At 37.5% G+C, this 56,933-nt stretch carries 64 protein-coding genes (2 of these 64 cut by a window edge); 37 read left to right on the forward strand and 27 right to left on the reverse strand.

All coding sequences use genetic code 11. From position 1 onward, the window contains the following. On the forward strand, nt 1–3 hold the end of the coding sequence (locus tag VB691_RS24965) for a ribonuclease Z (RefSeq protein WP_323294228.1). It extends 957 nt beyond the left edge of the window; 3 of the gene's 960 nt are visible here — the last part of the coding sequence; its start codon lies off the left edge, out of view; it ends in the stop codon at nt 1–3. A 63-nt stretch (nt 4–66) separates the two neighbouring features. Here VB691_RS24965 and VB691_RS24970 read toward each other — a convergent pair whose 3' ends face one another. The 4 genes from VB691_RS24970 to VB691_RS24985 form a co-directional block, all read right to left on the reverse strand. Next, on the reverse strand, nt 67–306 hold the full coding sequence (locus VB691_RS24970; protein ID WP_323294229.1) for a hypothetical protein: 240 nt from the start codon (nt 304–306) through the stop codon (nt 67–69). A 140-nt stretch (nt 307–446) separates the two neighbouring features. Beyond that, entirely contained in the window at nt 447–2,177 is a 1,731-nt protein-coding gene (locus tag VB691_RS24975; RefSeq protein ID WP_323294230.1) for a diflavin flavoprotein, read from the reverse strand. 24 nt (nt 2,178–2,201) lie between these two features. After that, nucleotides 2,202–2,702, reverse strand: coding sequence for a phosphate-starvation-inducible PsiE family protein (locus VB691_RS24980; RefSeq protein WP_323294231.1), 501 nt, complete (start codon nt 2,700–2,702; stop codon nt 2,202–2,204). 139 nt (nt 2,703–2,841) lie between these two features. Next, complete coding sequence (locus VB691_RS24985) at nt 2,842–4,572, reverse strand: diflavin flavoprotein (RefSeq protein ID WP_323294232.1); 1,731 nt, start codon at nt 4,570–4,572, stop codon at nt 2,842–2,844. Nucleotides 4,573–4,989: 417 nt separating this feature from the next. Between VB691_RS24985 and VB691_RS24990 the strand changes: the two genes are divergently transcribed. The 9 genes from VB691_RS24990 to VB691_RS25030 all read left to right on the forward strand — a co-directional run bounded on the left by VB691_RS24990 (nt 4,990) and on the right by VB691_RS25030 (nt 12,365). Beyond that, entirely contained in the window at nt 4,990–5,244 is a 255-nt protein-coding gene (locus tag VB691_RS24990; RefSeq protein WP_323294233.1) for a DUF433 domain-containing protein, read from the forward strand. Beyond that, nucleotides 5,225–5,527, forward strand: coding sequence for a hypothetical protein (locus VB691_RS24995; RefSeq protein WP_323294234.1), 303 nt, complete (start codon nt 5,225–5,227; stop codon nt 5,525–5,527). The genes VB691_RS24990 and VB691_RS24995 overlap by 20 nt, the downstream gene beginning before the upstream one ends. A 167-nt stretch (nt 5,528–5,694) precedes the next feature. Next, nucleotides 5,695–6,318 (forward strand): DUF3782 domain-containing protein, encoded by a 624-nt coding sequence (locus VB691_RS25000; protein ID WP_323294235.1) that lies wholly within the window; start codon nt 5,695–5,697, stop codon nt 6,316–6,318. A 50-nt stretch (nt 6,319–6,368) separates the two neighbouring features. Beyond that, on the forward strand, nt 6,369–7,094 hold the full coding sequence (locus tag VB691_RS25005; protein ID WP_323294236.1) for a Uma2 family endonuclease: 726 nt from the start codon (nt 6,369–6,371) through the stop codon (nt 7,092–7,094). Between the two features lie 82 nt (nt 7,095–7,176). Further along, complete coding sequence (locus VB691_RS25010; protein ID WP_323294237.1) at nt 7,177–7,350, forward strand: DUF2281 domain-containing protein; 174 nt, start codon at nt 7,177–7,179, stop codon at nt 7,348–7,350. Then, on the forward strand, nt 7,326–9,770 hold the full coding sequence (locus VB691_RS25015) for a pentapeptide repeat-containing protein (RefSeq protein WP_323294238.1): 2,445 nt from the start codon (nt 7,326–7,328) through the stop codon (nt 9,768–9,770). The genes VB691_RS25010 and VB691_RS25015 overlap by 25 nt, the downstream gene beginning before the upstream one ends. Nucleotides 9,771–9,871: 101 nt before the next feature. Beyond that, nucleotides 9,872–11,290 carry a protein adenylyltransferase SelO gene (locus tag VB691_RS25020; RefSeq protein ID WP_323294239.1) on the forward strand — a complete coding sequence of 473 codons (1,419 nt, stop codon included), beginning with the start codon at nt 9,872–9,874 and terminating at the stop codon, nt 11,288–11,290. Between the two features lie 11 nt (nt 11,291–11,301). Then, nucleotides 11,302–11,853, forward strand: coding sequence for an adenylate kinase (locus VB691_RS25025; protein ID WP_323294240.1), 552 nt, complete (start codon nt 11,302–11,304; stop codon nt 11,851–11,853). Between the two features lie 305 nt (nt 11,854–12,158). After that, complete coding sequence (locus VB691_RS25030; RefSeq protein ID WP_323294241.1) at nt 12,159–12,365, forward strand: hypothetical protein; 207 nt, start codon at nt 12,159–12,161, stop codon at nt 12,363–12,365. A gap of 6 nt (nt 12,366–12,371) precedes the next feature. Here the strand turns inward: VB691_RS25030 and VB691_RS25035 are convergent, their stop codons facing one another. Together VB691_RS25035 and VB691_RS25040 are read right to left on the reverse strand one after the other, a co-directional pair. Beyond that, a complete protein-coding gene (locus VB691_RS25035) occupies nt 12,372–13,040 on the reverse strand; it encodes an ABC transporter ATP-binding protein (RefSeq protein WP_323294242.1) in 669 nt (222 codons plus the stop codon). A 24-nt stretch (nt 13,041–13,064) separates the two neighbouring features. After that, a complete protein-coding gene (locus tag VB691_RS25040) occupies nt 13,065–13,703 on the reverse strand; it encodes a hypothetical protein (protein ID WP_323294243.1) in 639 nt (212 codons plus the stop codon). Nucleotides 13,704–13,816: 113 nt separating this feature from the next. Between VB691_RS25040 and VB691_RS25045 the strand changes: the two genes are divergently transcribed. Beyond that, on the forward strand, nt 13,817–15,133 hold the full coding sequence (locus VB691_RS25045) for a glycoside hydrolase family 15 protein (protein WP_323294244.1): 1,317 nt from the start codon (nt 13,817–13,819) through the stop codon (nt 15,131–15,133). 66 nt (nt 15,134–15,199) lie between these two features. Here VB691_RS25045 and VB691_RS25050 read toward each other — a convergent pair whose 3' ends face one another. Continuing rightward, a complete protein-coding gene (locus tag VB691_RS25050) occupies nt 15,200–15,706 on the reverse strand; it encodes a hypothetical protein (RefSeq protein ID WP_323294245.1) in 507 nt (168 codons plus the stop codon). A gap of 288 nt (nt 15,707–15,994) precedes the next feature. Here VB691_RS25050 and VB691_RS25055 point away from each other — a divergent pair, with 288 nt between their 5' ends. Both VB691_RS25055 and VB691_RS25060 read left to right on the forward strand, forming a co-directional pair. Continuing rightward, nucleotides 15,995–17,224, forward strand: a complete 1,230-nt coding sequence (locus VB691_RS25055; RefSeq protein WP_323294246.1) for a glycosyltransferase family 4 protein — start codon at nt 15,995–15,997, stop codon at nt 17,222–17,224. 113 nt (nt 17,225–17,337) lie between these two features. Continuing rightward, nucleotides 17,338–17,676 (forward strand): hypothetical protein, encoded by a 339-nt coding sequence (locus tag VB691_RS25060; protein ID WP_323294247.1) that lies wholly within the window; start codon nt 17,338–17,340, stop codon nt 17,674–17,676. Between the two features lie 64 nt (nt 17,677–17,740). Here the strand turns inward: VB691_RS25060 and VB691_RS25065 are convergent, their stop codons facing one another. Further along, nucleotides 17,741–19,141: a collagen-like protein gene (locus VB691_RS25065; RefSeq protein WP_323294248.1), complete on the reverse strand. Its 1,401-nt coding sequence runs from the start codon at nt 19,139–19,141 to the stop codon at nt 17,741–17,743. A gap of 56 nt (nt 19,142–19,197) precedes the next feature. Between VB691_RS25065 and VB691_RS25070 the strand changes: the two genes are divergently transcribed. The 3 genes from VB691_RS25070 to VB691_RS25080 all read left to right on the forward strand — a co-directional run bounded on the left by VB691_RS25070 (nt 19,198) and on the right by VB691_RS25080 (nt 22,477). Then, nucleotides 19,198–20,340 carry an AAA-like domain-containing protein gene (locus VB691_RS25070; RefSeq protein ID WP_323294249.1) on the forward strand — a complete coding sequence of 381 codons (1,143 nt, stop codon included), beginning with the start codon at nt 19,198–19,200 and terminating at the stop codon, nt 20,338–20,340. A 262-nt stretch (nt 20,341–20,602) separates the two neighbouring features. Beyond that, nucleotides 20,603–21,010: a GxxExxY protein gene (locus tag VB691_RS25075; RefSeq protein WP_323294250.1), complete on the forward strand. Its 408-nt coding sequence runs from the start codon at nt 20,603–20,605 to the stop codon at nt 21,008–21,010. A gap of 177 nt (nt 21,011–21,187) precedes the next feature. Continuing rightward, nucleotides 21,188–22,477 (forward strand): glucose-1-phosphate adenylyltransferase, encoded by a 1,290-nt coding sequence (locus VB691_RS25080; protein WP_323294251.1) that lies wholly within the window; start codon nt 21,188–21,190, stop codon nt 22,475–22,477. Nucleotides 22,478–22,645: 168 nt separating this feature from the next. On the opposite strand, the gene VB691_RS25085 is transcribed toward VB691_RS25080, so the two are convergent. The 4 genes from VB691_RS25085 to VB691_RS25100 form a co-directional block, all read right to left on the reverse strand. Beyond that, nucleotides 22,646–22,930, reverse strand: a complete 285-nt coding sequence (locus VB691_RS25085; protein ID WP_323294252.1) for a hypothetical protein — start codon at nt 22,928–22,930, stop codon at nt 22,646–22,648. 72 nt (nt 22,931–23,002) lie between these two features. Then, entirely contained in the window at nt 23,003–23,644 is a 642-nt protein-coding gene (ruvA, locus tag VB691_RS25090) for a Holliday junction branch migration protein RuvA (protein ID WP_323294253.1), read from the reverse strand. 17 nt (nt 23,645–23,661) lie between these two features. Further along, entirely contained in the window at nt 23,662–23,895 is a 234-nt protein-coding gene (locus VB691_RS25095) for an HAD family hydrolase (RefSeq protein WP_323294254.1), read from the reverse strand. Nucleotides 23,896–24,014: 119 nt separating this feature from the next. Then, a complete protein-coding gene (locus VB691_RS25100) occupies nt 24,015–24,878 on the reverse strand; it encodes a sugar kinase (protein WP_323294255.1) in 864 nt (287 codons plus the stop codon). Between the two features lie 11 nt (nt 24,879–24,889). Between VB691_RS25100 and rsmI the strand changes: the two genes are divergently transcribed. Further along, entirely contained in the window at nt 24,890–25,741 is an 852-nt protein-coding gene (rsmI, locus tag VB691_RS25105) for a 16S rRNA (cytidine(1402)-2'-O)-methyltransferase (RefSeq protein ID WP_323294256.1), read from the forward strand. 33 nt (nt 25,742–25,774) lie between these two features. Here the strand turns inward: rsmI and VB691_RS25110 are convergent, their stop codons facing one another. Continuing rightward, the gene (locus VB691_RS25110; RefSeq protein WP_323294257.1) at nt 25,775–25,936 is read right to left on the reverse strand and encodes a hypothetical protein; all 162 of its coding nucleotides are present in this window, start codon (nt 25,934–25,936) and stop codon (nt 25,775–25,777) included. A 97-nt stretch (nt 25,937–26,033) separates the two neighbouring features. Here VB691_RS25110 and dusB point away from each other — a divergent pair, with 97 nt between their 5' ends. Further along, nucleotides 26,034–27,065 carry a tRNA dihydrouridine synthase DusB gene (gene dusB, locus VB691_RS25115; protein WP_323294258.1) on the forward strand — a complete coding sequence of 344 codons (1,032 nt, stop codon included), beginning with the start codon at nt 26,034–26,036 and terminating at the stop codon, nt 27,063–27,065. Between the two features lie 171 nt (nt 27,066–27,236). Here dusB and VB691_RS25120 read toward each other — a convergent pair whose 3' ends face one another. Next, complete coding sequence (locus VB691_RS25120) at nt 27,237–27,434, reverse strand: hypothetical protein (RefSeq protein WP_323294259.1); 198 nt, start codon at nt 27,432–27,434, stop codon at nt 27,237–27,239. Nucleotides 27,435–27,790: 356 nt separating this feature from the next. On the opposite strand from VB691_RS25120, the gene guaA reads away from it, so the two are divergent. After that, on the forward strand, nt 27,791–29,419 hold the full coding sequence (gene guaA / locus VB691_RS25125) for a glutamine-hydrolyzing GMP synthase (protein WP_323294260.1): 1,629 nt from the start codon (nt 27,791–27,793) through the stop codon (nt 29,417–29,419). Between the two features lie 265 nt (nt 29,420–29,684). Here the strand turns inward: guaA and VB691_RS25130 are convergent, their stop codons facing one another. Further along, entirely contained in the window at nt 29,685–29,915 is a 231-nt protein-coding gene (locus tag VB691_RS25130; RefSeq protein ID WP_323294261.1) for a hypothetical protein, read from the reverse strand. A 139-nt stretch (nt 29,916–30,054) separates the two neighbouring features. Continuing rightward, entirely contained in the window at nt 30,055–31,812 is a 1,758-nt protein-coding gene (gene argS, locus VB691_RS25135) for an arginine--tRNA ligase (RefSeq protein ID WP_323294262.1), read from the reverse strand. 181 nt (nt 31,813–31,993) lie between these two features. Here argS and VB691_RS25140 point away from each other — a divergent pair, with 181 nt between their 5' ends. Continuing rightward, nucleotides 31,994–32,848 carry a diguanylate cyclase gene (locus tag VB691_RS25140; RefSeq protein WP_323294263.1) on the forward strand — a complete coding sequence of 285 codons (855 nt, stop codon included), beginning with the start codon at nt 31,994–31,996 and terminating at the stop codon, nt 32,846–32,848. A 30-nt stretch (nt 32,849–32,878) separates the two neighbouring features. Here the strand turns inward: VB691_RS25140 and bioD are convergent, their stop codons facing one another. Continuing rightward, nucleotides 32,879–33,565 carry a dethiobiotin synthase gene (gene bioD / locus VB691_RS25145; RefSeq protein WP_323294264.1) on the reverse strand — a complete coding sequence of 229 codons (687 nt, stop codon included), beginning with the start codon at nt 33,563–33,565 and terminating at the stop codon, nt 32,879–32,881. 310 nt (nt 33,566–33,875) lie between these two features. Between bioD and VB691_RS25150 the strand changes: the two genes are divergently transcribed. The 5 genes from VB691_RS25150 (at nt 33,876) to VB691_RS25170 (ending at nt 38,717) form a co-directional block, all read left to right on the forward strand. Continuing rightward, nucleotides 33,876–34,832, forward strand: coding sequence for a ribose-phosphate pyrophosphokinase (locus VB691_RS25150; RefSeq protein ID WP_323294265.1), 957 nt, complete (start codon nt 33,876–33,878; stop codon nt 34,830–34,832). A gap of 118 nt (nt 34,833–34,950) precedes the next feature. Further along, the gene (locus tag VB691_RS25155) at nt 34,951–35,301 is read left to right on the forward strand and encodes a hypothetical protein (RefSeq protein ID WP_323294266.1); all 351 of its coding nucleotides are present in this window, start codon (nt 34,951–34,953) and stop codon (nt 35,299–35,301) included. Between the two features lie 138 nt (nt 35,302–35,439). Next, nucleotides 35,440–37,923: a dynamin-like GTPase family protein gene (locus VB691_RS25160; RefSeq protein WP_323294267.1), complete on the forward strand. Its 2,484-nt coding sequence runs from the start codon at nt 35,440–35,442 to the stop codon at nt 37,921–37,923. Between the two features lie 83 nt (nt 37,924–38,006). Then, nucleotides 38,007–38,399 carry a KGK domain-containing protein gene (locus VB691_RS25165; RefSeq protein ID WP_323294268.1) on the forward strand — a complete coding sequence of 131 codons (393 nt, stop codon included), beginning with the start codon at nt 38,007–38,009 and terminating at the stop codon, nt 38,397–38,399. Between the two features lie 75 nt (nt 38,400–38,474). After that, on the forward strand, nt 38,475–38,717 hold the full coding sequence (locus VB691_RS25170) for an HNH endonuclease (protein ID WP_323294269.1): 243 nt from the start codon (nt 38,475–38,477) through the stop codon (nt 38,715–38,717). Between the two features lie 78 nt (nt 38,718–38,795). Here the strand turns inward: VB691_RS25170 and VB691_RS25175 are convergent, their stop codons facing one another. Beyond that, entirely contained in the window at nt 38,796–40,622 is a 1,827-nt protein-coding gene (locus VB691_RS25175; RefSeq protein ID WP_323294270.1) for an FAD-binding oxidoreductase, read from the reverse strand. A gap of 108 nt (nt 40,623–40,730) precedes the next feature. Between VB691_RS25175 and VB691_RS25180 the strand changes: the two genes are divergently transcribed. The 5 genes from VB691_RS25180 (at nt 40,731) to VB691_RS25200 (ending at nt 44,658) form a co-directional block, all read left to right on the forward strand. Next, on the forward strand, nt 40,731–41,669 hold the full coding sequence (locus VB691_RS25180) for an NAD(P)-dependent alcohol dehydrogenase (RefSeq protein WP_323294271.1): 939 nt from the start codon (nt 40,731–40,733) through the stop codon (nt 41,667–41,669). A gap of 112 nt (nt 41,670–41,781) precedes the next feature. After that, nucleotides 41,782–42,474 (forward strand): MBL fold metallo-hydrolase, encoded by a 693-nt coding sequence (locus VB691_RS25185; protein WP_323294272.1) that lies wholly within the window; start codon nt 41,782–41,784, stop codon nt 42,472–42,474. Nucleotides 42,475–42,730: 256 nt separating this feature from the next. Beyond that, entirely contained in the window at nt 42,731–43,255 is a 525-nt protein-coding gene (locus VB691_RS25190; RefSeq protein ID WP_323294273.1) for a DUF3122 domain-containing protein, read from the forward strand. Between the two features lie 59 nt (nt 43,256–43,314). After that, on the forward strand, nt 43,315–43,869 hold the full coding sequence (locus VB691_RS25195; RefSeq protein WP_323294274.1) for a rhodanese-like domain-containing protein: 555 nt from the start codon (nt 43,315–43,317) through the stop codon (nt 43,867–43,869). Between the two features lie 3 nt (nt 43,870–43,872). Continuing rightward, the gene (locus VB691_RS25200; protein ID WP_416245537.1) at nt 43,873–44,658 is read left to right on the forward strand and encodes a sulfite exporter TauE/SafE family protein; all 786 of its coding nucleotides are present in this window, start codon (nt 43,873–43,875) and stop codon (nt 44,656–44,658) included. Here the strand turns inward: VB691_RS25200 and VB691_RS25205 are convergent. From VB691_RS25205 to VB691_RS25230, 6 genes are all read right to left on the reverse strand, one after another. Next, nucleotides 44,655–45,380 (reverse strand): hypothetical protein, encoded by a 726-nt coding sequence (locus VB691_RS25205; RefSeq protein WP_323294276.1) that lies wholly within the window; start codon nt 45,378–45,380, stop codon nt 44,655–44,657. The genes VB691_RS25200 and VB691_RS25205 overlap by 4 nt on opposite strands. Nucleotides 45,381–45,568: 188 nt before the next feature. After that, entirely contained in the window at nt 45,569–46,459 is an 891-nt protein-coding gene (gene truB / locus VB691_RS25210) for a tRNA pseudouridine(55) synthase TruB (RefSeq protein WP_323294277.1), read from the reverse strand. A 75-nt stretch (nt 46,460–46,534) separates the two neighbouring features. Beyond that, complete coding sequence (locus VB691_RS25215) at nt 46,535–46,672, reverse strand: hypothetical protein (protein WP_323294278.1); 138 nt, start codon at nt 46,670–46,672, stop codon at nt 46,535–46,537. Between the two features lie 101 nt (nt 46,673–46,773). After that, on the reverse strand, nt 46,774–46,965 hold the full coding sequence (locus VB691_RS25220; protein WP_323294279.1) for a hypothetical protein: 192 nt from the start codon (nt 46,963–46,965) through the stop codon (nt 46,774–46,776). A gap of 8 nt (nt 46,966–46,973) precedes the next feature. Further along, nucleotides 46,974–47,225: a hypothetical protein gene (locus VB691_RS25225; protein ID WP_323294280.1), complete on the reverse strand. Its 252-nt coding sequence runs from the start codon at nt 47,223–47,225 to the stop codon at nt 46,974–46,976. Nucleotides 47,226–47,397: 172 nt separating this feature from the next. Further along, on the reverse strand, nt 47,398–48,006 hold the full coding sequence (locus VB691_RS25230; protein ID WP_323294281.1) for a PEP-CTERM sorting domain-containing protein: 609 nt from the start codon (nt 48,004–48,006) through the stop codon (nt 47,398–47,400). 70 nt (nt 48,007–48,076) lie between these two features. Between VB691_RS25230 and VB691_RS25235 the strand changes: the two genes are divergently transcribed. From VB691_RS25235 to VB691_RS25250, 4 genes are read left to right on the forward strand one after another with little or no spacing between them, the layout of a single operon-like run. Then, nucleotides 48,077–48,259: a DUF6888 family protein gene (locus VB691_RS25235; RefSeq protein ID WP_323294282.1), complete on the forward strand. Its 183-nt coding sequence runs from the start codon at nt 48,077–48,079 to the stop codon at nt 48,257–48,259. Beyond that, on the forward strand, nt 48,256–48,462 hold the full coding sequence (locus VB691_RS25240) for a DUF6887 family protein (RefSeq protein WP_323294283.1): 207 nt from the start codon (nt 48,256–48,258) through the stop codon (nt 48,460–48,462). Before VB691_RS25235 ends, VB691_RS25240 begins: the two co-directional genes overlap by 4 nt. Nucleotides 48,463–48,481: 19 nt before the next feature. Next, nucleotides 48,482–48,700 carry a type II toxin-antitoxin system HicA family toxin gene (locus VB691_RS25245; RefSeq protein ID WP_323294284.1) on the forward strand — a complete coding sequence of 73 codons (219 nt, stop codon included), beginning with the start codon at nt 48,482–48,484 and terminating at the stop codon, nt 48,698–48,700. Beyond that, the gene (locus VB691_RS25250) at nt 48,687–48,905 is read left to right on the forward strand and encodes a type II toxin-antitoxin system HicB family antitoxin (RefSeq protein WP_323294285.1); all 219 of its coding nucleotides are present in this window, start codon (nt 48,687–48,689) and stop codon (nt 48,903–48,905) included. Before VB691_RS25245 ends, VB691_RS25250 begins: the two co-directional genes overlap by 14 nt. Nucleotides 48,906–48,987: 82 nt before the next feature. Here VB691_RS25250 and VB691_RS25255 read toward each other — a convergent pair whose 3' ends face one another. Next, entirely contained in the window at nt 48,988–54,216 is a 5,229-nt protein-coding gene (locus VB691_RS25255; RefSeq protein WP_323294286.1) for a cadherin domain-containing protein, read from the reverse strand. A gap of 10 nt (nt 54,217–54,226) precedes the next feature. Then, a complete protein-coding gene (locus VB691_RS25260; protein WP_323294287.1) occupies nt 54,227–54,361 on the reverse strand; it encodes a hypothetical protein in 135 nt (44 codons plus the stop codon). A gap of 153 nt (nt 54,362–54,514) precedes the next feature. Here VB691_RS25260 and VB691_RS25265 point away from each other — a divergent pair, with 153 nt between their 5' ends. The 3 genes from VB691_RS25265 (at nt 54,515) to VB691_RS25275 (ending at nt 56,132) form a co-directional block, all read left to right on the forward strand. After that, entirely contained in the window at nt 54,515–55,126 is a 612-nt protein-coding gene (locus tag VB691_RS25265) for a chorismate lyase (RefSeq protein WP_323294288.1), read from the forward strand. A gap of 186 nt (nt 55,127–55,312) precedes the next feature. After that, nucleotides 55,313–55,585: a helix-turn-helix transcriptional regulator gene (locus VB691_RS25270; protein WP_323294289.1), complete on the forward strand. Its 273-nt coding sequence runs from the start codon at nt 55,313–55,315 to the stop codon at nt 55,583–55,585. Continuing rightward, nucleotides 55,536–56,132 (forward strand): biopolymer transporter, encoded by a 597-nt coding sequence (locus tag VB691_RS25275; protein WP_323294290.1) that lies wholly within the window; start codon nt 55,536–55,538, stop codon nt 56,130–56,132. The genes VB691_RS25270 and VB691_RS25275 overlap by 50 nt, the downstream gene beginning before the upstream one ends. A gap of 59 nt (nt 56,133–56,191) precedes the next feature. On the opposite strand, the gene VB691_RS25280 is transcribed toward VB691_RS25275, so the two are convergent. Next, nucleotides 56,192–56,933, reverse strand: partial view of a translocation/assembly module TamB domain-containing protein gene (locus VB691_RS25280; protein ID WP_323294291.1) — the end only. Its footprint extends 4,643 nt past the window's final position; the window shows 742 of its 5,385 coding nt (coding positions 4,644–5,385); its start codon lies off the right edge, out of view; it ends in the stop codon at nt 56,192–56,194.

Genomic DNA, 56,933 nt, shown 5'->3' on the forward strand with positions numbered 1-56,933 from the left:
TAGCAAGAAAGGTAAGATAAAATAGGCAAGAGTAAAAATTTATTTTTTAAACTTGTCATTTTTTAACTAATCAATGGGCAAAGTTTGTTCAACGGATTTAGGTGGGGTTGCTTTCGGTAATTGTTTGGGATAATTATGATTAAGATTAAAGAGAATAATCGCTAACAGAAATCCCATTAAACAACCCCCTGAAAATAACCAGCCATGGGAGGGTTCAAGGGAACAAATTAAGCGACGTTTGCCATCATAAATTTGAACTGACCAGCCTTCATCAATGGTTTCAATAGATTTATTTAAAGGTTTCATCGCTGTTTCTCCTGCTTTGATTATTAAGGAAATTAAGATCATTATAAAACCAATTGAGAACAATAAAAACAACAAAAATTGTAATTAGATGGTTATCGATTAATGTGGTAGGGTGGGCAATGCCCACCCTACCACATTAATTAATATTGACGGCCAGATTTACGGTGTTGAATGGCGGTTACTCCTTCGGTTTCTAAGACTTCTCCTTGATTAACAATTCCATAAATTAACCAATGATCTCCTGCTTCAATTCGTTGTTGTACTGTACATTCTAAATAAGCTAAGGCTTCCGTTAGAATTAAACAGTCATTATCGGCTTTTTGGGTTGTAATTTGACTTAAGGGATTTTCTTGATTTTGCTCAGTAAAATACCGTCGAATATTTCTGCCTTCTTTGAGAATATTTAACACAAAAGATTCCCCGATTTCTAAACAAAAATTTTCCCATTGTTTTTGATTAATAGCTATCATTAACCCAGGAGGATTAAAACTTGCTTGGGACACCCAAGAAGTCAGAAAAGCGCGATCGCTGCCGTTGTGGTGTGCCGTAACAACACAAATAGACCCGATAATGCGTCCTACAGCTTGTTCTGTGCGGTCAATATTAGCTTCTGTGAGTCCTTGGAGGGGGATGCGCTGTTTTTGCTTTTTCTTGAGGTTTTGGGCGAATTCTGCCCCTGCTTGGTGAGATTGTTGTAAGGCTGTTTCATCGGGAGTAAAGCGGATACGCAGGGCATTAAAGCCAAAACGATAGTTTGCATCGCGTAATTTGGCGGAAATTAGGTCAATTGCTTCCCCACTCCACCCGTAGGAACCAAATACCCCCGCTAACTTCGTTTTAGACGCACTAGCTAAAACTAGGCCTAAGGCGGTTTGGATCTGTACAGGTGCATGACCCCCCAAAGTAGGCGATCCTATGATAAACCCATCGCAGTCTTCTAGGGTACGGGCGATCGCATCAGGATCAGCGACTTCACAGTTAAGTAAATCTACCCCTACCCCATTATCCATCAATCCTTGGGCGATCGCATTGGCTAAAATGGCGGTATTGCCATAAGCAGACGCATACAACAAGGCCACTTTGAGGGTTTGGCGTTTTTGTTGTTGACACCATTGGCGATAATCATAGGTAAAACGGCTGAGACTATAGCGGACGATGACACCATGATTCGGAGCGTAATATTTAGCCGAAAATCCTTCTATTTTGTCTAAAATGCCCTCTAATTGTTTACCTTGTCCCCCATGAAGACAGTCAAAATAGTAACGGCGATCGCTATCTAATTGTTTCCAGTCTTCATCAAATAAATTATCACTGCACAGATGCACCCCAAACAGTTTATCAGTATAGAGGATGCGGGTTTGGGGATCATAGGTAAAAAGTCCATCCGGCCAGCGAGGAGTAGGCACTAAAAGAAACTGTAATTGATGTCCCTGTCCTAAGTCTAGGGTATCCTCAGACCTCACCACACGGATTTTGGATTCCCAATGAGGAAAAGAAGTCTTGAGGGCGTTTGCGGCTGGTTTAGAGCAAATTAGGGTTAGTTGAGGGTATTTTTCGACTAATACTTTGAGGGTGGCCATGCGGTTGGGATTAACATGACCTAAAATTACATAGTCTAATTGGGTTAGATCAAATTGTTTGGCTAATTCTTCCAGGAAAAGGTTGGTAAATGATTCTCCTGGGGGATCAATTAAAGCGGTTTTATCAGCTTGAATTAAGTAAGAATTGGCGGTTGTCCCCTTTTCTAAGGCATATTCTACTTCAAATTTGAGGCGATCCCAAGTACGAGAACGAAACACCGTTGTTTGGGTTCCTAATGGGGCAATTTGAACGTCACGGGGACGGGTATTGATGGGGGTTAAGGTTGTCATTGTTGATAGTGAATAGTGAAAAACTTAAGCTTGTTGTTTTAAATGATTTTTCCGACGTTGAGAGACTTTTTCTTCGGGATCTATGCCTTCAAAAGTAGGAGGTAGCCAAACACGAACTATCATTAAGACACTTAAGGCTAGTAAAAATCCACAGATAGCTAACACTTGAGTCCATTCGGTTTCTAAAATGCCTTTGACGATGATTTCCCGTAAAACTGAGACGATCGCTACTTCTACCGCGACACCGATAGAAATGCGCTTTTCTTTGAGGTAGATAATTAGCAAACGGAACAATTCAACCCAAATTAATAGGGATAAAATATCGGCTGTAACCACATGAAATTGAACAGGAGGCAGTAAAGATAAGACCATTGAGCGAATTTGTAAGACCATGAAGCCAAACAAGCCAATACACAAAGAAATCACAATTAAATCTTGTACTAACTCCAACGCTTGCACTACAGGGTTAAGATTTAGCAAACTATTCCGTTCTGAGGATAGTGACTCAAGGGGTTTAGAAATCATGGGAAAACCTTCTAATTAAACAATTTTTACTCTTTAATGACAAAACAGGGCGGGTTTATTTAACTTATTTGTAAGAATGAAAAATAATGTAAAAAACCTGCCCCTACAGTGTTTTGGGTAATTTATTGGGTGAGACAGGTTAATAATGGTTGCCTACCTTGCGATGATGTACAGCAGTTACTCCATCAACTTTGGAAACTCGTCCGGTTTGTACAGTGGTATAAATAATCCAGTGATCGTTAGCTTCGAGGCGACTGGTGACGGTACAGTCTAAATATGCCAAAGCATCGGCTAAAATGGGGGAACCGTTGCTAGATTGATGGGTTTTAATCCCTGTAAAGCGATCGCTACCTGGGGGAAACCGCTTGAGAAAATGCTTCATTAACCCCTGATAGTTCCCTTCTTCTAAGACATTGAGAACAAACGTATCATTTACTTGCAATAAAGATTCAATGGCCCGATCTTTAGCAACGGCGATCGCAACTCCCAAGGGTTCTAAACTTGCTTGTGTCACCCAAGAGGCGAACATTGCCCCGGAAACTTCGCCTTTTTGGACGGTAATTAAATATAATCCGCTACTAAGGCGACCTAATGCCCGATCTAAATCAGAATCAAGGGATTTCATCTGTTTAATAGTTTTATCACGGGTTAACCACTGTCCAAAATCCGTTCCTGCTTCCTCTGCCAGCTTCTGGGTGGTGGCTGTAGGGGCATTTTTGCTTAAAATGGGGGAAAATGCTTCAGTTAAGCCTATTTCTTGAAATTTATTGCGTAGGGGGAAAATGGGTTCATCTTCTCCCCCACCAGACTCGAATAAGGCGATCGCTTGTTTGCCATGAACTGAGGCTAAAATAGTTTGCAGGGCGGTTTGTGCGATGGGATCGTGTTGAGAAGGCATTCCGATGACTAAGCCTTTCGCTTCATGGACGAATTCTCGCGCTTCATGGGGATCAGTCTCACTAAGATTGACTAAATCAACCGTTACCCCTGTTTTTAGGAGTCCTTGGGCAATATTCCGCCCAATTTGCTCACTATAGCCATAATCCTCACTATAGAAGATTACGACAAGGTTATCGCTTTTCGCCTGTGCTTGACTCCATTGTTGATAATAGTTGATCCATTGAGGAATATGATAGTTCAGTAGGGGGCCATGACCCGTTGCAATGGTCTTAATTTCTAAGTTTTGAATGCGTTTAAGTGCTGCTAATACAGAACGAGCATTTGGCCCCATTAAACAATCATAATAATACTGAAAATCTTCTGTTAGCAATTCTGGTTCTTCATCATAAAGATAGTCATCACAGTAGTGCATTCCAAAGACATCACAAGTGTAGAGAACACTTGTTTGATGATCGTAGGTAAAAATGGTATCAGGCCAATGTAAATTAGGAGCAGAAACAAATTCTAACTGATGTCCATTGCCCAAGTCCAAGGTTTCACCGCTTTTAACCATTAAGGAATTAAAAGGTTGATGTACCATATTTTCTAGGAATTGTATAGCCACTTTTGAGCCAACAATGGTAACTTGAGGCGCAAGGTTTAGGATATTTTTAACTAACCCACTGTGATCGGGTTCCGTATGACTAATGATCAGGTAATCTAGAGCCGTAAAATCAATTAATTCTCCTAACCCTTCTAGATATAAAGCTTCAAACTTTTGATGAGATGTATCAATTAAGGCTAATTTTTTGCCTTGAATTAAGAAAGAATTATAGGTAGTTCCATTCCTTAACCCAAATTCAATATCAAAGCGATCTCTATCCCAGTCTAATGAACGAATAGCTGTGGTTTTTTCGGCAATTTCTTGACTTTTTATAGTTAAACGACTTGATGAGGTAAAATCCTCAGAACGGACTGTGAGTGCAACCATACGCTGCTACCTCCTATAATTTGGGTTGTTATAAATTCGTTTCCCTATCTCCTATGATTACTCAGTCTTAGGGATTTGTAAAATGTTAATATCTTAAGCTTGTTATAAGTATTTTTTATGTTTATAAAGCGGAGCTATTTTATTTGTTAAACTATGGTATCAATGCAGGAATAGCCATTTTTTCTATAGACGAAGCGTGCGCCGCATTGTTAACGAAAGTAAAGCAAAAATTATCAGAACCATACCCCCCCGTGCATTTTGTCAAGTTATTGTTATTTTTTTTGATATTTCTCTGGTTTTTGCCCTTTTGCTCTCGTCGGGGTTCTTAAACCAATTGCTAGAATGCTATTTAGGGGTAATATGTTTAATTCTGACTTCCGCTATAGTTAATAATAGAAACTCATTGGTGAGCGAGTTATGAAACTCAATAATTTATTAGAGAATCAAGGTATTATTCACTGCGATCCAGAAATCATGAGTGGGATGGCTGTATTTGTAGGAAGTCGTGTACCTTTACAAACGTTTTTTGATTATTTAGAAGGTGAGGAGGGATTTGCTGAATTTATTAATGATTTTCCCTATCTAGAAAGCCAAGCGATTAAGGTTTTAGAAAATGCTGCTAAGTTAATTATTGCCCAAGAACGTCAAACAGATGCTTATATTGCTCGATGAGAATCTTTTAAGTAAAAAACTGAAGCAACCTTTTTTAGCACAGGATCACTCAGTTTTGAATGTTTATGATGTGGGATGGAGAGGGTTGAAAGACAAAGAAATTCTTGATTTAGCAGAAAATTATCCTTTTGATGCTTTTATGACAGCCGATAAAAATTTACCCTATCAGCAAAATTTAGCTACCCGCAGCATTAGAGTGGCTCTCCCGATATCTTGGTGCAAAATGTATAATAAGTTACAATACTTAAGATGGTGGGTTACGACGCGGATTAAAACTTATTAGTTTTTCATCAAAATCATAGCCGCGTCTAACCCACCCTACGAATCATAAGCTTTACTTATCACCACACATACGGGAGAGCCATATTTCTCTGGTTTTTGGTCTTTTGCTCTCGTCGGGTTTCTTAAACCAATTGCTAGAATGAGGGAGAATGTTCTAGATTTAGATATATGAGTGAACCTGTAACGATTGAAGATATTTACCAATTATTTCGCACTTCTGCCGAAGAATATGATCGTCGTGCTGCTGAATCTAAAGCAGAATATGATCGCCATAGAGCAGAAATAGAAAGTATTCTGGCTCAATCTAAGTTGGAAAGCGATCGCAGCATGGCAGAACTTAAGCGTACAGTAGAACGAACTAGCAAAGCAGTAGATAGTCTGACTACTCGATGGGGACGATTTGTAGAAGAATTAGTAGAACCTGCTGTTTTGCGACTTTTTCAGGAAAAAGGCATTGATATTAAAGAAGTTTACCCTCGCGCTAGAGTCAAACGTCAAAGTATTGCCATGGAAATTGATATTCTTGCAGTTGATGATACCGATCTCGTTTTAGTGGAATGTAAATCTAGACTATCTCAAGATGATGTAGATGAATTTTTAGCAAAATTAACCCGTTTTAAAATTGCTTTTCCCCATTATAAAAACTATCAAGCTTACGGTGCAGTTGCAGGTATTGAAATAAACGAAGGAATAGACCGCTATGCTTATAAAAAAGGCTTATTTGTGATTAAACCTTCCGGTGATACTGTTACTATTATTAATGATGCCGACTTTCAACCTCAGACGTGGTAGAATAAGTTAATTTGCTATGATTAATCTAACTGTTGCAACGGGTTAAAATCATGACAACCCTAGACCAAACTACTGAAATTAGTTGTCCTCCCACCGATTTATGGAGTGATGAACCCCCCTTGGAAAGTGACTTACATTTACAACAAATTATCTTATTATTAGCTTGTTTAGACTGGTTATGGCAAGAAAAAACAGATTACTACGCTTCAGGTAATCTAACTATTTATTACAACGAAGAACAACTGAAAAAGCGAGATTTTTGTGGTCCCGATTTTTTTGTCGTGTTAGACACTCAAAAACGTCCCCGTAAGAGTTGGGTAGTTTGGGGAGAAGGGGGGAAATATCCTAACGTAATTATCGAAATTCTCTCAGATTCTACGGCAAATGTGGATAGAACCCGTAAAAAAGACCTTTATCAAAATACTTTTCGTACTCCTGATTATTTCTGGTTTGACCCGAATACCTTAGAATTTGAAGGGTTTAACCTAATAAATGGGCAATATCAACCAATTACACCCAATGAACAAGGATATCTATGGAGTGAACAATTAGGGTTATATTTAGGGATATTAGACGTTAAATTACGTTATTTTACCACTGAAGGCGAATTAGTCCCAACTCCTCAAGAATCCGCTTTACAGGAGCGATTAGCTAAGGAACAGGAGAAATTAGCTAAAGAGGAGGAAAGACGAGCCAAAGAAGAATCACAACGACGTGAAGTTATCTTAGCTCAAAAATTGCGAGAATTGGGCATTAATCCTGATGAAATTGTCTAGAATTGGTTGACAGTTAACACGATAGTGCAACGCGAATGATTGAATTAACTAACATTTAAACAACCACAACCAAGGTGATCAGATGAATGCTGAACAATTATTAACTTATTGGCACAAATTACCAGAAGATAAACAACAAGAAGTTATCAATTTTATCGAGTTTTTAGAATCTAGACTATCTCACAAAACAGTCAAAGCATTGAATCAACTACAGACAAACTCTATTCCTAAATGTTTATCACAACAGAACCCTTAAATGTTAAGGGAGAAGGGGGAGAAAAATTAGTTTGGGAAGCCATACAATCTACATTTTATCAGCGAAAATGTTTAGCTTATTGGCGTTATCCAATTTTTTCACAAAGGGGAAAATTTCGCAAAGAACCTGATATTTTGATTGCTGATTTTGAGTTAGGATTAATTATTATTGAAGTTAAATCTATTACTCTAGATCAAATTGTCAATATTCAAGGACATCGCTGGGAATATCAGAATTTTTATATAAATTTTGGCAACCCTTATCAACAGGGAGAAAACCAATTATTTGCTTTATTAGAATACCTAAATCAAGAACCAGATTTAAAGCATAAAGTAACAGCAAAAGTCCTAGTTGCTTTACCATTTATTCAACAAGAAGACTGGAAAGAAAAAGGATTTGATCAACTTCCCAGTTGTCCCCCAATTATCTTTAAAAATCACTTATTTTCATCCCGATCTCTTGAACAACTCATACAACAAACATCTCCCCTTATTTCGGGACAAGTATTAACAGATCAACAATGGGAGTTATTATTAAGCATTTTATCAGGAACCCCTGTTTTTACCCAAGCTACTCATAAGGTATTAAGTCATGAGCAAAGTCGAGGAAAAATATTACAACAAGTAAAAAATTATCTTTATAAATTTGATTTACAACAGGAAAAAATTGCTAAGCAAATTCCTCCAGGATGTCAACGAATTAGAGGAATAGCAGGATCAGGTAAAACGGTTTTACTCTGTCAAAAAGCAGCAATTATGCACCTCAAATATCCTCAATGGAGAATTGCTTTTATTTTCTTTTCTCGCAGTCTTTATCAAGAGATAATAGAACAGATAGATCAATGGGTTAGATATTTTAGTTGTCAGCAAAAAATATACAATAAAAATAATCAAAAATTACAGGTATTTCATGCTTGGGGTTCTAGGGAACAATTAGGATTTTATCGCTTACTTTGTCAAGTAACTGGAGTGATGCCATTAGGGGTTAATCAAACAACTTTTCAACCCCCAAATGAAGCATTAGGAGAGGTGTGTATAGACCTCTTAAAACAGAAAGCAATTCCTCAGTTATTTGATGCTATTTTAATTGATGAAGGACAAGATTTAATGGTTGAGAATTGGCTTTATGAAGGAAAACAGCCTTTTTATTGGTTAGCTTATCAGTCCTTACGGCCTATTAATTCTATGTCTCCTCAGCAACGACGCTTAATTTGGGCTTATGATGAATTACAAAGTTTAGAGAGTTTAAAAGTGCCTAATGCAAGTGAGATTTTTGGAGAAAATTTAGGCAATTTAGTAACAGGAAAGTATAGTAATAACATAAATAAAACAGAAATAATGAGCCGTTGTTATCGTACTCCTCATCAACTTATTCTTGTTGCTCATGGCATGGGAATGGGATGGTTAAGACCTCAAGGAATGTTAACAGGAATGAGTAATCAAGAAGACTGGAAAAGTTTGGGATATGATATTAAAGGTAACTTGATGGAAGGGGAAAAAATCACCCTAAAACGTCCTCAAGAAAATTCACCTCATCCCTTAGCTTCTTTATGGAAAGATTCATTAATTCAATTTAATACTTATTTATCACGACAGCAAGAAATTAGTGCATTATCGCAACAAATTAAACATAATTTGCGTCAAGATGGGTTAAGACCGAGTAAGGAAATTTTAGTGATAGTTTTAGGAGAATATTTTGAATCAGTTAAACTGCAAAAAACTATTGCTACTTTTTTAATCAGACAAGGGGTTGATATCTATATCCCAGGCACTAAAGATTGTAACTGTTTAACGGTCGAAAATCATGAAGATGCTAATCAATTTTGGTGTGAGGGTGCGGTAACAATTTCTCGCATTTATCGAGTGAAAGGACAAGAATCTGATATGATTTATATTGTGGGATTAGATCACCTTGCTCAAAAAGAAGATAATCTATTTTTACGCAATCAATTATTTATTGCCATCACGCGATCGCGGGGTTGGGTTAATCTCAGTGGAATTGGCAATTATCTCTTTTATCAAGAGTTCAGAAATATGATTAATAGTAAAGATAGTTTCACCTTTATTTATACTAACCCTCAACAACGAGAAATTATCGGCACTGAAGCAGGAGAATTATTACATCGGTATCGTTTAGGAGAGAGAAACTTTCAACAAGCAGAATTATCAAATGTCGTCCTAGAAAATCTCAATTTAGATGATATTAATCTGATTGGGGCCAATTTATCTGGGGCCAATTTACAGTATAGTAAACTCAATCGTGCTAAATTAATCGCGGCAGATTTGCAAAAAGCCAATTTACAGGGGGCAAGTTTAGTTAATGCAAAATTAATGGGAGCAAATCTCAGGGATGCGAATTTAACCAATACCAATTTAACCAATGCGGACTTAACTGATGCTATCCTGAATTCTGAAATATAAATTATAAATTATGAATGAGCCATAAAAATCGAGATAAATGTACAATTTAATCAATAAACATCTCTCAGTAATTGCATTTTTAAACGGCCTAAATTAGTAATATGACACCAAACCGAGATAACCCCTTACTCAATCTCGATTATGAACCTGCCTTAGAAAATTTGGGAGACGACTATTATGATCAAGTCGCTGCTGCTGAGTTTCCCCAACATATTCTACGGTTTCGCAATGATGAATTATTGCCCCAATTAGGATTAAACCCTGATCTGGTAGAAGATAGACACTTTATCGAGGTATTTGGCAAATTTAAAGGAATACGCCCCTTTCTTGCCCTGCGCTATCATGGTTATCAGTTTGGTGAATATAACCCCCATTTGGGAGATGGTAGAGGCTTTCTCTACGGACAAGTGAGAGGGGTGGATGGGGCCTTATACGATTTTGGCACAAAAGGGTCGGGACAGACCCCTTATTCGCGGGGTGGTGATGGTAGATTAACCCTTAAAGGGGGTGTCAGGGAAGTCTTAGCAGCAGAAGCTTTACACGCATTGGGAGTCACAACCTCCCGCTGTTTAAGTTTAGTAGAAACTGGGGAGTCTTTATGGCGAGGAGATGAACCCTCTCCCACTCGTTCTTCTGTTATGATTCGCATGAGTCGTTCTCATCTTCGCTTTGGTACATTTGAACGTCTATATTATCTAAAACGGCCAGATTTAATTAAAAAATTATTAGATTTTGTCATTGATATTTATTATCAAAATCTTTCTGATTCAAGCGATCGCTATATTCTATTTTATCAGGAATTAGTTAAACGAATCGCCCAATTAGTGGCACAATGGATGGCTGCGGGCTTTTGTCATGGGGTTTTAAATACTGATAATATGTCGATTACAGGGGAAAGTTTTGATTACGGCCCCTACGGTTTTATTCCTACTTATGATCCTCAATTTACATCTGCTTATTTTGATTATGGGGGACGGTATAGTTATGGGAATCAACCCCTAATTTGTCGGCTTAATTTAGAGATGCTACAGTTACCTTTAATGACGGTTATTTCTCCCGGTAAATTAGAAGCTGCTTTGAAGGATTTTGAGCAATACTATTATGTAGCTTATCGTGAATCTATGTTAAAAAAATTAGGGATTAAGGGGCTAAATATTGAGAAAGGGGATGAGTTATTAAATAAAACTATTGAGGTTTTAAAGACCAGTCAAATTGGTTATCATGAATTCTTTGCTGAATTAGCTAACCAATTTAATTGGGGATGGCGTGAAGACAGTTCTACTATTTTGGAAAATAGCACACTCCCTTCCGCAGACTGGGAAACTTGGCGAGAATTATACTATCAAGTTTTAACCCAAATACCTCAAGAGAAAATGGATGAGGTGAGTTGCTGTTTACATCAATATAATACCCAAACGCCTTTACTTAGACCCATAATTGAATCGGTTTGGGAATCGATTGCTTATGAATATAATTGGCAACCGTTTGATGAATTAGTGAATAAACTACAGAGAAAATAAGGGTGAAAGTGATGAGATTAATTATCTTAGGTGGGCCAGGATCTGGAAAAGGTACGCAAGCAAAACGGTTAAGTGAGCATTTTAAGATCTCAGTAATTTCTACGGGAAATATCTTAAGAAAGGCTATTAGTGAGCAAACAGAATTAGGTAAAAAAGCCAAAGATTATGTTGAAAAAGGAGAATTATTACCTAATGAAATGATGATTGAATTTATCAGAGATCGTTTAGACAAAGACGATTTAGAAAAAGGTTGGATTTTAGAAGGATATCCCCGCACAGCATTTCAAGCAGAAGAATTAGACTTTTTATTAGAAACTTTAGGACAAAAATTAAATTATGGGATTTATTTGCAAGTTAGTGAAACAGTAATGAAAGAAAGATCATTAAAGCGATCACTAATGGATGATCAACCTGAAGTTATTGAACGTCGTATTAATATTTTTAAACAGTATACAATTCCCATTCTTGATTATTATCAAGGGACAAAAAGACTGTTAACTATTCCTGGTGAAGCATCGACAGATGAAGTAGAAAAGGTGATTTTAAACAAAATAACTGATTGATCACGATCACATAAAATCTCCATTAATATCACAGTTTATCACTTCTTAACTTTGTTATAGTGAAATTATAAACAATCCTAATGATTAAACCTATTTAACTGAGAGCTTGCACGATGATTTAAAAATCACAAAACCCCGATTTTTAAAGACAGCAAACCAAGCATGACTTCGTTACTATTTGGTAAAAAATCGGGGTTTTCAAGCTAGGTTCAAGATCTCAGTTTAACAAGTTCTCACTATTAACTAGGTCAAATCTCTCATTGATTAATTAGAAGATTCTTAAAAATAAAGGCGGGAATTTGATAATGTGCTATGTAATAAATTCCAGTTCTCATTCCTATCTGATCTCCCAAATTAACCGAGTTCTTCAAGAAGGAAAACTAACAGCAACGGAGGAAAAATATTTTTTAGATGCGATGCTTTGTTATCAACCCATTACCCAAGAAGAATTAATGGGAATTACAGAGATTTTTAGTAAATTACAATCAGGAAAATTGCAATTAATTGAATAGCTGTAATTAAATGATTTTGCCTTGATTAAGTCTTAAAATCTGATCGGTAAACTGATTTACCATATTTAATTGATGATTGACCATAATAATTGTGATGGGACTATTATTAGTTAAAAGAACTAATTGTTCAATTAATTGAGAAGCGCGATCACTATCTAATGCAGATGTGGGTTCATCTAATAATAATAATTTGGGTTGCATGACTAAACCTCGGACAATACTAACAATTTGTCTTTGTCCTAAAGATAATTGTAATTCATTGCGTTCTAACCAATCATCAGGAATAGATAATTGCGATCGCCATTGTTCAATTCTTTGTTGAATTTCTGCTTTAGGGATCTGTTGTAAGATTAAAGGATAAGCTAAGGTTTCTTGAACCGTCATCCCCAATAATTTCGGTTCTTGAGGTACTAAGACAATTTGTTGACGTAGTTGAATCACAGGAATTTTTGTCAGAGGTTGAGACTCAAATTCAATCGAACCAGTGCTAGGATCTTGTAAGCGGTTAATGAGACGTAATAGGGTTGTTTTTCCCGAACCAGAAGGGCCAACAATGGCCAGGCGATCGCCTGAATTAAGCGTAAAAGAAACCCCCTCTAATAACTGATTTTTACCTAAAGGATCGGTTAAACCAACATTAGAGAATTGTAATAAAGAAGTTTTTTTTTGTTCCATATTTATTACTTATTACTTATTGATTTACTCCTTACTTTCTTCTCCATGTTCTCTTCCTGGGGTATTTTCCAAAGCAGCTAAAACCGCTTGGGAACCCGCAATAATATCTTGTTCTGCTCCCCCTAAATATAGCCGTCCAAAGCTACCAATTGCTGAAACCTGTAAAATATTAATTAAAGCTGCTTTTTCTGCTTCATTGGCCGCTAAAGCCGCATAAGCAGCAGGTTGAACTTCTAATACATACAAAGTTTGTCCTTCAAGTAACATTTGTCCCCGTCGAGTACGATTAATTAACTGTGCTTGATAAGCATCAATATTACGAATAATTTGACTAGAAACGACCTTGGGTTTCAGACAATCTTGCCGTCTTACCCCCAATGCTGCTAGAATAGCTTGACCAGCAGCCCTGACTTCTCCTTGTTTATTTGAGTGAATTTCGAGAAGACCATAAAGGCGTTCAACAAATTGAACCCCAGGACGAACAACCGCCGCTTTTAAAGCAACATCAGTAATGCGGTTAATTTCAATGCCTGGAGAAATTTCAACCCAAAGGGAAGCATCTCCAGGAAGGGGTAAAAAACCCAAAGCAACTGCACCAATATAGGCAGCGTGTTGAGATTGTAAGCGATCTAGATAGACGTAACTGCGTAATTCAACACCCAAAGTTTAACTCTCCAATGGTTGTGATGAGAAGTCATCATAATTTAGTCCCTACAACAAGTTACCATAGTATTTACCTAACTGAAATCATTACTTAATCGAATATAAATTTTAAAATGCTCATTCTTCATAATCAAAACCTATTAGATTTAATGCGCTGTCAATATTCTTTAGAGGATATTCAAGGGATTACAAGATTTTTAGAGAGTCAAAAAACCTTGAGTTTTTCTCCCTTGGAAAATGGTTTATTTCCGGCGGCGGCTGTGGTAGCTAAAACAGCTTATACTGGTTATAGTAATGTTTGGGTTAGAGATAATATTTATTTAGCTTATACTCATTATTTTTGTCATAAATCAGAGATTGCTATTAAAACTATTAAAACTTTAATTAAATATTTCCAGAAACATCAAAACCGTTTTCAAGATATTATTGACGGAAAAGTTAATAAAAATGAGATCATGAAACGTCCCCATATTCGTTTTAATGGGGAAACTTTAGAAGAAATAGACCAAGAATGGAGTCATGCTCAAAATGATGCTTTAGGATACTTTCTTTGGTTTACTTGTAAATTAATCAGAGAAAAAATCTTAATTATTAAACCTAATGAGTTAGAAATTTTAGCTCTTTTTCCTTTCTATTTTGAGGCTATTTCTTATTGGGAAGATGAGGATAGTGGTCATTGGGAAGAAGATCGCAAAATTGAAGCTTCTAGTATTGGGGTAGTGGTGGCAGCTTTAACAGAGTTAAAATTACTTGTTCTCGAAACATCTGATCAAGTTTATTGTCAAAATAAAAATAATATTGTTAGCTTAGAATTGTTAGACAAATTAATTAATAAAGGTCAAGAAACTCTCAATAAAATATTACCTGATGAATGTATTCAAGATCCTCCTCAAACAAGAAAATATGATGCTGCTTTACTATTTTTAATTTATCCTTTACAACTAATTGAGGGAGAAATGGCTGAAAAAATTGTGAATAATGTCATCAATAATTTACAGGGAGATTATGGGATTAAAAGATATTTAGGGGATTCCTTTTGGTGTCGAGATTATCAAGAAATTCCTGAAGTTATTCGGACTACTATTTCCTCTGAACGAGAACAATGGTTTAAAGATAATAATCGAGAACTAAGACTGAGAGAAGAAGCACAATGGTGTATTTTTGACCCCATTATTTCTGCTATTTTTGGAATCAAATTTCAACAAACCAATCAACCCGAATATCTTGAAAAACAGACCTACTATTTAAACCGTTCTTTAGGACAGTTAACCCCATCAGATAGTCAATTTGGGGGCTTAAAATGTCCTGAATTATATTACTTAAAACAGGGTGTTTATTTCCCAGGAGATGCCACCCCGTTACTCTGGACACAAGCTAATCTAAAAGTAGCTTTAAAAATGATGGAGAAATCTTTATCAATGGATAATTGATAATGGATAATTGACAATTATCCATTGGTAAAAGTAGGGACGAATGGCCATTCGCCCCTACCTAAACTACTTTAATCCGGCTAACCCATTCAAATCAAATTTTTCTAACCAAGCTTGGCGATCGCTTTCAGTAAACGCCGGATCACGAGAAAGAACCTTCACCTGGAAACGGCCCCCGACTAAAATAGCGGTTGCGGTGCTTCCTTGAGAAACAGCAGGATAACCACCGATTTTTTGACTACTTTTCTCAAATTTAGTCGCTGCACTGGGATTATTAAGGGTATCAGAAATTGCCATCATAGCCATTTCCTTGCCATCTTTTTTCAACTTAGCTTCAGCAAACCCCTTCTTCTCCTGGGTATAAACACGCTCATAACCAGCACTAGAAGGGGGGAAAAACCGATTAAAACTCCCTCCAGACTCAGATTCACGAACCACCGCACTCGAACCCCTCTGAGTGCTGTCTTGTTGTGCTTGCTCAAACCGTGAGGGAGCTTGTGTCGAACAAGCAGAGAGCAATAATAGGGAACTGAGCAAGAAAACCGCGAAAAATTGGCGTAATTTAAACAACATTGTAAAAACATTCCTAAAGTTTGACGACTGTAACTTTATCTTGAACTGTACGTTAGAGAATTTACCCTGGTTCATGGGACTTGTGATTTTAGTTTAAAGCAAATTCCGTAAAAAACTGCTTGACCTTTGTTAATTGTTAGGTTTGAATGAAAAAAGTCAGTTGTTAATGGAAATTCTATTTTTATCCAATAAGCTTTATGATTAACTGCCAGTAACTGACGAATCAATCCTAATTCTCAAACCTGTTTATCCCTAATTTACCCTAATTTAGCCTAACTTATTCAATATATGCGAATTCTAATTTATTCCTACAATTATCACCCAGAACCTATTGGTATTGCCCCTTTGATGACAGAATTAGCAGAAGGGTTAGCAAAACGGGGACATCAAGTGAGGGTAGTAACAGCAATGCCTTGGTATCCTGAGAGTGAGATTGCGCCAGACTATCAAGGAAAGTTATATTTAACGGAAGAGCGGAATGGGGTAAAAATTCAACGTTGTTTTGTTTGGATTCGCCGTAAACGAAATTTTAGTAACCGCGCTTTCTTTGAAATTAGTTTTGTGGTTTTGAGTTTTTTCCAAGCTTTAAATGGTTCCCGTCCCGATATAATTTTTTTAACAATTCCTGGCTTACCTGTTTGTGTTCCTGCGGCTATTTTGGGCTGGTTATATCGCACCCCTATTTTATTGAATTTACAAGATATTCTTCCTGATGCTGCGATTCATGTGGGATTAATTAGTAGTCAAAAAATGATTAGTCTCTTTCAATGGTTAGAAAAATTTGCTTATCGTACTGCCACAAAAATTAGTGTGATTAGTGATGGTTTTACTAAAAATCTTTTAGAAAAAAAAGTACCTGACAATAAAATCATTGAAGTTCCTAATTGGGTTGATGTTAATTTTATTAAACCTCTTTCCCAAGAGAATAATTATTTTCGTCAAGAAAACGGTTTAGAAGGAAAATTTGTGGTTTTATATTCAGGCAATATTGCTTTAACGCAACCTTTAGAAATTTTAATTGATGCAGCAGTTAAATTAGGTCATATTAATGATTTGGCAGTGGTTATTGTTGGGAAGGAAGAAGCCTTAGAAGGCTTAGATAAATATTGTCAAAGAAAGAAAGCTCATAATGTTATTTTACGGCCTTTTCAACCCAGACATAAATTGCCTGAAATGTTAGCTGCTGCTGATGTAGGAATGGTCATGCAAAAAAGCAATGTAATTTCCTTTAATATGCCCTCAAAAATCCAAGTTTTATTAGCTAGTGGTCGCGCCATTATTGCTTCGGTTCCTGGGGAGGGAACGGCAGCAAGAGCGATTAAAAATAGTGGGGGAGGTATTGTGGTTCCTCCTGAAGATTCTGATGCTTTAGCGCAAGCAATTGAGAAGCTTTATTCTAACCCTGATCTAGTAATTTCTTTAGGTAAACAAGGAAGAAAATATGCTGAAGAATATTATAATTTTGAAAACACTTTAGATAAATATGAAGACTTGTTATCATTAATGACTCAACTATAGAAAATGGTGTTGAGGGAGTAATGATCATTAACATCTGCTACCAAGTCAAGCCTAGGAAGCAGATGTTATGATTGGAATAATAAATCAATCTACATTAAGGAAATCTTTGAAACATGACTGATTCTCCAACTACTGCCCAAAAAATTGCTTTTCGCAGAAAAACCATTAGGACGATGAAAGATGAATTAGATCAAACCTTATCATCCGTTCAGTCCCGCAATTATCAGGCAGCAAAAACTCCTTTTGAAAGTGCTAAAAAGAAATGGTTTACCTTTGGGGGAACGATCAAACGAATTGCACCGGATCTTTATGAAATTATCGATCCAGGATTTAAAACCATCAATACACTTTTAAATCAAGCTAGTCCCCAACAAGGAAACTTAACAGCACAATTACAACGAGTTGTTGAAGCTGCCGCTAAAGCTGTAACGATCAGCGATGCGAAAGAATAACAACGGGTTATTAATATTAATCAATCAAGCTTGCTTAGGTGGGCTTTTTTCTATGAATATGTTCTTATCGAAAGGGGCCAATAACATCTGTAACGGTTATGGTTTGTTCTGCCGTATAACCCGCAAAAGTTCGAGTCGCTATCAGCTTAATTTCTACTCCTAATCCTGAACGCAAATAGTTAGGATCAATCGGTAATTTACCAACATTAATCGTAAATTTATTGCCATCAAGAATAACTAAATCTTCAGGAATTTCTCCCTCATATTTGGTACTATAATCAGAAACAGTACGAAAACGAGGGTCAGAACGAGTAATACTATAGTCAAGTTTAAATTTAGTCGCAATTAAATTAGATTGATCCGCCTTATCAATTAAAGTTAGAGTCATATCTGTTCCCTTTCCTGATAATTTTTGACTTTCTAAGCGGGTGGCATCTGCCCTAGGAATGGCATTATAAACAATAAACTGAGTAATATTATTCCTCTGTTGTGTTGTCGCTTCTATCCAAAGATCTTGAGGGGGATCAACCGTAATTCCCTGATCATTTTCATATTTTAAAGTAACTTGTTGCTCAGTAAATTTATTAAAGGGTTGTGGTGCATTCCAAATCAATAAAAAAGAGCGTTCTAATCTTTGTACCAAAGCTAAATATTGATCTTCAATTACGGAACCTGGAGCAAATAATCCTGATGCTCCGTTGCGGGTTTCCCAAATATTTTTAGATAAAAGATATCCTTTATCTTTTAAATTTCCCATCGTCACCGTTGCCGCAGGTTTATCCGGTTCTAAAGGTTTATCTAAATTAATTAAAGTTAGTTTTCCTGGTAAACCTTCTCTCCCTAATACTCCAGTTGCACCCTTCGAGCCTTTTCTGCCATCTTGACAACGAAATTCTAGGGTTGTACAACGATAATCAGCGTCTCCAGGATTACCGCTACAGGTTTCTAACGTCCAATAGGGTTCTGTACAGTTGCAACCGTCCCCACCGTCTCCCCCTTGGCCCGGTTGTCCTCCCTTTCCTCCCGCAGCATTAACATAAATTTGTCGGAGTTCAGAAAGATTCGTTGCATAGATGGTTAAAGAGCCAGCATTGCCCCCATCTCCGCCATTTCCGCCATTTCCGCCCATACCCCCACTGGGAGCCTGTAGGTTATATTTAACCCCAACAGGTTGATTGTCACATTGGGCATTTTCCCCAGATTTACCGTTTTCCCCAGGTTGACCATTTTCCCCCACTAAATTGAGGGTTAAAGGAGAACCATCAGCAAAAATGGTCAGATTTTCGCTATTGTCTCCAGCTTGTCCTGACGGGCCATTTTGGGCATTAGTACCATTTTGACCAAAGGTTTTAATTTCCGCCCCCCAAGCTGCACCAGCGCAGATCTCAGAGGAGGAAGGGAAGGGGATCACAATAGAGCTTGTGAACAATAGAGTAGAGAGAACAATTTTACTGAGAAGGTGCATTGATTCGTTAGTTGTGTTAACGAGAGCCACATTCAAGGACTGCTTTAGGTTAACTTTTGTTTCCTTCAGTTAATCAATGGTTGGTTGATCATTATTGTTTTGGGATTTTCTTAGGGTTTCTGATAGAGCATAAAGGGCATTTTCTAGTTCTCTATCGTCTCCTTCATCATCAATATCAACAAAGTTCTGATGATGAAGTTTTAGAGCAAGAAATAGAAGCAGATTTTTCTACATATATTGAACGTCATCCTCTGGAATATGAATGTTATCAAACCATTGATAATCTTGGTTCATTACTCAGAATTAAAGGGTCAAAAGGCATGGGTAAAACCCTATTAATTGATAAGGTATCTCATCAACCTATTGTCAAAAAATATCAAGTTATTTCCCTGAGTTTATTATTGGCAGATTCTAGTATATTATCGGATATCAATGCTTTTTTGCGCTGGTTTTGCTTAGTTATTTCCAAAAAGCTAAAATTAGATAATAAATTAGAGCAATATTGGGAAGAAGGATTAGGGTATATTTATAACTGTACAACTTATTTTGAAGAATATATCTTACATAACATTAATTATCCTTTAATATTAGCTTTAGATGATGTCGATCAGATTTTTTCTTATAGAAAGATTGCTGATAATTTCTTTAGTATGTTAAGAGCTTGGCATGAAGAAGCAAAAATCAATAAAACTTGGCAAAAATTAAGATTAATCTTGGCTTATTCAACAGAGCAATATATTCCTGCCGATATTAATCAGTCGCCGTTTAATGTGGGTGTTGAAATTGAATTACGCGATTTTGATCCCAATGAATTAGTAAATTTAGCTAACAAATACCATATTAATTTAGATAATAATATTATAGAGAACATCATGAATAAAATTGGGGGACATCCTTATTTATTACAAAAAATTATTAATTCTCTAAACCGCGAAGATACAACAGTAGAAAAGTTATTAGAAACAGCAACAACTGATCACGGAATTTTTAAAGATCATTTGCGAGGACATTTATTAAATTTGCAACAATATCCAGAGTTAGCAGCAGCTATGAAAACTGTCGTTAGCAAAAATGCTCCGATTCCGCTAGAATCAAAATTAGCCTTTAAATTACATAGTTTAGGGTTAGTAGAATGGAAAGATAATCAAGTTAAACCTCGTTATCGGTTATATGCTGATTATTTTTGCGATCGCCTGTAATTAAAACCAGACTAAACAATTTATTAAACCATAAAGATTATGAATAATTTTTATCAATTAGGGGGAGGTTTACCACCAGATGCACCCAGTTAATAAAATTTGACAAATAATGAACTTGTCTTAACTATGATTTGAATGATTAAATGAGAACTATGATTATATGAGAGCTATGATTAGATGATAATCTGTTGTGCATTTAAACAACACATTATTAAGTTAAGCAATAAATTAGTAAACAATCTCCCCCTCCCCAATTATAGTTATGACATTTGTTAATCCCCAATACCCCAAAAGTGAACTAACAGGCAAGATTATCGGTTGTGCAATGGAAGTTCATCGTATTCTAGGCAATGGTTTTCAAGAAGTCATTTATCAAAGGGCATTAGCAAAAGAAATGACTCTACAAGGTTTATCTTTTTCGAGAGAACATGAAATGCAAATATTTTATAAAGGTGATCAAATTGGAACAAGGCGAGTTGATTTTTTTGTTGAAGGTAAAGTAATGGTAGAATTAAAAGCTGTTATTAAACTAGAAGATGTTCATTTAGCACAGGCAATTAATTACCTAGAAGCTTATGGATTAGATATTGGATTATTAATTAATTTCGGCAATATCAGTTTACAGTTTAAAAGAGTGATGAAGCCCAAAAGAAAACCTGACTATAATTAGAATAATTGAATAATGACTATGATTATATGCTCTTAATCATGGGGATTATAGGCAAAAAAAATCATAGTCAATCACACAATCAAAAAAATCACAGTTTAGCCCCCCATACTTCCCAGATGTCCCCCTCAGTTCTAAACTTGACTTGAGAGGTGTAACAGGCAATCGAGAGGTTATTTTGTGAAGAAAGTTCTAGCAATCATACTCGGTGGTGGCGCAGGTTCGCGCTTATACCCCCTAACCAAGTTACGGGCCAAACCCGCCGTTCCCTTAGCTGGTAAATATCGCTTAATTGATATCCCCGTTAGCAATTGTATTAACGCAGAAATACTCAAAGTCTACGTTTTAACTCAGTTTAACTCCGCTTCCCTTAACCGACATCTAACGCGCACTTATAACTTCTCAGCCTTTAGTGATGGGTTTGTAGAAGTATTAGCAGCGCAGCAGACAACGGAAAACCCCAGTTGGTTTCAAGGAACAGCCGATGCTGTGCGTCAGTATCTCTGGTTGTTTGAAGATTGGGATGTGGATGAATACTTGATCTTGTCGGGCGATCATCTCTATCGTATGGACTATAGTGATTTTGTCCGAAGACATCGAGAAACGGGGGCTGATATTACTTTGTCGGTGGTTCCTATTGATGAAAAACGGGCCTCTAGTTTCGGGTTAATGAAAATTGATGATCATGGCAGAGTCATCGACTTTTCCGAAAAACCCACAGGAGACGCATTGAAACAAATGCAGGTTGATACGACTGTTTTAGGGTTAAACCAAGAACAAGCTAAGGAAAGTCCTTATATTGCTTCTATGGGTATTTATGTCTTTAAAAAAGAAGTATTGACTGCCCTGCTCAAAAATAATCCTGAACAAACGGATTTTGGCAAGGAGATTATTCCTGGTTCTTCCAAGGATTACAATCTACAGGCGTATTTATTTAAAGGTTACTGGGAAGATATTGGAACCATTGAAGCATTTTATGAGGCTAATTTGGCTCTTAATCGTCAGCCAACCCCTGCCTTTAGCTTCTACAATGAAAAAGCTCCCATTTATACCCGTGCGCGTTATTTGCCCCCTACCAAGGTGCTTAACTGCAACATCACTGAATCTATGATTAGTGAAGGGTGTATTATCAAGGATTGTCGCATCGATAATTCAATTTTAGGGATTCGCAGTCGCATTGAAGCTGATTGTGTCATTGAAGATACGATGGTTATGGGGTCGGATTTTTATGAGTCTCCAGAGGAGAGACAATCTCTCAGCGATCAGGGTAAAATTCCGATGGGGATTGGTAAAGGTAGCACAGTCCGACGGGCTATCATTGATAAAAATGCTCGCATTGGTCGCAATGTCTCCATTGTTAATAAAGAAAACGTTGATGAATCTAATCGTGAAGACGAAGGGTTCTATATTCGTAATGGCATTGTTGTGGTGATCAAAAATGCTGTGATTCCTGATGGAACAGTGATTTAAAAGATCATTAGGGGACGATCTTTCGTCCCTCTTTTGAATCACAAAAAATCTTAGTACCTGAATAATTAAAAATAATGAAAAAGATTCTGAAAGATGCAAACTTAACAGAAGATGATATTTAAGATTTGCCAATCAGATCACAAAATCTGTAGCAAACAATCGGCAATTTTAGAGAATTTTCTGCATTTTTTCCCAGGTTAATCCTTGTTGAATATAGTTAGGATTATTAGGATTATAAGGACTCATTAACCGATCAATACTAATAATAATTGCGTCATTAGATAACATAGAGACATCAGGATCAAAATCAGTGGGACGCATTAAAGAACTAGAAAATCCTTTGAAAATTAAAAGTTGATCCCCTTCTCCATCTGTTTCAACGGTAATTAATAAGACTTCTTGGGGATGTTTAAGGGTATATTGTTCTAATTGTTGTATTCGAGAAAGGGCCATTAGTTTAAATGAATTCCTGCTTTTAAAAAGTTGTGTTTTTTATAGAGATAATTCATGAATTATCCCTAGGGTTTAGGCAGTACCTTGACTTAACCAAGCGATCGCCTCCCGAATCCAATCTTCTGTATTAGTATTTTTTAACATCAGATTATCTTGACTTAAGGTAGAAATTGCCTTATTGATTTCTTCATTAGTATAACCTAAAGCTAACAAAGTCATCTCAATATCTTCTAAAATGTCTAAGGATGGCATGGCCGATGAAGTCGTTATTGTTACCCCAACTAATTGCCTCCATTGAGATAGTTTCGTTTTCAATTCTAAGGCAATACGTTCCGCTGTTTTTCGTCCTACTCCTGGGGTTTGGGATAAAATTCTAATATTGCCTGTCACAATGGCTTTCACTAATTCTTCTAATCCTAATGTGTCAATTAAAGCTATGCCTAATTGTGCGCCAATACCACTGACACTAATTAATTGACGAAATAATTCTCGTTCTGATGCTGTTGAAAAACCATACAAAATTTGCTGATCCTCTCGGATTTGTAAATGGGTAAAAACTTGAATTATTTCGGGCTGATCTTGAGATAATTGTCGCGCCATTCGAGAGGGTATTTGTATTTCATACCCCACTTGATTTACGTCTAAAACCAGCACAATTCGCTGGTTCGTATTCTTGATGATTTCGACAGGGTTGCCTTTAAGATAGCTAATCACAGTTAATAAATAAATGATTATTGAATAAAACTAAAATGAGTTAATCCTTCTAAGATTCTCGCCCCATAATGGTCTTTGGCTAGATAATAAAATGGGGTTTTATTATTATAATACCATTGCAGCAGTTCTGGTTGATCATTTCCGACAATAATGCCTCTTTCTTCTCCTTGAAATAGACTAATATCGTTACCTGAATCCCAACAAACTACTGTTTGATCGACAGAAATTCCCCATTTATATAGAGACAACATTTAAGGATTTTCAGGGTTTATACTGATGTTTTTTTCTCAAGGTGTGAGGTAATTATTTACAATATTGATGCCAGTTCTTTGATTAACAACAATTTAAACTATGTTAGAAGTCTTCATAATTAGGCTTTTTGTGTTAGAGACATCCATTGACGAGTGCCAAAAGATTGACAAGCAACTGAGGCAATATGAGAAGATTTAGCAAGGGCATCAACAAAATTATAGCCTAAAATAAAATGACAAAACGCCCCATGAAAAATGTCCCCCGCCCCTAAAGTATCAATGGCTTTGATCGGTGGAATATCAATCATTCCTGCTCGTTTTTTAGTCCAATATTGAATGGGTTTTTCTCCTTGAGTGATTGCAATATAAGGAATTGATTTTTGTTTTAAATAATCAAAAACTTCTTGAGTATTAGAACAATTAGGAGGATAAAAATTAGCCGAACAAATGGCATAATCAACATAGGGTAAAACCTTCTCAAAGCCAGGTTTCCAACTTCCTCCATCAATAACAACAGGAATGCCTCTTTCTTGGGCTTTTTGGGCAATAATTTGACTCGCGGGCATTTGATGACCATCAATCAAAATTATGTCAATATCTTGTAAAATCTCTAAGGACAATTTACCCACTTTTGCCTGAGATTTGATAGCATTAATGGAGATAACTGCCCGTTCCCCTGTCCCTTGATTAACAATAATTGAAGAAGCAGGGGGAGGATTTTGATAAAAAGGTTCGAGATCAAAAACATCAATGGAACAATCTTCTAATTCGGCACAAATCAGTTGACTAATGGGATGATTTCCAATCACACTTAAAACCGTTGCTTGATGGCCAAAATATTTGAAGGTAATGGCCGCATTTGTCGCTGGCCCTCCTGCGGCAATAGTTTGATCAATGGCAACAATTTTTTCATTATTCTGAGGAAAATGATCAGTAAGATAAATAATATCTAAAGTCGTTAAACCGACAAATAATCCATTCATGAGTGAAGATAATGAACAATGAAAACTTACAGCAAGGAACCCTTTATCTTGTGGGAACTCCCATCGGTAATTTAGAAGATATCACTTTTCGGGCTATCCGAATTTTGCAATCAGTTAACTTTATCGCCGCAGAAGATACCCGTCATACTGCTAAATTGTTGCAGCATTTTCAAATTACCACACCTCAGATTAGTTATCACCATCATAACCGTTTAGCCCGTCAAACAGAACTATTAAACAGACTCCAACAAGGGCATAGTATTGCCTTAGTTAGTGATGCGGGAATGCCAGGTATTTCTGATCCAGGTTATGAGTTAATTTGTGCTTGTATTGCGGTTAAAATACCCATCATTCCCATTCCTGGCCCAACGGCGGCCATGACGGCCCTAGTTGCTTCTGGTTTACCGACGGATCGCTTTGTTTTTGAGGGGTTTCTTCCTACCAAGGGGAAGGAAAGACGCGATCGCTTGACGAATTTAATCACAGAAACCCGCACCCTCATTTTTTATGAAGCTCCTCATCGTATTCTAGCAACTTTAAGCGAATTTGCCGACGTTTTTGGGAAAAATCGTCAGATAACTTTGGCTAGAGAGTTAACTAAACGTTATGAAGAATTTTGGCGAGGCACTTTAGAAGCTGCTGTTTTATTTTACCAAGATTCTCAACACATCAAAGGAGAGTTTACTTTAGTTTTAGAAGGATGTCCTCAAAGTAGTTCTCTTAATTTGACTATAGACCAATTAAAGGAGGAATTACAACAATTATTAGAGCAAGGAATGACGCGATCGCAAGCTAGTCGTCAGTTGGCACAATTTACCTCTTTTTCTCGTCGTCAAATCTATGATTTATCCTTAGAAAATTAGTAAAATATTATCAAGATATTTTGACCCCTTAGCTTAGTAGTCGCTATCGGCCACACAAATGCCCTTACATTTAATGCCATTACTAGCAGTGCGTCGGCAATGGGGACAAAGTATCGGCTCTTTTTCCAGTTTTTGAGCTTGTTTGTTGTCTGTAACGACTTCGGGATCATCCTGATTATTATGCTGAGAAAACATTATAATTAATGAGTAACTGAATCTGATTAAAGTGCTAATAATTTTGATTATAACACTTTGTTGACACAACCTACCCTTAATGGTCTGTAATTATTAAATGTTATCCCTATCTTGTTCCCTCAAAGAGAAATTATCAACCCCTTTAAAAATTGGCACAGTTGAGGTCAAAAGTCGCGTTTTACAATCTCCCTTATCGGGGGTAACAGACTTGGTGTTTCGTCGCTTAGCGAGACGTTATGCACCTCATTCTATGATGTATACAGAGATGGTGAGTGCCACAGAAATCCATCATTTAAAACAACTGCCAAAACTAATGGAAATTGATCCTCATGAGCAACCTATTAGCATTCAATTATTTGATTGTCGTCCTGATTTTATGGCAGAAGCGGCTCAAAAAGCTGTAGGAGAAGGGGCGCAGACTATTGATATTAATATGGGATGTCCTGTTAATAAAATTACTAAAAAAGGCGGTGGATCTTCTTTACTTCGTCAACCAGATATTGCCCAAGCTATTATTAAAGAAGTCCTGAAAGCGGTTGATGTTCCTGTTACCGTAAAAACGAGAATAGGCTGGGATGATAATGAAATTAATATCCTAGAATTTGCCCAAAAAATGCAAGATTCTGGAGCATCTATGTTAACTATTCATGGGAGAACTCGCGCCCAAGGTTATCAGGGTTTGGCCCGTTGGGAATGGATTAAAAAAGTTAAAGAAATTTTGACTATTCCTGTTATTGCTAATGGGGATATTTTTTCAGTAGAAGCAGCAATAAAGTGTTTAGAAATGACAGGAGCAGATGGGGTAATGTGTTCTAGAGGAACCCTCGGTTATCCTTTTTTAGTGGGAGAAATTGACTACTTTCTACAAACTGGAAATATTTTACCCTCTCCGACAGCAATTCAACGGTTAGAATGTGCGAAAGAACATCTACAAGGGTTATGGGAATATAAAGGAAAACGGGGAATTTATCAGGGAAGAAAACATCTAACTTGGTATTGTAAAGGGTTCCCTGGTGCATCAGAATTGAGAGAGCAGGTGTCTCGTATTGAAACAGTAGAACAAGGACATCAATTGTTAGATAAAGGTATTGAATATTGTTTATCTAATTTTAGCAAGACTACTCATTAATTATTATGATATAAATCATACCTTAAAACATTTTAAAAAATGGGTTAAAAAGCGTAAGATTTTCCTCCCTATTCAGCTAAATTAAAATGGATTAAACGCTTATTAAGATAAGGAAAAACCCTCACAAATAGGAGGGTTATTTATAAGAGAAACAAGGATGGTAAACTTTAACTAACGGAATAACGTTGGTAACTTATTGACTAAACCCGCACTAAAATAGCGTCCATAATAATCGAGATGCTGTTGCTGTTTGAGGCGGTTAGGGTTAGTAAAAATATCAGTTAATCCCAAACTAATGAACATAACAAATAAAGCAAGAATTAGGTAGTTTCGGAGAATACCAAAAACTTTCCCAGAAGTTAAAAACATTAAAATCTCTCCTAAAAATTGTTTATAAATTAGTGGTTTTAATTGCCTAAACTATATTTATGATACAGGGAACTTAAAGAGGATGTCAGTCCCAAAATGTCAGCAATTTAAACAAGTTAATCATTCCTGGTTGTAGAAAAAAATAGAAAGAAGTAGAATAAAATAAGTAGGTGGTCATAACTAAATGTCAACTAATTCTCAAAATAATGCTATAATAACCAGAATATTTAATTTTAATTATTAAACCGATCATCTTTCTATTCCACGACAAACCAGAATAGAAGATCTACTTTGAGTAGGTTGTAATCTTAGCAAAGTTTGACCGATTAATCCCTATCTGCTTGAATTGTTGAAACGTGACTACCCAAACCCCTTCCCTTCCCCAAAACTCAGAGACTGTACCTACAACCTCTCTTGAACAAAGTCTAAAAGGCCAAATTATTGTCATTCTTGACTTTGGTTCTCAATACTCAGAATTAATTGCTCGTCGCATCAGAGAAACTCAAGTTTACTCAGAAGTATTATCCTATCGAACCACTGCCGAAAAACTGCGCCAAATTAACCCGAAAGGGATTATTTTATCAGGTGGCCCCAACTCAGTTTATGACGATCTCGCCCCACAATGCGATCCAGAAATTTGGCAACTGGGTATCCCCATCTTAGGGGTTTGCTATGGAATGCAATTGATGGTAAAACAATTGGGAGGCAAAGTCGAAAAAGCCAAACGAGGGGAATATGGTAAAGCATCCCTGACTATTGACGATCCCACCGACTTACTAACCAATGTCGAAGATGGTTCCACGATGTGGATGAGTCATGGCGACTCCTGTACCCGTCTCCCCCAAGATTTTGAAATTTTAGCCCATACGGAAAATACCCTTTGTGCGGCGATCGCCGACCATGAGAAGAAACTGTTTGGGGTGCAATTTCATCCTGAAGTGGTTCACTCCATCGGTGGTATTGCCCTAATTCGGAACTTTGTCTATCATATTTGTGAATGTGAACCCACTTGGACGACAGAAGCTTTTGTCGAGGAAACTATCCGAGAAATTCGGGCCAAAGTGGGGGATAAAAAGGTCTTATTAGCCCTTTCTGGAGGCGTTGACTCCTCAACCTTAGCCTTTCTCCTTCATCGGGCGATCGGCGATAAATTAACCTGTATGTTTATCGATCAGGGGTTCATGCGGAAAGGGGAACCAGAAAGACTGGTCGATATTTTTGATCGTCAGTTTCATATCTCCGTTCAATATGTCAATGCGCGGGAACGCTTCTTAAAGCAAATAGAGGGAGTGACAGATCCTGAAAGGAAACGCCGTCTCATTGGCCATGAATTTATCCAAGTCTTTGAAGAAGAGTCTAAACGTCTGGGGCCCTTTGACTATTTGGCCCAAGGAACCCTTTATCCTGACGTGATCGAGTCGGCCGATACCAATGTTGACCCCAAAACAGGGGAAAGGGTAGCCGTTAAGATTAAAAGCCATCATAATGTGGGGGGACTGCCCAAAGATCTCCGGTTTAAGCTGGTTGAACCCCTCCGCAAGTTATTTAAGGATGAAGTGCGGAAAGTTGCCCGGGCCATTGGTTTACCGGAAGAAATTGTCCGTCGTCATCCCTTTCCGGGCCCTGGGTTGGCCATTCGGATCATTGGGGAAGTTACCTCAGAACGGTTGAACATCTTACGGGATGCGGATTTTATCGTGCGGGATGAAATTGCTAAGCAGGGGATGTATCATGATTTTTGGCAAGCTTTTGCGGTACTTTTACCCGTCCGTAGCGTCGGTGTGATGGGAGATAAGCGCACTTATGCTCATCCGATCGTCTTACGGTTAATTACCAGTGAAGATGGTATGACAGCAGACTGGGCCAAGGTTCCCTATGATTTATTAGAAACCATCTCTAACCGCATGGTTAATGAGGTGAAAGGGGTTAATCGTGTGGTTTATGATATTACCTCTAAACCCCCAGGAACTATTGAATGGGAGTAAGGATAGATCAGGGTTTAACAGTGTTAAACCCCTACATTTTTCAATCATTTTGTAGGGGCATAATAATATTATGCCCTCTTTATTTGATGCAAAGCCTCCGGCTGTTCCCGCTGCGATCGCCACTCCCAAATCGAGTAAAGTGGGGTAGTCGGACATATTTAAAGTTAACTGTGAGGTTCGGGAACAGGGAACGGGGAATAGGGAACAGGTAAGGGTTTCAGTTTAGTTGATATTTCTTAATACAGTGCTGTTTATTTATGTCCGACTACTTAATCATCGCACCAATGATAGTAGCAGCACTATTAGAAATCAATACAAAAGTTGCGATCGCTGTAGCCAGAATTAATAAAATAGAGAAGTTACTGGCTAAAATTTGCTGAATGAAACTCTCAGATAAAGTATTCTCTGAGATTTTTTCTTCACTGACATTTTTTCGTAGTTGACGGAATAATGTCCATTCTTTTTTAAGGAAAGACCACCGAGATGATGCGGCCATAAATTTAACAAATATAGAGTTACTTCTAAATTATGATTTAAGTAAAACTAAAAATTCCATTAAATTTTTAACAGCTTAAAAACTAGAGAATTATATCAAAGGGTTTAACCGTGTTAAACCCCTACAAAATTCTTAATTATTACATCCTTTCTAATACAGAAATTCCCAACAAAGATAAACCTAATTTAAGGGTTCTTGCTGTCAAATCACACAACAATAAACGGGATGTTTTTAAGGCATCTTCTGATTTTAACACCGGACAATTTTCGTAAAAACGGTTAAACTTTTTACTGAGTTCATATAAATAGTCACAAAGACGATTAGGTAATAGGGTTTTTTCGACTTCTTTAATTACATCATTGAGTTGTAAAAGATATTTTCCTAACTCAATTTCTGTATCTTCTTTAAGCATAATTTGTGCATCTTCTCCTAACTTTTCAAAATCAATATTTCCTTCCCGACTAATACTTTGTATTCTCGCATAAGCATAGAGCATATAGGGGGCCGTATTGCCTTGCAAAGCTAACATCTTGTCATAACTAAAGATATAGTCACTGAGACGATTTTGGCTTAAATCTGCATATTTAACCGCGCTAATTCCTACTACTTGAGCCACATTATTAATAAACTCATCAGACTCGGTTCTTTCTTCTAATTTTAAGCGATTTTCTAGGTCTTTACGCGCATAATTAATCGCTTCATCTAATAAGTCTTTAAGCTTAATAGTTTCACCGGAACGGGTTTTTAATTTCTTACCATCTTCCCCTTTTACTAACCCAAAGGGAACATGAACTATTTCTACAGTATCTGGTAAAAAATTGGCTCTTTTTGCTACTTGAAAAACTTGAGCAAAATGGTTAGATTGTCCAGAATCTGTGACATAAATAATGCGGGTTGCCCCATCTTTTTGAATACGATATCTGAGGGCTGCTAAATCTGTTGTGGCATAGTTATAACCCCCATCAGATTTCTGCACAATAAGAGGTAAAGGATCACCAGATTTATTCGTAAATCCTTCTAAGAAAACACATTGCGCTCCTTGATCTTTTTGTAAGATTTCTTGCTGCTCTAAATCCTTAATTACATCCTGTAAAAAGGGATTATAAAAAGATTCTCCTCTCTCAGTTAATTTAATATCTAAACGATCATAAATTACTTGAAATTCTCGGCGAGATTGTTCACAAAGTAATTGCCATGCTTGACGAGTTTCGGGATCACCTGATTGTAATTTTACAACCGCTTCTCTGGCAGTTTCTTGAAATTCTGGAACTTCATCAAACCGCTTTTTTGCTTCCTTATAAAAGTTAACTAAATCCCCAATATCTAAAGCGTCTGCTTCAGTTAAAGCATCGGGATAAACCTCTTTTAAATAGGTAATTAACATCCCAAATTGTGTCCCCCAGTCTCCTACATGATTGAGTCTTAATACATCATAACCAGAAAATTCTAAGGTGCGGGCAATACAATCACCAATAATAGTAGATCGAAGATGGCCGACGTGCATTTCTTTTGCAATATTGGGGCTAGAAAAATCTACAATAATCTTGGGAGAATTAGGGATCTTTTTAATCCCTAAACCCTCATCATTTTGTAAAATTTTTAGTTGAGTTTCTAAGTAAGTTGGTTTAATTTTAAGATTAATAAAACCAGGGCCGCCAATAGTTGGGGTTTCACAGATATTTTCTAAGGATAAATTATCAATAATTATTTGAGCAATTTCTCTTGGTGGTTTGCCTAAAGTTTTGGCTAAAGAAAGGGCAATATTAATTTGATAATCTCCATGTCTGAGATCCCTGGCCGGCCCAACTTGAGGATCAATATTTTTAAAATCAGAGCCAAACCCTTTGACTAAAGCTTGACTAACAGAATGGATCAGTTGTTCATTAAGAGAAATCATAGGAAATTAGAATAGTTATCAAAAATTAACTAATGTTTGTAGCTTATTTAGTTTATCATAATTAATGGAGTAGTTACTCTAAAATTATAACAAAATTGTATTCTGGTTGCTTTTTTCGTCCAATTGATGTCAAGACTAATCAAAAAGATCTCAAAAAATTAAGGAAAATAAATCAACTAAAATGAAGCAGTTACTCATCACATTATTCAAAGAATTGGAATCTTTACCCAAGTTATTTGTTTTTGGCTTGGGAGTCTTACTGGTTGTTATTATTGGAACCATTGACTATCTGATCAGAGTTGATATGTCTTTATCAATTGTTTATTTTATTCCCATTATTTTAGTCGCTTGGTTTGTGAGTAGAAGTTCTGGTATTGTGATTTCTCTACTGTCTTCTTTTAGTTGGTTTTTCGCGGATTTAGTTGCTAATAAATATCCCTATACTTGGTTAATTGTCTGGAATACAGGGGTAAGACTGGTTATTTTTTTGTTGATTACTTATTTACTTTCAGAACTTAAAGAAGCCTATGAAAGAGAAAAAAAATTAGCGCGTACTGATGGGTTAACAGGGGCGATTAATCGGCGATTTTTTCGTCAATTATTACAAGCAGAAATTGATCGTTCTGGGCGTTATAAACATCCTTTAACTTTAGCTTATTTTGATGTGGATAACTTTAAACAAGTTAATGATAACTTAGGACATAGCACAGGGGATTATCTATTAAAATTAATTACAGAAATTATTAAAAAAAGTATTAGACAGACAGATACATTAGCACGGTTGGGAGGAGATGAATTTGCTTTAATCTTATTAGAAACAGACTATGAAGCAGCACAAATAGTTTTAAACCGCATTCAACAAGAACTTTTTGTAATGATTGAATTAGAACAATTACCCATTAGTTTTAGTATTGGAGCTATTACCTATCGTACCTCCCCCGAATCAGTTGATCGCGCCATAGAACAGGTTGACAATTTGATGTATGATGTCAAAAATAATGGCAAAAATGGACTAAAACATCAGACATTAAATTAGTCTAAATTCGGGATATTCACCAATGAATAATTAATAATTATTCATTGATAAAAATGATTCTAAGTCTAAATTAGAAGCAACTTGAGCTAATTTATGTAAATCTTGGGGGTTTTGTAAATAGGGTAAAGTCCCTAAAATGGGAATTTGTGTTAAAGATTCAATTAAATTAATCGGAGCAAAATCAGCAATTTCTTGCTCAGAAATAGGATGAGAACAACTCAAAATAATCCCTTTCAAGTTAACCTTTTTCTGACGCGCTAGAGCCACATTAGCCACAGTTTGAGCGATCGCCCCTAACTTAACTGGAACCACCAAAACCGTCGGTAAACGCCATTCTCCCGCAAGATCAGCCACCGTCAACTCCCAAGTTACCGGAGATCCTAACCCCCCCATTGCTTCGACTAAGACAAAATCTTTAGCTTGTTGTAGGGAACTCAAAGCCCGCCAAACCTCGTCTAAAGGAATGTTACGTTCTTCCCGTTCAGCAGCGATGGGAGGAGCAACCGGAGTCTGAAAACAGAGGGGCGTAATAATATCAATAGCAGAATCCCCAAATAATTGTTGATAATGCTCTTTATCGCCAATTCCTGTCTGTATCAGCTTCATGATCCCCAGAGACTTATGACTAGAATAAGTTTGCCAATAAGCCGCTAAAGCAGTGGTTAAAACGGTTTTACCTACCTCTGTATCTGTTCCCGCAATTAATAGCGTCTTCATGTCCCCTCGCCCACCTTAACTATAATTTAATTATATTTTTAGCTGTTAATTTTTGGGCAATTTAAGGGAATTCTAAAACTAAGCTCCTTCCCTTCTCCCATTATGGGTAAAAATCTCGAAAAGATAACAATACCAACAGAAATCCGAAATCTCTGTGTAATTTTGTTGATTTAAACCTGATTTCGATATGATCGGGAAAGGAAGAAAATCTGATCAGACAATCAAAAACCTGAGATGATAGAGTTTGCCGTGAGTTGAGGGTCAAGAGTCTGCTGTGAGCCATACCCCTATATTAACGCTACAACCGACAATGCCATCATTGTCAGATAATAACCGCCTAAGTGTTTTTTCTGGATCAGCGAATATTCCTTTGGCCCAAGAAGTCGCCCGCTATTTAGGGATGGATATTGGGCCTATGGTACGGAAACGATTCGCTGATGGTGAATTATACGTTCAAATTCAAGAATCAATCCGAGGCTGTGATGTTTATTTAATCCAACCCTGTTGTAATCCAGTCAATGACCATTTTATGGAATTATTGATCATGATTGATGCTTGTCGTCGAGCATCAGCACGGCAAATTACTGCAGTTATTCCCTATTATGGTTATGCCAGGGCCGACCGTAAAACGGCTGGCCGTGAGTCCATTACGGCGAAATTGGTGGCGAATTTAATCACTCAGGCCGGGGCCCAGCGAGTTTTGGCCATGGATTTACATTCTGCCCAAATTCAAGGCTATTTTGATATTCCTTTTGATCATGTTTACGGCTCCCCCGTTTTATTGGATTATTTTGCCACCAAAGATTTATCTGATTTGGTGATCGTTTCTCCTGATGTGGGAGGGGTGGCCCGGGCCAGGGCCTTTGCTAAAAAGTTAAATGATGCCCCTTTAGCAATTATTGATAAACGTCGTCAGTCTCATAATGTGGCTGAAGTGATGAATCTTATCGGGGATGTTAAGGGCAAAACGGCGGTTTTAGTCGATGATATGATCGACACGGCTGGCACTATTACAGAAGGGGCGAGATTATTGCGCGAAGAAGGGGCGCGACAGGTGTATGCTTGTGCGACTCATGCCGTATTTTCCGGCCCGGCGATTTCTCGCCTATCTAGCGGTGTCTTAGAGGAGGTGATCGTCACTAATACTATTCCGGTACCAGAATCTCACCGTTTTGAACAGTTAACTGTGCTTTCCGTGGCGAATTTATTGGGTGAAGCTATTTGGCGCATTCATGAAGATACTTCTGTTAGTAGTATGTTTCGCTAAGAGAAAACCCTAATTATTTTTTTGAAAATCCTATCTGTTTTAAGGTAGGTTTTTTTGTTTGGGAAGCATAGATTGATAATATAAATAGTAAAGATATATCTACTGGGAGAAGAATGCGATGAGTCAAACACCTGTTACCGTTACTTACTCTTTAGAAGAAATTTTAGGGCAGATTAATGGAAAATTAGACAATCTTCAAAAAGATGTTAGCGAGTTTAGAACTGAGACTAGAGTTTCCATTGAAGCAGTCAAGGGAGAAATTAAAGCACTTGATACTAAATTGACAGGAGAAATTAAAACATTGGACGCTAAACTTACAGGAGAAATTAAAGCACTTGATGCAGAACTTAAAGGAGTTAGTAAGCGTTTAGATACTCAAGAATTTATCAATCGTTCTGTAGTAGTTGGCTTTATTCTAGCATTAACAGCAGGAGGAATTAAACTGTTTTTCCCAAACTTTCCCCATTAGTTGGTAGTAGAGGCTTTAGCCTCTTATTATAAGCTTTTTAGAGCTTATAATAAACCTAAATTAAGTTAACCATAATGATGATTTACACTCATAATTGGGGAACTCTAAGAGAGAAATATCACTAACTGGATAATCTCTATGAGTCAAAGTCTTCCCCAATGTGAGCATTTATCTACTCATGTCAATCTTTTACTAGAACTCTTGTATCAGGAACCTTCTTTGCGTTCTCAACAAGATGTAAGTGCGATCGAAGCATCTCTAAAAAAAGCGGTTTCTCCTCAGTTTGAAATCGTCTTTGCCGGGGCATTTAGTGCGGGAAAATCTATGTTAATTAATGCCCTATTAGAACGGGAATTATTGTATAGTGCAGAAGGTCACGCAACAGGAACAGAATGTCATATTTATTATGCCGAACCCGAACAAGAAAGGGTAGTTTTAACTTTTCTCAGTGAATTAGAAATTCGGGAGCAAATACAAGCCCTTTGTCAACGCTTAAATCTTCAAAATTCTGCCAATATTAATCAAGCTGAAGTCAAAGAACTTTTGAATAACTGCTGTCAGAAAATTATTGAACAGGAAGGAGGAGAAAGTAAAGGGGAACGAGCAAAACAAGCCAAAGCATTAATGCTTTTGTTAGAAGGTTTTACCCAAAATCGAGATCGTATTCATACCATCAATGCTGCTACTTATTCCATGGAACAATTTAACTTTTCTAACTTGACAGAAGCGGCAAGTTATGCCCGTCGAGGTAGCAATAGTTCGGTACTAAAACGATTAGATTATTATTGTCATCATCCCCTCTTAAAAGATGGTAACGTTTTAGTTGATTTACCTGGAATTGATGCCCCTGTTAAAAAAGATGCTGAGGCAGCTTATCGCAAAATTGAGCATCCCGATACTTCGGCGGTTGTTTGTGTCTTAAAACCTGCTTCTGCGGGGGATATGACAACAGAAGAAACAGAACTTTTAGAGAAAATGCGGGCTAATTTAGGCATCCGCGATCGCGTGTTTTATGTGTTTAACCGCATTGATGAAACTTGGTACAATGGCCAACTGCGTCAACGTCTTGATAGTCTCATTCAAAGTCAATTTCGAGACACATCAAGGCTACATAAAACCAGTGGGTTATTAGGGTTTTATGGTAGTCAAATTAAACATACTAATAGTAGTAACCGTTTCGGACTTGATACCTTATTTGCTGAGAGTGTCAAAAGCATGGGAGGAGAAGAAGAAACCCCCCAATTTATCAGTGAATTTAACAATTATTGTGCCAATTCTGGTAAGTTAACCCGCACAGAATTTAAAGTATCTGTTCATGGATATGAAACCCCCAATGAGAATTATATCCGCATTCTCAGCGAATGGGGAATACCTCTGATTAATCAGTTAATTGTTGATAGTGGAATTGAAGATTTTCGCAGTTCTATTACTCGCTATTTAACAGAAGAAAAAAGACCTCAATTATTTGCTACTTTAGCAGATGATTTACAACCCTTGTGCATTACTTTACGGAAATACTATCTTGATCATTATCGAGACTTAGAAAGTCAACCCCGTGAAATTGATGCCATGAAAGCACAGGAGTTAACTCGGTTAAATCATGAGTTACAAGAAGTGGGACTACAATTTAAAAATTATATTGCCAATGAAGTCAATGAAATCATTGTCAATGGTGACAATTTATTTGAAGAAGACTTCCAAAAACTTAAAGCAAGAATGGTTAGTCGTCTTGATGAATTAGTGAATACTTTTTCGGTTCAAAATGCCCATCGCAACGCTGCTTTAAGTCATCCACGCAATGCCACTGTGCCTTTAATTGCCATTTTAGTTGAGGCCTTATATTACCTCGCTAATGAGTTAGAGAATGTTTTAGTTGAGGGTGTTAAAACTTTAACTAATGCTTTTTGTCAACGTTTATTAGATCGGGTCAAACAAACCGAATATTACCGTAAATTATACCGTTTATTGGGCAATGATGGGGGAATAGAAAACCAATTAAAACAGGTAGAAATTAGCTTAATTCATGCTTTAGTAAGTGAGGCTAAAGTTGAATGCGATCGCTATGTACGAGAAAGTCCAAGGTTTTATGACGAAAATACATTTTCGATCTATCAATTTCGTCAAACTTTACAGCAAACTTCCCAAGGTTATGACTGTAGCAGTATGGTGGAAGCTGAACCAGCAATTCGTCAATTATTGAAGTTAGATTTTGAGCCAAAAGTATCAGCAACCATCCGTAAATATTTCCGTCAAACCATCAATGAAACTCTGAAAAGTCAATTATTACCTATGGCAGATCAACAAGCAGATATGATTTTGCAGCATTATGATCAAGCAAGGGAATATTTAGGGCAAACTTTGGAACAGGAAGCACAGGAAAAGATTGATAAAAATCTGCGTTTACAAGGAGAAATTAAGGAGAAAATTGAGGCATATAATGAGGCAGTTTTAGGCATTAATCAATGTCTCAAAGCAATGCAGGTTTATGATCGTCAGTTACCCTTAATTGGTGAGGAAAATTTACAGTTAAAAGACTATGTTGTTAAGGCTGTAACTGTTGATAATTCTGTGAGTAATGGTAATGGGAATAGTGAAAATAGTGAGGTGTTGAATATTATTTAGGTTGTCGTTTTTAAGGTGGGCAATGCCCACCCTACTAAACCCGTGCAAAGTTTCAAATACACAAAGTTTTTTAGGAGTTTATCATGAGTAATAATCGAGTTTGTGATCATAATGAGTATTTAGAGAATGATGATGATGTGATTGCTTTTGGTGCTGATTCAATGCGTAAAATTTCTAAATTTAAAAATATAATTCGCCTTTTTTTAGAAGGTGAATTATCTAATAAATTAGTTGAATATTTAGAGAAATCAGGAATACAGTGCGCTAAAATTTATGATTATAAAAATCGATCTACTAACAATTATAAGTGGCTAACAAATGGCAAAGACTGTGAGATTTTAAAAGTAGGTTCTAACGGATGGAAAAAAGGTAAAATAAGACTTAAAATAACCTTAGAATTCATTCCTGATGAACCTGAAATCAACGAACCAGAATCACCCTTAGATGATATTCGTCAATCGATGAATCAATCTTAAACTATTGTATCCATAAACATTTGTAGGGTGGGCAATGCCCACCTTACTACATCATTTATAATAAAAATAAAACCAATGACTAAAACTCCCAGAATACCTATACCAAAATCAGTCAGAGATTATATCTTTCAACGAGATAACTATCAATGTAAAAGTTGTGGTAAAAAACAACAAGAAACCATTTTAAATATTGATCATATTATTCCCTTAGCAAAAGGAGGTAGTAATGATATGAGTAATTTACAAACCCTTTGTCAACCCTGTAATCAACAAAAAAAACATCATCTTGATGCTCGTTTTCGTCGTCATTTTACTTAAGTTTAATGATTAAAATTATACCCAGAAAATCGTAGGGTTCAACGGCCGTTGACCCCTACCAAAGATTAATTAATGATGTTAAACATCAATCACAACTCGTCCTTTAGGATGAGCAATACAAGCCAAAATATAGCCCTCATTTTGCTCATCAGCACTTAAACCATCAGGATCACTATCATAGTGGATTTCTCCCTCTAATTTCTTCACTTTACAACTACCACATCCCCCACTCCGACAACTACAGTCAACCTCAATCATTTCCTGTTCAGCTAAATCTAATAAAGACATTGTTTCATCACACATAACTTCTTTAGCTGACTGAGAAAATACCACAGGATAAGACTTAGTTACAACAGGAGAGGAAACAGGTTTAGGTGCAGGAGAATGACCATTTTTAGTAATAGAAGGGGTTGGTATTACAACCGCAGAATGACCATTTTTAGACTCAGAAGATACAGGAGTTTGTTTCTTAGCACCCCCAAAACTTTCTTGATAGTAATTGTTCATAGGAAACCCTAAACTCTCAGCCAAATTTTTGACCCCTTTCATGAACCCATCAGGGCCACAAACATAGATAACTCGTTCTTTAAAATCAGGACAAATAGCAGGTAATAAAACCTCATTTAAACGGCCTGTAAACCCCCACCAAGGTTCCCCAATAGCAGCGCGAGTTATGGTTAATGCGAGATGAAAATTAACATGATTTGCTGTCATTGCTTCTAATTCTTTGCGGTAAATAATATCATGAGGAGTTCTCGCACTATGTAAGAAAACAATGTCTCGATTTGCAACAGTATCTAAAGCCCAACGAGACATAGACATCATCGGAGTAATACCACTTCCTGCGGAAATAAATAACAGTTTAACCGCGTTATTATCGACACAAGTAAACTTACCAGATGGCCCTGTTAATTTGATTTCATCTCCTACCTTAATATGGTCATGTAACCAATTAGAAACAAGTCCAGGAGGTGCATTAGGGACATCAGGTGGAGGAGGAACTCTTTTGACTGTAATTTCTAAAGTATGGGGCCGTGAAGGAGTCGAAGAAATTGAGTAGGAACGTTTAACTATTTGTCCATTAATATTAAGATTTAATGTGACAAATTGCCCCGGTTTATAATTAAATAATGTGGGAGAATCTGCCATAAATCGGAAGGTTTTAACATCCTCAGTGTCTTCAATAATATTAATACAACGGACGGTTAATTCTCCCTTTGTCCACCATTTCATTCCTTCTAAAATAGGGGTTTGCTCAAGGGAAGAATTAGCAGGAGTTAAGGACTGTTTTGAAATAGCAATATCAGGGGTTTTTATTGTTGGTAAAGGAGGAGATAAAGTGACAGATGGTTGGGGAAATATAGGAATTTTAGATGCTGCAATAGAAGATAAATTATTTTGAGTAACTGCTGTCTTTTGAGATGTTGATTTATCAGCAGATTTTATTGAAGTTTCAGCCGTTTTTTCCTGAGTACGACTGTTTCTTCTAGTTAAAGATTTAATATTTTGTAAAGTTCGCTTATTAGCAGGTTTATTGTCTTGATTTTTTTTGTCTTTCCTTTTACTAAATTGGGATTTCTTTTTAACAGGAAGTCCATCAACAATTAAAACAAATTCACCAATGCGAATAATATCATCAGTTTCTAAAGGATAAGACTGCTCAGTTTTAACTATTTCATCATTAAATTGGGTGTTACTTTCTCCTGTAATATCTTGGAAGAAATATTGTCCCTTTTCTGTAAATAACTTGCCATGAACTTCTTTGATTTTTATACTGGGAAGTACAAGACCACAAGTAGGAGAAGTGCCAATTAAACAACCATCATCTTTAAGACGATGATCACTTAATTCTAGTTCCTGATGTTCTAGGGGATGTTGTGAATTAAACAGCTTAATTTTTAGCATAGCGTTAACTTTGAAAAAAAATAATGTAACGTCTTGGAGCTTTTACCTTTAGAATGCCCAAAAAAATGCTAAAATTAACATAGGTAGAATCTTTTTTAAGAGACTGTCATGAAAGCTGTAATTTTTCATCAATATGGCTCCCCCGATGTTTTACAATATACAGAGGTAGCTAAACCTTCTCCCACTCCCGAACAATTACTGATCAAAGTTTTTGCCAGTAGTATTAACCCCATTGACTGGAAAATTCGACGGGGAATGTTGCGTGTTGTCACGGGAAATAAGTTTCCTTTGTTCTTGGGTTCGGACTTTTCTGGGGAAGTGATAGAAGTGGGTACAAACCTTACTAATTTTAATATTGGAGATCAAGTTTATGGGTTCGTTAAACCAAATTCTGGTGGTGCTTACGGCGAATATTTAGTAACAACTCCTCAGTTCATTTCTCCTAAACCGAATAACCTCAATTACTCGCAAGCAGCAGCAGTTCCTTTGGCAGCTTCTACGGCCTTACAAGCTTTACGAGATCAGGCAAATATCAAAAATGGTCAAAAAGTCTTAATCAACGGCGCATCGGGTGGTGTAGGTACGTTTGCGGTGCAAATTGCTAAGGCATACCAGACAGAAGTAACGGCTGTTTGTAGTAGCAAAAACATTCCTCTAGTACAACAATTAGGGGCCGATCATGTAATTGATTATACTCAAGAAGATTTTACAAAAAATGGGCAGCAATACGATATTATTTTTGATGCAGTTAGTAACCGTTCTTTTTCTGCTTGCAAAAATAGTTTAAGATCTCAAGGTGTTTATATTACCTTATTGCCCAGTTCACAATTAATTATTGATAATATTCTGGCCTTTTTTTCCAGTAAACAAGTAAAATTTTTATTAGCAGAAACTAAACCTCAAGATCTAGCTGAATTAACACGCTTAATTGAACAAGGACAAATTACCCCAATTATTGATCGCACCTATAATTTATCAGAAATTATTGCGGCCCACACCTATAGTGAAGAAGGTCATGCAGTCGGTAAAATTGTAATTGAGATTTGAAAATTATCAATAATAAATATTTTGTAGGGTAAATTCATGAATTAACCCTAGGCACTGTCATATTACTAAATAGTTGTATAATAAAAGTATATAAGAAAATCACGATAAAGCCATGCTCTTTCGTCAATTGTTTGATGGGGAATCATCGACCTATACCTATTTAATCGCCGATCGCACTCTCAAAGAAGCGTTACTGGTTGATCCTGTATTAGAACAAGTTCCCCGCGATCGCCAACTGTTGCAGGAATTAGGACTGACCCTAAAATACTGTTTAGAAACCCATATTCATGCGGATCACATTACGGGAACGGGAAAACTGCGAGAATTAACGGGATGTTTGGGAATTGTGCCAGAAAATGCCCAAATTGCCTGTGCAGACCGTTTTTTAAGGGATGGGGAAACCTTAAAATTAGGAAATATCGTCATTGAAGCGATCGCAACTCCTGGCCACACGGACAGTCATCTGGCCTATTTAGTCAACCAAACTGCTGTGTTAACGGGGGATGCGTTATTTATTCGGGGGTGTGGACGGACAGACTTTCAAAGTGGAGATGCAGGAACCCTCTACGACTCTGTGACGCAGGGACTTTTTACCTTACCTGATGAAACCTTTGTCTATCCTGGCCATGACTATCGGGGACAAACGGTTTCGACTATTGGGGAAGAAAAACAATGGAATCCTCGTTTTTTGGGACGCGATCGCTCACAATTTATCACCTTCATGAATAATCTTAACTTACCAAATCCTAAAAAGATGATGGAAGCTGTTCCTGCAAATCAAAGTTGTGGCAAAATTGCAATGTAATTTGTTGATATTATGTCAGGGTTTAACAAGGTTTTGTGTCAGGATTTAACTGAGATCTTGCACCATGATTAAACGATCACAAAACCCCGATTTTTAAAGACTGAAACCCTATTAACTTCGTTACTTTTTGGTAAAAAATCGGGGTTTTAAAGCTAGGTGCAAGATCTCAGTTTAACAAAGTTTGATGTCAGGGTTTAACAGTGTTAAACCCCTACTAGATCCTAAAAAATACACATTGTTTAAATAAGGAGGAATCATGAAAAAACTTTTAATATTAATTTTGAGTGTTGGGTTAATTTTATTATTAACAGATCCGGCTTATGCGTTAATTCGGGAAACCAAAACATCAGCGAATACTATACTTTATCAATCTCGACAAACCCTGCGAGATACATCAGATCATTCTTGGCAAATCGTTTTTTTCAAACAAATTAAAGATGATAAACCGCCTCAAATTAATCTGAGATTAGTGGGATTTCCTGATGTTTTTGAATTTGCTCATCCTCAACCCTTAATTATTAAAATAAAGGATAATGTGATTGTAAAAGTCCCTGATATTTTTGCTAATGATAAAGAAGCCTTTGCCCCCAATGTCGGACAATATGACTTTACTCCGATTCTGAATCAATTAGAAAGTAACAATTTTTGGGTTTTAGAATTACCCTTAAAAAACAACGATACTACTCTCAAAATTCCTTATTTTATCCTAGAAGAATGGACAAATATTATCATGAAACCGGATCTAATATCTGAAACTTTAACAAGTAACACAGCCTTCTAGGCTGTCACAAGCAAGACTTGTATTACAGAATTCATAGAAATCAAAATCAGGAGATTATCATGAGTCAAACAGTTAACAAAAACCAAGCAATTAATACCATTGATCCCGCAACTCTTAAACAATTAATTGATAGTAAAACAATCACCTTAATTGATGTTAGAGAACCTGTGGAATATGCTAGAGAAAGAATTGTCGGAGCAAAATTATTTCCTTTATCACAATTTGATCCCAATGAATTACAACAGGAAACAACAAATAAACCATTAATTCTCTATTGTCAAAGCAGTAACCGTTCCTATCAAGCAGCCCAAAAACTCCTAGCATCAGGTTACACCGAAATAACTCATTTAGAAGGAGGACTAAATGCTTGGAAACAACAAGGATATGCCACACAAATCAATAAAAATGCCCCGATTCCTATTATGCGACAAGTACAAATAGTTGCTGGTTCTTTAGTCTTTACAGGAACAATATTAGGCGCGTTTATTTCCCCTTGGTTTTTAATTTTAAGTGGCTTTGTTGGGGCAGGATTAATGTTTGCAGGAATCTCAGGAACCTGTATGATGGCTAACCTCTTAATAAAACTGCCCTATAACCAAATTAATAACCAATAAACCATCATGTGGATACAAATTATCGGTCATTTATTAGCAGGTTGTATTGGATTAAGTTTAGGATTATTAGGGGGCGGTGGTTCGGTTTTGGCCCTTCCTATTTTAGTCTACGTCATGGGCATTTCTCCCAAAACTGCGATCGCCATGACCTTAGTTATTGTGGGAACCGTTAGTTTAATTGGAACCATACCCCATTGGCGAAAAGGCAACGTTAACCTGAAAAAAGCTTTAATATTTGGGTCAGCAACTATGTTAGGGGCGTTTTGCGGGGCAAAAATAGCTCATTTGCCCTTTATAACAGAAACCCTGCAACTTTCGTTATTTGGGGTGATGATGTTAGTTGCCGCCATTTTAATGATTCGTAAAGGTTCCTTGTCATCTCCAGAAAAAAAAGAGGATACTGAGTTGTATCCTCCTCCCATCTGTCAATATTGTTGGCTGTGGCTGATCACTGAAGGACTAGCCATCGGCATTTTAACGGGGTTGGTGGGGGTTGGTGGCGGTTTTGCTATTGTTCCCGCCTTAGTTTTGTTGGGCAATACCCCCATGAAAGAAGCTATTGGTACATCTTTATTAATTATTACTCTCAATTCCCTCGCAGGGTTTCTGGGTTATTTAGGAACCGTTCCCTTAAATTGGGGTTTAATGGCATCTTTTACCGTTGTTGCAGCCTTTGGAACCTTTTTTGGGGCTTATTTATCCCAATACATTGAGGGTAAGCAGTTACAAAAAGGCTTTGGTTATTTTTTGATCGCCGTCGCCACCTTTATTCTGGTTCAACAACCTTAGAAGAAGCTGAGACGATAGCCATTCCCCCGATAGTTGTTATTCGCAACAGAAAAACTTGATTGCAGAGTCACGGTTAAATCTTGGTTAGGATCAATCGAAATCACTTCACGTTGTCCTCCCCCAATGATTCCAGCTTCGGGTAAACCCCATCCGGCCAAGGTTCCCACCGCGGCCCCTGCTAACACTTCTAAAGCATCAATGTTATTATCGCCCGTTACTGCGGCAATGATAGCAGCGGCCCCGGCCCCGGCCACGGTTCCCCCTAAAATTTCTCCAATACTGGCCCCTTCGTTAATGGTTTCTGTTGTGGTCACTACGGCAGAGTTAGAATAAAAAGGATAGGTTTGACCATTGATGATGATTTCACGGGAAACAAATTGAGATCCACCTCTGGCGGGGCGAATTTCTCCCACCACGTCGCTACCTGCGGGAATTAATACATTTCTGTTACCATCTCGAACAGTGGCGGCGGTTTTTAAGGTAAGTGGGACAATTTCTGTTTCACTGACTAAAATCTTTTCTCCATCATCAAACATCATAGGAATTCGCGTTCCTGCGGGAATGGCGACGGTTCCGCTGCTAGGTGTGGAATTTCTGCTAGGTTGAGGTAATAATTGCGCTGTTGCGGGTTGTAAAGGATAAAAAGGGACAATAGCTGTAATTCCCATTAAGAGGGCGATCGCTGTATAAGTGCCTGATTTACCGTAGTTTAAGTTAAACATAATTAAGCCTCCCCTTGCCTCACACCGATGATTGGGTGTTGATTTATCATTAACCTCAGCTTAAGCGATCGACTCCTGGGATGTCAGTCCCATATTTTGGGAAAATTCGCCTTTAATTTTGACTCTTAAGTGGAAAAAAAGGGAAGCAATGATAATTGATAATTGTAGGGACATAACACTGTTATGTCCTAGTACAATTTAATAACTACTTGGGGAATTAGTAATTGATAGTCATCTTCTTCCCTTAAATTTCCAATCCCTAAAAATTCTCCTGTTTCATCATTAACTCGTATAATTGAAGATAATAATTCAAGATTAATAGGGATCTTTTGACCTTGACACCAGCGTTTACCTTCTTCTAAAGATAGAGTAATTATGGGTAAATGTTGTAGAACTAATTCCGGTTTAATTAAGGAAAAAGTTTCTTGTTCAATTTGTATTTTAAGTTCTTCTAATGTAATTGTTTCTGATAGTATCATCCCACAACTTTCGGTGCGTTTTAACCCGGCCAAGGTTCCCCCAATATTTAATTTTGTGCCAATATCTCTGGCGATCGCCCGAATATAAGTCCCTGGGCCGCAATATATATCTAAGTCTAATTCGGGAAATTCCCCAGGATACCACCCTAATATATCAATTTTCGTGACTTCAACCGTTCTTACCGGAACTTCTACGATTTCCCCTTTCCTAGCTAACTCATACAAGCGTTTTCCGTCTTTTTGAATAGCACTATAAGCCGGGGGAATTTGTTGAATACTGCCGATAAACTGCTTTAATAGGGGTTGAATGTCTTCTAAGCTTAAATTAGGGGCCGGTTGCGTCTTAATTACCTCTCCTTCGAGATCATCCGTTGTAGTTTGCATTCCTAGACGAATTTTGGCATGATAAGCCTTATTTTCCGGTAAAAATTGCAGTAAACGGGTTGCTCTCCCTACGGCAATGGGTAAAACTCCGGTAGCTAAAGGATCAAGGGTTCCCCCGTGGCCCACTTTCTTTAATTTTAACAGTCGTCTCACTCTAGCGACGCAATCATGAGACGTTAACCCCGATGGTTTATTTAAAGCAATAAATCCTAACATATATATCAGTGTAGCATTTTTCAGTAGATTAAGTCAAAAAGAAAAAATGCTAACACTGATTAATTATTGTGTGTGTTACGGTTCAACCAAATGAACCCAACTCAGAGAAGATTTAACGCTGTTAAATAAGCGTTTATCGCTAGTGTATAAATCTGCTTGAAATCGTTGAGCTAATACCAGATAATGGGCATCATAAGTAGCAGGAAGACTCAATGTTTGCGAAATTTCTATTGCTTGGTAATGGAGGTAATAATCTCCATGAAATTGAATGGGTAAATCTAAGACTTCTGTAAGGAGGGTTTGCGTTTCTGTATCTAAAATTTGACCAGCTTTTTCATACGATGAAATACGTTAGTAACTTCGTAACACAATAAAGTTGGCGCAATCACTAAATATTCTTCAGTCATCCATTTTTGCCAAAGTTGACCATATATTGTTATAGAAGGTTCAACTGTTGTTAGTCGAACTATAAAACTAGAATCAACACAAATAAATTTATTAGTCATTATTTTCTCTATTCATTAATAATTCCTTCCATCAATTGTCGATCTCTTTCTTCTCTCATTTGATGGATAATTTCAGTAACATCGTTTTCAAATGGTTTTCCCTGACGACGTTCATAAATGGCTTTTCGAGTTGCGTCAATTCGTTCTAATGCAATTTCCCAAGAGGGGTGATCTTTAAGTTTTTTTCCTAATAATTCCTGTTCTTCGAGGGACAAGGATTTAATTGCATTAACTAAAGATTCCACAAGTTGAACATTCATTTTTTTACATCTTTGACTAAAATTATCGGTGTTTATCAAGAGTTATTATATAGCAATCCTAAATGATTTGTAAGATTCCCTAAGCCCCGACCCCTATTCTGAGATATTTCTCTCACAACTGAAATAGGACTGCTATATATCAGTGTAGCATTTTTCATGTGTTTTTTACGGTTCAACCTGGAAATTTTTTAAGCGCAGATATCATCAGCAAAATCCCCATTAATAAGATTCCAAAAATGCTTGAAGATTCAGGCACAGATTGAGTATTATTAATTATAATATCTTGAGTAAATTGATTTTGATTTGGAGACTGACTAGCCAATGTTCCATCATTAAAACCTGTTTGTGTCAAATCAATATCTAGAGTAATGATTGAATTTTCTTCTCCAACTACTTCAAACATAAGAAGACTAAAGGTATCTAATTGATTAATTCCTATGGGTGAACCAAAATTAATACTAGGGAAAGCTGCCCCACCTAAATTAGTAATTGTTCCACTATTATTATCTAATATTCCTGTTCTAAATAGAGGAAAATTAGCAGGTAAAAGGGGACTACTTAGAGAAGCAATATCGAAAGAATTATTAATATTTTGCAGTTGATTGGGATTAAATGAAAGACTAATATTACTGCTAATAATTCCTACTGCGTCGGGACGAATATCTCCCATTAAGACTTCAACAAAAAACTTATCACCAAAATTAAGGGGACTATTAATAATTGTCCCAGGAATGCCATTATTATCGGTTCTGAGATTGAATTGAGTGGTTAAGTTTGACATGAATTTGTTCTCCTGAGTTATAATAGTGCAATTAGACAGTTGAAATGATCATTTGTTGGAGTGTTTTACCTTGCCAACTGATAAACAGAAAGATGCTGCCATATTTGTTTGTCAGTTACTTTCTAACTTGTATCAATCAATTTATTTATTTCGTTATGATAAAAGGCTAAAAACCATCTATATCTTAGCCGGAATAAATGAAGGCATTGAAATTTTAATTGATGAAAATGGAGATTGGGAGTTTGAATCATGAGTAAACCTCTTGAAGAAATGACAAATGCTGAATTACGTCTTTATATGTCTGAACAAAGAAATAATGAAGATGCTTTTAGTCGAGCATTAGAAGTATTGATAAGTCGTAAACAAAATACCACTAAATATCCTTACCCTTTATCTATGTCTTATGAAGAAGTAGAAGCAATTTTCAAAGATAAAATCAAACAAATCTCGGATTAACTCTATTAATTCACAAAAAATGCCTAAAAAAGTTAGAGAGTTAAAGCAAATGCTTCGCCAAATGGGTTTTATTCAAAAACCAGGAAAAGGTAGTCATACAAACTGGGTACATTCTTTATATTCTGGTAAAATAACTGTTTCTGGAAAAGACAGTGCAGATGCAAAGCTTTATCAAGAAAAAGAAGTAAAACAAGCAATTCGAGAAGTTAAGAGGAGGCAAGAAAATGGAACAAATTAAATATCGCATGGTCATTCAATGGTCTGATGAAGATGATTGTTTTTTGGTAGCATTACCTGATTTTCCAGGGCAATATTGGCGCACTCACGGAGATACTTATGAGGAAGCTGTTGCTAATGGGAAAGAGGCTATAGAATCCCTAATTATTGCTTATGAAGCAGATAATGAACCTTTACCTGAACCTTTATTTTGTAGGATGGGTTAGCGACAGCGTAACCCATCAAAAGCCATCATAATTAACCCGAATTGTTGGGTTTCCTTTCGTCAACCCAACCTACAAAGTTAATCTAAACAACTAATCCAAATTCTGCATTTAAGGGAACTAATTCTGCTAGGTTAATGTTGCCATCTCCGGTAATATCCGCAGTAGGATCATAATTTGTTTGTCCTGTTTTACTACCGAATAAACCTGGTTTTTGCAAGGTAACTAAATCACTTAAATTAACAGTTCCATCGTAAGAAATATCACTGTTAAAGGTAGATTTTCCAGTGAGACGAACATCTAAAGATGAGTCATTTTGTGCATTGCTATTAATCACTAAACCATCAGCAACATTAAAGTTTTGTCGTGCTGCTGTGGGGGCATAAGTTAAAGCAATGCGGCGGGTTTCTCCAGGATTTAGTAAAATATCTCCATTGCTAAAGTTGGCATTTGTGGTGACATTTGTGGCATTAATCGTAATACCCGAAATCGCTAAAACGTCATCTGTTCCGACTGCGGTATTAGTAATGTCAATGAATTGGGTTCGGTCAGCAAAATTGGGACGAATAAACAGGCTATCGGTTGCACCTGTACGGTATTGAGAAAGTTTTGTCCCGAAGGTTATGGCATTTTTATCTACTACAATTGTTCCCTCGTTAACGTTGGTAATATTAACAGTAAATGCCTTTTCAGTCGAGAGTTTAAATCCGTCAGTTGCTTTGACTCCTAAATTGTAAGATGTGACCCCACTTTCATAGTCAATGGTATTAGCACCTGCTTGGGTTAAGGTAATTTCTCCGGTGGTAGCATTGATAGCAAAAAGGTCATTTCCTGAACCATCTTTAGGAGAGGTACTAAGGCTAAATGTGGGGGTTTGTCCGTAAGCGTCATCAGTTGCTTCTACTAAGTTTCCGGCGACAACTACGGTTCCTACTGCACTTCTTTCTGCTAGGTTGACGTTATTAATGGTACTCACAATGGGAGCATCATTAATGATAATATTACGGGTTAAGCTAAGATTACCATTGGGGTCAGCAAATGTACCGTCAGCGAAACCGATTTGAGTGGGGTCAAATGTAAGGGTTAAATTGGAATTATCCCGTGTTCCGACAACATTAAAGCGTAGTAAACTAAAGCGGTCTAATTGATTAATTCCAATGGCAGTACCTTGACTTGCTTGAGGAACTGAACCCCCACTCAAGTTATCAATTAATCCGTTAGTATTGTCTAATGTACCGCCTCGGAATAAGGGGAAATTAGAGGTAATTAAGGGACTATTTACATTGCCAATATCAGCAAAGTTATTGATATTTTGGGCAACATCCGCAGCAAAGCCAAAATCAAGGGAATTAATGATTAAACCTGCTGCATTGGTGCGAATATCACCGATGCGAACCTCTGCGAAGAAACTGTTACCGAGAATGGCATTATTTCCTGTAATTTCACTGCCAACTACACCATTATTATCTTCATAAAGTTTGAGTTGGAAGCTGACAGGGTTAACATTATTCAGGTTAATGGCAGCAAGTCCTGTATCGGTTAAACTGCCATCACTTGCTTGAATTGTGAGGTTAAAGGGGTCAGTTTGTGTGCTAATATCATCTGCATCTGTAACCGTAATTACGCCAGTATTACTAATACCAAAAGCGGGGGTAGTATCGCCATCGGTGTTTAAGTTTCCAGCAGTAATACTGTAAGTTAAGGGGTTATTATCGGGGTCACTGGCGTTAATTGTTCCGACAACTGTACCGTTAGCACTATTTTTTGAAATGCTGAAAACACTATCATTAACGACTGGCGCACGGTTGGGAGGATTGGTTAAATTAACGGTAATAGCAGCCGTATCATTTAAGTCACCATCGCTAACCGTAACTGTTAGGTTAAAGGGGTTAGTTTGACTGCTAATATCGTCAGGGTCAGTAATAGTAATTACCCCCGCATTACTAATACTAAATGCCCGAATATTATCCCCATCGCTGTCTAAATTTCCGGCAGTAATACTGTAGGTTAATGGGTTATTATCCGGGTCACTCGCGGTAACTGTACCGACTGTGGTATTAATGGGACTGGTTTTAACGAGGCTAAAAGTAGCATCATTAGCGACGGGGGGACGGTTGGGGGTTTCGTTAACATTGGTGAGGTTAACGGTGATAATAGCGGTGTCGGTTAAAGTTCCATCGCTGACGGAGACGGTTAGGGGGTTATTGGGGTTAACTTCAAAGTCGATGTCATCGGGGTCAGCTACGCGAATTTGTCCGCTATTATTGATGGTAAAGGCGGAAATCCCGTCCCCATCGAGGTTAGGATTCCCTGCGGTGATATTGTAGGTTAAAGGGTTATTATCGGCATCGGTGGCGGTAATTGTGCCTACAAGGGTGTTTAAGAGGCTATTTTCGGGTACGGTTAAGGTAGTATCATTGAGGACGGGTGCGCTGTTTTGGACGAATTCAAATGCACCTAAATCGACGTTTGTACCGTTAACACGAGGATTTCGGGCAATATCAAAGGGTATTGCTTCGGTGATGTTGCTATCGCCGTCTAAGTCGCGGGTATCGGCGGGAAGGGAGGCGTTATTACCTGCGTTGATGGCAGGAGATGTGCTTTGTAGGCGTAAGTCGTCGTTGATGGCATCGACAAAGAGGGGGTCAACGTTTGTTCCTCCAAGTTGTCCGCCTTGTATGATGCTGTTGGTGGCTGTAGTCGTAGAAAAAGTGCTATCACTAATTGCTGTTCCTCCATTTCCCCAAATGATGCTGTTGCGAATTGTGGTATTGTAAAAGCGATCAAGATTATTATTAACGTTATTTTGACCTATACTAAACACCACACTTCCTGAGCCAGCAGAGTTACCACTAAACGAACTATTCGTAATATTAGTGGTTGATGTAATGAAGGCATTAGCGTCAGATGACTGATAAATAGCACCACCAGCAGAAGCAGCATTATTACGGCTAAAAGCAGCATTAATGACTTGTAGATTATTACTATTTTGATTGTAAATAGCACCACCTACACTACCAGCAGCATCAGCAATATTCAGCGTAAAGTTAGCATTCGTGACACTAACATTATTGCTATTGTTGTAAATTGCCCCACCATTAGCAGAACGGTTTTGTAAGAAATCAGCTTGAGTGATTGTAGCACCAGTAGTTTGAAGGAAAACAGCACCCCCTAAACCAGCAGTAGCACGGTTTTGTACAAAATCTGCGTCAGTCAGGTTGAAAGTACCACCAGTGCTAAATATTGCACCACCATCACTACTGGCAGTGTTATTATTAAAAGCCACATCTTTCAGAGTGAAATTGCTACCAGTGTTATAGATAGAACCTCCATCTGAAGTAGCAGTATTGCTCGAAAATGTTGCATTATTCAGTGTGGAACTACCGCCACTGCTATAAATTGCACCGCCTCCAATATTAGGAGAACTAGATATGTTACTGCTAAAAGTAGCATTATTAAGGGTAATGTTACTGCTCGTATTTAAAATTGCCCCCCCACTAGAAGCTGTATTGCTGGTAAAGGTAGCATTGGTTAGAGTGGAAGTGCTAGAGGCATTGTAGATAGCTCCCCCATCACTGGTAACGGTGTTATTCGTGAAAGTTACATCCGTTAAAGTTGAGTTGCTACTGGTGTTAAAAATAGCACCTCCATTAGTAGCAGTATTATTACGAAAAGTGATGTTAGTCAGTAAAGGATTAGCACCCGATACGTTGTAAAGTCCACCACCATTTGTAGCATTGTTATTCTCAAAAATCAGATTTTTCAGAATAGGACTACCATCGCTGATAAAAATCCCCCCACCAACATTCTGATTAGTCCCTGCTCCGTTAGCATTTCCTCCTGAAATAGTAAACCCATCTAAAATCGTTGTATTGCTTGTATTACTACCAGTAACAACGTGATAAACATTATCACTCGCAGTATTAACCGTCCCAATATCCCCACTTAAAATAGTGGCATTAGTGGCAACATTACGCTGACTTAAACTCGTCTCCGAACCAGCAAACCCCCCATAAATCTCCACATGATTTTTGAGGGTAAAAGTTGCAGTTCTGTCCGTTCCCGTAGTCGGTTTATAGGTTCCCCCTGCAACCCAAATAGTATCCCCACTTTTCGCTGCTGCTAACGCCCCTTGTAAATCCGTAAACGCATCAACCCAAGACGTACCATTATTAGTTCCCCCTGCATTTGCCCGTACAAAAATAGTGCGAATCGCCGCAGGAGTAGGCGCAGGAGCGAGTTCTGCCCCTTCATACGCCCCTAAATCCACATTTGCACCCGCAACACGGGTATTACGCGACAAATCGAGGGGTATCCGTTCCGAAGTATTGCCATCCCCATCCAAATCTCGACTATCGAGGGGTAATAAAGTAGAATCTCCCGCATCTAAAGCAGGAGAACCCGATTTTAAGCGTAAATCATCCGCTTTCGCATTGACAAACAGAGGGTCAACATTCGTCGCACCCGTAAACCCTCCCCCTTGGATAATACTATTCGTAACCGTAACACTACCACCGGAACCATTATTAACCTGATTCCCCGTACTGCTACTATCCTGATTTCCCCAAAGGATACTATTTCGCAATGCTACACTACTCGAAACATTATGCAGCGCACCCCCAGTCACTGCCACGTTACCACTCAAGGTACTATTAATCAAATTGGGGTTACTCAGATTACTAAAAATCGCGCCACCACTGCCCGTATTCGCAGAATTCCGACTAAAAACCGAATCAACAATAGTAGGATTACTGCTACTGGTGTTATAAATCGCACCCCCGTCATTAATCGCCGTATTCAGGCGAAAAGTGCCATTAGTAATCTGGGGACTACTCAAATCATCGTAAATCGCCGCCCCTCGCGTTGCCGTATTGTACTCAAACAACACATCAGTCAGGACAGGATTACTACCAGACTCGTTATATAACGCCCCACCATTAACCCCATTATTATCACGGAAAGTGATATTTTGCAGGGTTGGACTTGCCCCCGAAACATACACCCCACCGCCATTACCTTGATTTCCCGTTGTACCATTGGCATTACCGCCAACAACGGTAAACCCATCCAGAATAGAACTGTTACCCAGAGGATTAGAAATCGTACCCGTCGCGCTTACCACATGATACGCATTATCAGCAATCCCTGATGCCCCAATTTCACCACTTAAAATCGTGGCATTAGTGGCAATATCGCGCTGATTACGGGCAGTTTCCGTCCCTGCAAACCCCCCATAAATCCCCACATTATTTTTCAGGGTAAAACTCGCGGTTCTGTCCGTTCCCGTAGTCGGTTTATAAGTCCCCGCAGCCACCCAAATCTCATCACCTGCTAGTGCTGCTGCGATCGCACTTTGTAAACTGCCAAAGGTTGTCTAAATGCTTAGATAGAAATATTTGCTCATCAGGTGTTAGTTTTTCTATTTGCTGAATAACAGTTTCTAGGACAGAATTGCTCATAAACCGTGTTGAATCTTTTAATTTTAACTATTATAACAAAGGGACACAAACGCGATCGCTTAAGTCCCCAACCCTCAATTAAGGTTTATTGATTAAATAACTAAGGTTTTGCTATGATAAAACTTAAAGATTAGTGAAGTTTTATTAAGAACCTTGACAGCTAACCTGAAACCATCTCACAGCAGCACTTTATCCCATAAATGGCACGCCCTTGAAATTATTTGGGAAGGCGGCGAAGATCTCGTAAAGCAAGGCTTACCCCATTCTCAATTATCCCCTGCGTGGCAAATTTTGTTATTGGGTGACGGTTCCCCGACTCGTCATTTACAATTGTTGACGACGGAAAAAACCGAGGTTGATCTGATAGATATGTCTCCCATTGGTAGGGAAAATGATGGGGCCCCACCGCAGATTGACATTATACCTGAACCGAGGTTAAGGCGACAGGTATGGTTAAGGACAGCTTCTGGTCAAAGATTAGCTTATGCTGCGTCTTGGTGGGATGGAAACCATGTAGATGAGTATCTGCAAAATCGTTCTTTACCGATATGGGAAAGTCTGTCACGGTTGCATACAGAATTATACCGCGATATCCAAGGGATTTATTATGGTAATTCTTCTGTATTAGAAGATGCTTTTCAGGAAAAAGGGCCATTTTGGGGACGACATTATTTATTTTGGCACGATCGCAAACCTTTGACCCTAATTTATGAAGTTTTTTCCCCTTATTTACGGAAATATTTAGGAGAAACCAGTTTAGGTTAAACGTTTAATCTAAGCGCGATCGCCCTGAATCTTTGTTGTATTGGGAGGTACCCCAACTATAACTAAGTTTAGTTGGGTACTTCACCAGGTGATCAATTGCATTTTGCCAACTTATCTCTCCTAAAACTCAACTATCCTCTACAATAAAGGAACGCAATAAGTAAATGTACTACGGAAAAAACACCTATGGCGAGTGGTAATTTTGAAACCCCTGCGTCCCTATCTGGCCGAGAAATGGAAATTCTTGACCTACTTTCTACAGGTTTAACTAATCTCGAAATTGCTGAGAAACTAGACATTAGTAAACGGACAGTAGATAATCACATTAGCAATATTCTGACCAAAACGAAAACAGAAAATCGGGTAGAATTGGTGCGTTGGGCTTTGCAATGGGGTAAAGTGTGCCTTAATGATGTTAATTGTTGTCTGCTACCATCAAGTAGGGAAATGTTATCATAAATGGGTTAATGTTGCCTTAATAGTCCTTGTCAGTAGTATTGCCATTAACTTGAGTGGTTGCACAGAAGGTGCTTTTGTCACACCCCCAACGCAACCCTTAGGAAATACTTTAAACAGCACATCAGCGGAACAACATCCTCGTTTATCCTATGAAGGGCGTTATTTAGTGTTTGCGTCTGATCGTCAGGGAAAACGGAGTATTTGGTTATACGATACTCAAAATGGCCGTTTGCTGTCTTTACCAGGGCTAAACCAACCTGGGACGGTTCAGGATCAACCTGATATTAGTGCAGACGGGCGATATATTGTTTATGTTTCTGAGCAAGAAGGTAAATCTGATATCTTTATTTATGATCGCCAAACCCTACAGGGTAAGAATATTACACAAGATTTGATCGGAGAAATTCGTCATCCTACAATTAGTGGTAATGGCCGTTTTGTTGCCTTTGAGTTTAACCGTTCGGGACAATGGGATATTGTTATATATGATCGGGGTTTGAATGCACCGTTATCCTTACCTGGGAACCCAGAAACTAATATAAAATAGATATCTCCACAAATTAACCTCAACAACTCCCTGAGTATAAATTAATTAATCAACCATTTTTAAAATCTCTGTTCAAACTGAATACTTCCTCGATTATCATCAGAAAAATTACTTGATCCTCGTAAAGTTGTACTGTCATTAATACGATAACGAAGACCAAATTGTGCTGGGCGATCGCTGTTCATAATTTTCTGAATTGATAGAGATAAATCTTGAGTTACATTAACCCCTGCTTCTGCTGCAACCCCGATAGAAGAAGAATTAAGGCGATCTTTTTCATTAATTAATGGAGTGGGAAAAATACGAAATTCACTAAGTCCTAATGCTTCTCCAATGGCCCCTTGCACCGGCCCTAATACAGCACTTCCCGCTAAATTTGCTAAGCCTAAAGTTGTCTCTCCTGTCCCTAACGTATTCAGGAAATTTCCCCCTAATAAGGTAATAATTTGTTGCTGACTTCTTTTCGGTTGACTACTAAGTTGAATACCATTAGTAATTTGACTAGCAAACCCTTGCACTTCTGCTTGAATTCTCACTGTTTGTAAACTATCATTATTCGCACTAAAAGGTTCCTCAACTTCTGAAGAAAGAGGGTCAATATTTCCTTTATGGCGATTGGTTTCTGTGGCCGCAGCAAAGAGTCTAATATCTAAGTAAGGATCGAGTCCTTTATGGGGATAAAATTGAGCAGTATTATTGTCACCCCCTGCTAATCTTAACTGACTAGCAAACAGATTCACTAACCCATTTTCTAACTTAATTTGACCTTCCGGTTTGGGTTGGTTTAAAGTGCCATTTAAG

The organism is Crocosphaera sp. XPORK-15E (assembly GCF_034931425.1).
In the GTDB taxonomy this organism is placed as follows: Bacteria; Cyanobacteriota; Cyanobacteriia; order Cyanobacteriales; family Microcystaceae; genus UHCC-0190.

What these genes read in the sequence shown, in the direction of transcription:
- VB691_RS24970 (WP_323294229.1), bottom strand. Translation starts at nt 306, where the DNA reads ATGAAACCTTTAAATAAATCTATTGAAACCATTGATGAAGGCTGGTCA.
- VB691_RS24975 (WP_323294230.1), bottom strand. Translation starts at nt 2,177, where the DNA reads ATGACAACCTTAACCCCCATCAATACCCGTCCCCGTGACGTTCAAATT.
- VB691_RS24980 (WP_323294231.1), bottom strand. Translation starts at nt 2,702, where the DNA reads ATGATTTCTAAACCCCTTGAGTCACTATCCTCAGAACGGAATAGTTTG.
- VB691_RS24985 (WP_323294232.1), bottom strand. Translation starts at nt 4,572, where the DNA reads ATGGTTGCACTCACAGTCCGTTCTGAGGATTTTACCTCATCAAGTCGT.
- VB691_RS24990 (WP_323294233.1), top strand. Translation starts at nt 4,990, where the DNA reads ATGAAACTCAATAATTTATTAGAGAATCAAGGTATTATTCACTGCGAT.
- VB691_RS24995 (WP_323294234.1), top strand. Translation starts at nt 5,225, where the DNA reads ATGCTTATATTGCTCGATGAGAATCTTTTAAGTAAAAAACTGAAGCAA.
- VB691_RS25000 (WP_323294235.1), top strand. Translation starts at nt 5,695, where the DNA reads ATGAGTGAACCTGTAACGATTGAAGATATTTACCAATTATTTCGCACT.
- VB691_RS25005 (WP_323294236.1), top strand. Translation starts at nt 6,369, where the DNA reads ATGACAACCCTAGACCAAACTACTGAAATTAGTTGTCCTCCCACCGAT.
- VB691_RS25010 (WP_323294237.1), top strand. Translation starts at nt 7,177, where the DNA reads ATGAATGCTGAACAATTATTAACTTATTGGCACAAATTACCAGAAGAT.
- VB691_RS25015 (WP_323294238.1), top strand. Translation starts at nt 7,326, where the DNA reads ATGTTTATCACAACAGAACCCTTAAATGTTAAGGGAGAAGGGGGAGAA.
- VB691_RS25020 (WP_323294239.1), top strand. Translation starts at nt 9,872, where the DNA reads ATGACACCAAACCGAGATAACCCCTTACTCAATCTCGATTATGAACCT.
- VB691_RS25025 (WP_323294240.1), top strand. Translation starts at nt 11,302, where the DNA reads ATGAGATTAATTATCTTAGGTGGGCCAGGATCTGGAAAAGGTACGCAA.
- VB691_RS25030 (WP_323294241.1), top strand. Translation starts at nt 12,159, where the DNA reads ATGTGCTATGTAATAAATTCCAGTTCTCATTCCTATCTGATCTCCCAA.
- VB691_RS25035 (WP_323294242.1), bottom strand. Translation starts at nt 13,040, where the DNA reads ATGGAACAAAAAAAAACTTCTTTATTACAATTCTCTAATGTTGGTTTA.
- VB691_RS25045 (WP_323294244.1), top strand. Translation starts at nt 13,817, where the DNA reads ATGCTCATTCTTCATAATCAAAACCTATTAGATTTAATGCGCTGTCAA.
- VB691_RS25050 (WP_323294245.1), bottom strand. Translation starts at nt 15,706, where the DNA reads ATGTTGTTTAAATTACGCCAATTTTTCGCGGTTTTCTTGCTCAGTTCC.
- VB691_RS25055 (WP_323294246.1), top strand. Translation starts at nt 15,995, where the DNA reads ATGCGAATTCTAATTTATTCCTACAATTATCACCCAGAACCTATTGGT.
- VB691_RS25060 (WP_323294247.1), top strand. Translation starts at nt 17,338, where the DNA reads ATGACTGATTCTCCAACTACTGCCCAAAAAATTGCTTTTCGCAGAAAA.
- VB691_RS25065 (WP_323294248.1), bottom strand. Translation starts at nt 19,141, where the DNA reads ATGCACCTTCTCAGTAAAATTGTTCTCTCTACTCTATTGTTCACAAGC.
- VB691_RS25075 (WP_323294250.1), top strand. Translation starts at nt 20,603, where the DNA reads ATGACATTTGTTAATCCCCAATACCCCAAAAGTGAACTAACAGGCAAG.
- VB691_RS25085 (WP_323294252.1), bottom strand. Translation starts at nt 22,930, where the DNA reads ATGGCCCTTTCTCGAATACAACAATTAGAACAATATACCCTTAAACAT.
- VB691_RS25095 (WP_323294254.1), bottom strand. Translation starts at nt 23,895, where the DNA reads ATGTTGTCTCTATATAAATGGGGAATTTCTGTCGATCAAACAGTAGTT.
- VB691_RS25100 (WP_323294255.1), bottom strand. Translation starts at nt 24,878, where the DNA reads ATGAATGGATTATTTGTCGGTTTAACGACTTTAGATATTATTTATCTT.
- rsmI (WP_323294256.1), top strand. Translation starts at nt 24,890, where the DNA reads ATGAACAATGAAAACTTACAGCAAGGAACCCTTTATCTTGTGGGAACT.
- VB691_RS25110 (WP_323294257.1), bottom strand. Translation starts at nt 25,936, where the DNA reads ATGTTTTCTCAGCATAATAATCAGGATGATCCCGAAGTCGTTACAGAC.
- dusB (WP_323294258.1), top strand. Translation starts at nt 26,034, where the DNA reads ATGTTATCCCTATCTTGTTCCCTCAAAGAGAAATTATCAACCCCTTTA.
- VB691_RS25120 (WP_323294259.1), bottom strand. Translation starts at nt 27,434, where the DNA reads ATGTTTTTAACTTCTGGGAAAGTTTTTGGTATTCTCCGAAACTACCTA.
- VB691_RS25130 (WP_323294261.1), bottom strand. Translation starts at nt 29,915, where the DNA reads ATGGCCGCATCATCTCGGTGGTCTTTCCTTAAAAAAGAATGGACATTA.
- argS (WP_323294262.1), bottom strand. Translation starts at nt 31,812, where the DNA reads ATGATTTCTCTTAATGAACAACTGATCCATTCTGTTAGTCAAGCTTTA.
- VB691_RS25140 (WP_323294263.1), top strand. Translation starts at nt 31,994, where the DNA reads ATGAAGCAGTTACTCATCACATTATTCAAAGAATTGGAATCTTTACCC.
- bioD (WP_323294264.1), bottom strand. Translation starts at nt 33,565, where the DNA reads ATGAAGACGCTATTAATTGCGGGAACAGATACAGAGGTAGGTAAAACC.
- VB691_RS25150 (WP_323294265.1), top strand. Translation starts at nt 33,876, where the DNA reads ATGCCATCATTGTCAGATAATAACCGCCTAAGTGTTTTTTCTGGATCA.
- VB691_RS25155 (WP_323294266.1), top strand. Translation starts at nt 34,951, where the DNA reads ATGAGTCAAACACCTGTTACCGTTACTTACTCTTTAGAAGAAATTTTA.
- VB691_RS25160 (WP_323294267.1), top strand. Translation starts at nt 35,440, where the DNA reads ATGAGTCAAAGTCTTCCCCAATGTGAGCATTTATCTACTCATGTCAAT.
- VB691_RS25165 (WP_323294268.1), top strand. Translation starts at nt 38,007, where the DNA reads ATGAGTAATAATCGAGTTTGTGATCATAATGAGTATTTAGAGAATGAT.
- VB691_RS25170 (WP_323294269.1), top strand. Translation starts at nt 38,475, where the DNA reads ATGACTAAAACTCCCAGAATACCTATACCAAAATCAGTCAGAGATTAT.
- VB691_RS25175 (WP_323294270.1), bottom strand. Translation starts at nt 40,622, where the DNA reads ATGCTAAAAATTAAGCTGTTTAATTCACAACATCCCCTAGAACATCAG.
- VB691_RS25180 (WP_323294271.1), top strand. Translation starts at nt 40,731, where the DNA reads ATGAAAGCTGTAATTTTTCATCAATATGGCTCCCCCGATGTTTTACAA.
- VB691_RS25185 (WP_323294272.1), top strand. Translation starts at nt 41,782, where the DNA reads ATGCTCTTTCGTCAATTGTTTGATGGGGAATCATCGACCTATACCTAT.
- VB691_RS25190 (WP_323294273.1), top strand. Translation starts at nt 42,731, where the DNA reads ATGAAAAAACTTTTAATATTAATTTTGAGTGTTGGGTTAATTTTATTA.
- VB691_RS25195 (WP_323294274.1), top strand. Translation starts at nt 43,315, where the DNA reads ATGAGTCAAACAGTTAACAAAAACCAAGCAATTAATACCATTGATCCC.
- VB691_RS25205 (WP_323294276.1), bottom strand. Translation starts at nt 45,380, where the DNA reads ATGTTTAACTTAAACTACGGTAAATCAGGCACTTATACAGCGATCGCC.
- truB (WP_323294277.1), bottom strand. Translation starts at nt 46,459, where the DNA reads ATGTTAGGATTTATTGCTTTAAATAAACCATCGGGGTTAACGTCTCAT.
- VB691_RS25220 (WP_323294279.1), bottom strand. Translation starts at nt 46,965, where the DNA reads ATGACTAATAAATTTATTTGTGTTGATTCTAGTTTTATAGTTCGACTA.
- VB691_RS25225 (WP_323294280.1), bottom strand. Translation starts at nt 47,225, where the DNA reads ATGAATGTTCAACTTGTGGAATCTTTAGTTAATGCAATTAAATCCTTG.
- VB691_RS25230 (WP_323294281.1), bottom strand. Translation starts at nt 48,006, where the DNA reads ATGTCAAACTTAACCACTCAATTCAATCTCAGAACCGATAATAATGGC.
- VB691_RS25240 (WP_323294283.1), top strand. Translation starts at nt 48,256, where the DNA reads ATGAGTAAACCTCTTGAAGAAATGACAAATGCTGAATTACGTCTTTAT.
- VB691_RS25245 (WP_323294284.1), top strand. Translation starts at nt 48,482, where the DNA reads ATGCCTAAAAAAGTTAGAGAGTTAAAGCAAATGCTTCGCCAAATGGGT.
- VB691_RS25250 (WP_323294285.1), top strand. Translation starts at nt 48,687, where the DNA reads ATGGAACAAATTAAATATCGCATGGTCATTCAATGGTCTGATGAAGAT.
- VB691_RS25260 (WP_323294287.1), bottom strand. Translation starts at nt 54,361, where the DNA reads ATGAGCAATTCTGTCCTAGAAACTGTTATTCAGCAAATAGAAAAACTA.
- VB691_RS25270 (WP_323294289.1), top strand. Translation starts at nt 55,313, where the DNA reads ATGGCGAGTGGTAATTTTGAAACCCCTGCGTCCCTATCTGGCCGAGAA.
- VB691_RS25275 (WP_323294290.1), top strand. Translation starts at nt 55,536, where the DNA reads ATGATGTTAATTGTTGTCTGCTACCATCAAGTAGGGAAATGTTATCAT.